The following is a 41,020-nucleotide window of genomic DNA, read 5'->3' on the forward strand; positions in this document are numbered from 1 at the left end:
TTTACCAAATTGTCACTGTTGACTTTGGGCATGAATACGGGTCTTTGTTCTATCGTATTTGGTACTTCTTCCATAGTGATGTGCCTTAATATCAATGGTCTTGTATAAATAATTTGTGTTAACGGTGCTGATATCACCTGCTGTTGACGGTGTACTCTGTCATTGCTAGCAGCATTTCTTATTATTGTTGTTTTATTCGCTAGCAGCCAAATACAGTGACTTGATCGAAAGCTATCGAGAGTTATCGCACCTTATCAGCGCTCGCTGGGCAGTTTATCTTATTCTTAGTCATTTATCCTGCCCTATTTTAAGGTTATTGATAACCTGACTGATTTTTTGGCATCAATGACTCATATGGCGTAAAGGTAAGTAGTGCGCTTAACCTCTATTTGTCTTACTTTATCCTAATCGCCGTCAAATCAAGGCTATTTTTTATCAATGAACAGCAAATGTACGTACGCCACTCTTTCCATAAACATGCGCCTACACACGTAGAATACGTCGAATAACCGCGATAATCTCCGCATAGTGTGACCTAAGTATGTTGGCTCAAATACTAGAGCGCACACAAAAAGGTGACTCGGATATGACTGAGTGGCTAACTTGGTTTCTACAGACGCTAGAGCAAGCAATGCTATCTGCCCAGATGACAACCAATAAGATTATCAGCAAAGCAAAATTTTGGCAGCCGCACCGTCAACAAGCCATAAATGCAAGACAGGTGCCTATGCTCAATACCTTACTAACGAGTTTTTATGGAAAACTGACCAAAAAAAATGGGCAATGATGACTAAGTGCTCGGCTGATACTGCGTTAAGGGATATTAATGACTTGGTAGAAAAAGGCATGTTAAAAAAATCTGATGCCTCAGGGCGTAGCACAAGTTATGAAGTCATGCTGTGAATTTAGAATATTAATAAACAATTTTCTAAGGACGCTTCACAATTTGAGAAACGTTAAATTAGGGAGGATCTAGAGTATCAAGGCTCGCGGTCTATTATTAGTGGTTCCATTATACCAGTCTGTTTTGAGTAGTCTATTAATAGATTTGAAGGCTGAAGTAGCTGGTTCCTTTAGTGTATACCCTTTTAAAAGGACAATGGTATGTTAGTTAAGTTGTTTTGGACTGATAGATGGAATAATGGAGATTTATATCCAGAAGGTATAATTTTAGAAAACAGTTCAAATATAAAGGGACTAATTTTTAACCTCTTGAATGATGATGGAGGACTTGGATTGAGCTATCTAGGAAACTGGATGGACGAAGGGCTTAAAGAAATTAAAAAGGTAAAACAAGGAAGCTTGAACTTTTATGACATGTGGGGGCAATCTTGGGGAGCAGAGGTTAGAAAGGGTGAAGTATTAATTTATTGGGGTTATGACGATACAGAGCTAGAAGAAACAATGAATTTTTCTAGCTTTCATAAAATACTAACTAATTGGATGATTCTTATAAGTAAAACACCATGCTTAGAAGCAGAAATGTTGTTTGAATGTTGAAGTGATCTGTGCCGTGTGTTTTATAGTTATTAATTTCATATCGAACACTAGCAGTTCGATGCCTGTATAGCGCATCGATTAATATGACCCAGAGGTAATAAAGTAATGATCAAACAAAAAAGTTTTAAACCTTATTCATCAGAAATATTACCAGTAGGATTCGTTTATCCTGCTGCTTACATCCAATTGACAAAAAATACAGAAACAGTCAAGTCTGATGAATATTTTCAATGGTGGTTCTTAGACTCTACAACTGAAGGAGCCAAACTATCATATAGTCTTAGAAACAATAAAATTAAGGATTTTAACTTAGTTCCATTCGCTCAAAACAGCGAATGGATGGCTTACTTTGATGGCGATGATTGTTCAGGTGATCCAAGAGTAATAGTAGTTGATCTTACTGATTTGCCTTCATTCATGATATTCGAGAATTTTAATGAATGGCTTACTAAAGCTGAGCAGGATTACTGGTGATAGCTAATCTTAAGCTTGATAAGCTAACGTTTTGTACACCATGAAGTACACTGTGACTATCTCAGCAAGTTAAAACGTTGATACCATCATCCTACAGCCTAGTGTTCAAGTCCTCACTAGGGTACCGCCCTTGTTTCCATAAGATAAGTTATAGGCAATACCCTCCTTTGTTATCTAAATTCCTCTCATTTTAACCTTCCGCACCCTTACCTCGTCATCACAACACGGTTCAAGAGTAATGTTTTAAAAATATTCAAAGAAATACGCTTGACCTTACCATGATGTCAACCTATATGCTGTCGCTATAGATTTGAAAATAAGATTAAAAATATAGTTAAAAACGACAGAGGTTGTTATGAAAACAAAAAATACTAAAGCCCCTACTTATCAAGAAGTGCTGAGCATAGAAGGCATGAGTTGCGCCTCGTGTGTCGGGCGTATCGAAAAACAATTAAAAAACATTGAGCACGTTGAAAACGCCGAGGTAAATCTTGCCACTGAACAGGCGACTGTTTATTCATCGCAGCCTGTAGATGTAGCCCAGTTAAACAAAGCGGTAGAGCGCGCAGGCTATAAGGTGACTGAAACCAAGCCTATCGAGCTATCCATAGAAGGCATGAGCTGTGCCTCTTGCGTTGGACGAGTAGAAAAATCCTTGGCAAAAGTCGCTGGCGTGCAACAAGCTACTGTAAACCTTGCGACTGAACGCGCTTGGATTAAAGGCGATGCTCAAATACAAACGAGCGACTTAATTGAGGCCGTTAAAAAAGCGGGCTACGAGGCCAAACTGGTAGAACAAGACCAAAGTGATCGACAAGATAAAAAAGCCTCAGAGCAAAATCAGCTTAAACGAGATTTAGGACTTTCTGCGCTGTTGTCACTGCCCGTATTCATTCTAGCAATGGGCTCGCATATGATTCCCGCCTTTCATATGTGGGTAGTGAATAACCTCGGCACTCAGCAAAGTTGGCTAATACAGTTTGTTTTGACCACACTGGTATTACTCTTTCCAGGCCGACGCTTTTATCAAAAAGGCGTGCCAGCCTTATTGCGTTTTGCGCCAGATATGAACTCGCTAGTGGCGATTGGTACTATCGCAGCGTATGGCTTTTCTCTCATAGCGACCTTTATCCCGCAAGCGTTACCTGAAGGCACGGTGCACGTCTATTACGAAGCCGCTGCTATGATTGTGAGCTTGATATTATTAGGTCGTTATTTTGAAGCAAAAGCTAAAGGTCGTACTTCTGGAGCCATTCAGCACTTAGTGGGCATGCAGGCAAAGACGGCCCGTATACAGCAAGATGGTAAAGTCATTGAAGTCCCTGTAGAAGACGTCACTGCACAAATGATAGTTGAGATTCGTCCAGGCGAGCGTGTGCCTATCGATGGCGAGGTTGTTGACGGTCACAGTTATATTGACGAATCTATGATTACGGGTGAACCTGTTCCTGTGAAAAAACAAGCAGGCGATCAAGTGGTCGGTGGTACTATCAATCAAAACGGCACCGTGAATATTCGGGCAACGGCCATTGGTGAAGATTCGGTATTGGCGCAAATCATTCGTATGGTAGAACAAGCCCAAGGCTCTAAATTACCGATTCAAGCATTGGTGGATAAAGTCACCATGTGGTTTGTACCAGCAGTGATGTTTTTATCAGCATTGACCTTTATAGTTTGGTTGATTTTTGGCCCTGACCCTGCCTTAACTTTTGGTTTAATCAATGCGGTTGCCGTGCTCATTGTGGCCTGCCCTTGTGCAATGGGATTGGCCACTCCCACCTCTATTATGGTCGGTACGGGTCGTGGCGCCGAATTGGGTGTGCTATTCCGTAAAGGTGAAGCGCTACAAATGCTTCAGGATGTGAGCGTAGTAGCCGTTGATAAAACTGGCACGTTGACTGAAGGCAAACCTACGTTAACGGATTTCCAAGTCCAACAAGGGTTTGAGAAAGAACAAGTCCTATGTGTGGTGGCATCGGTTGAAGCAAAATCTGAGCATCCCATTGCCTTAGCCATTGTACAAGCCGCAGAACAACAGAATATTCAACTGCTACCTATCACTGACTTTGAGGCGATGACAGGTTTGGGCATTCAAGCAAACGTGGCAGGACAAGTGATTCACATTGGGGCGGATCGTTATATGCAACAATTGGGGCTTGATGTTGCGCCTTTTGCACAAGATGCGCTACGTTTGGGGCAAGAAGGTAAAACCCCACTCTATGTATCTATTGACCAGCAGTTAGCCGCTATCATCGCCGTTGCAGATCCTATTAAAGAGACGACTCATGCCGCCATCGCTGCACTACATCAGTTAGGCTTAAAAGTGGCCATGATTACAGGTGATAATCGCCATACAGCTCAAGCCATTGCTGCAACATTAAGTATTGATCAGGTAGTGGCAGAAGTGTTGCCCGAAGGCAAAGTGGATGCAATACGCCAGTTGCAAGAACAATATGGTCGAGTGGCATTTGTTGGTGACGGTATCAATGATGCCCCTGCATTGGCTCAATCCGATGTTGGATTGGCCATTGGCACAGGCACAGACGTTGCGATTGAGGCAGCTGAAGTGGTGCTAATGTCAGGTAGTCTGCAAGGTGTGCCTACTGCGATTGCCTTGAGCAAAGCCACCATCAGCAATATCAGACAAAATCTGGCTTGGGCGTTTATTTATAATGTTGCTTTGATCCCGATTGCTGCAGGTGTCTTGTATCCAGCATTTGGTATCCTGCTCTCACCCATTTTTGCGGCAGGCGCAATGGCACTATCTTCTGTTTTTGTCTTAGGTAATGCGTTACGCTTGAAGTATTTCAAAGTACCCGTCATTACAGAGTAAATATAGAATCGTAAAGGATATCCATATAGGGTTTAAACATTAATGCTTAAACCCTTTCTAGGTTAGGAGGAGAAATATGAATATTGGTCAAGCATCCAAAAAATCCGGCATCTCTACCAAAATGATTCGCTACTATGAGCAGATTGGCTTGCTAGAAACAGTAAATCGCTCGAGCTCAGGTTATCGCTTGTATTCTAAAGACGATATAGACGACTTATGCTTTTTGAGACACTCTCGTGACTTGGGGTTTTCATCCAAGCAAATGAAAGAGTTACTGTATCTGCGCAAAAACACCAATCGTCAGAGCGCGGATGTTAAGCAACTGACACAAGAGCACATCACAACGCTGAATCAAAAAATTGCCCAATTGCAGGAGATGGTCGACTCGCTACAGAACTCTTTTGATCATTGTGCAGGCGATGATAATTCAGATTGCGCTATTCTGGATGATCTTGGGCAGGCTAAATAGGGTACTTCCCAACTTAGAAGGCGTTATGCTGTTTTGCATAACTAGAATGGTGGTCGGTGGTAACGCAGTCATAAGTTGTGAGTATTATCTGACTCAAATGTATAGTGAAGCATAATCGAGAAAACTGTTAGCAGTTCCGCTTCAAATGCTTGTTATATCCCGTTTTTAATAGACTCTACTTGTGTGTTTAATATATTCCGCATCATTATAAGCGAGAACTTTACGCCATCTTTTTCGGAAAGAATCTCGCTTAAATATATTTTTTTATCATCATATTGTTCTGGAAAATTGATACTTATATATGTCATTTTTTTCTTCTCAGCTTCCCAGAAGCTATACTTTATTTCGGTATGACCAGCGTACTTTTGGAGAAATCGATCAATGGTTAACCCTTCTTTTTGCCAATTTACTAAGCCTTTTGTTAACCAAACCTCATTCCAACTCTCAAACAAGGGAAAGTGAGCAAAAGTATTTCTAATAAATTTAAACAATGGGCCACCAATTTCAGATTCCATTGGAGGTCTTTGTTTCTTAATTGCCTCAAGAACATACTTAAAGGGCTCATAAGCTAGTAACTCTGCATAAACTGAAAATAGGTTAATCACTTTGCTAAAACGATACCAGTCTTCTTGTTCCCAAAATGAGTCTTCAATTATTTCATCGGCAAGATCATAAAACCTATTGTAAGCAAGACTTAAAAAAATTTCTTCTTGTAATGTAGGTCGCAAATCCATGCAAGTAAACCTCTATAAACATAACGCCGAGTTAAACTGCAAAAAACATGTGTTAGCATTTTGAGCGCAGCCGAACCAACTTTTTTATTCCCGTTTAAACTGCTTGTTATATGAATGTATCAATCATCGATCTTCAGGTTTTGTGTGTTTAACTTTTGCTGAGAACTCTTTGAGTTCTTCAATGCTATATTTGGTATGTACTCTTTCAATTGAAGGAGGCTGATGGTTGATACTTAAACCTATACGTCTAGCCATTTTAGGTCGAATAGGTCGAGGAACAAAACCACCGCCACAATTTGGGCATACATTTTCTAGTATTTCATTTACACATGTGACGCAAAAAGTGCATTCGTATGTGCAAATCATTGCTTCGGTAGAATCTGGTACTAAATCTTTATCACAACATTCACAATTAGGTCTAATTTCTAGCATATATCAACTCCATTTTAATTCACCTAGGGCTTTTTTCTTGGGCTGCAGAGCGTAAGTCGTGTGGCAGCCCATAGCAGCTACTTGTTATATTTTGATGCCTACCAATTAATGATTAATAGCAAAACTGGTCGTAAATCTTCAGATAATCTACTACGCTTATTATCAGGAGATCTCAACTTTCTTGCTAGCCCATTATTCGATTCTTTACTATCACGTACGTATAGTATTTCGAGAATTTTAGCCCGCGCCTATGCGGATTAGACTAGCAGAAAATCTAACTAGTATGAATTGATTATAAAATTTCTGCTTAGGCTATTATTTTATACTTCCTACTTTTATCCTCTCAACCAAGAAATCGACGGCGGCTTTTACCTTAGGCACTAGATAGCGCTGCTTTTGATACAGCAGATATACGGCCATATCAGCGTGCTGCGTGATTGCTAATGGATGCTCAAATTTAATCTCTTGCAATGCGCCTGACTTAAGATATGAGGATAATGCCCATCGAGTGGACATCAAAACCCCTTCACCATCACAAGCCTTTTTTGCTAGCCATGGTCCATTGTTTGAAATTGCGACTGCTGGCCCTGAGACATCATGCCACTGATCGTCCACATAGCAGAGCCAAGGCGTTGGCCCGTTTGGCGCTTTAAAATACAGGCCTTTATGTTCCTTTAACTCCATTACATGATTAGGTGCACCATGCATCTCTAAATAACTGGGCGACGCAACCGGTATAAACCCATTGTCCATGAGCCTAATGGCAAGCACGCGCTCATTTGGCGCATAACCACCGCGAATCGCAATATCGACATCGTCACGTCCTAATGCTGATAACTCATCACTGAGACTGACATCTAGCACAATCTCTGGATACAACTCACCAAACTCATCCAACAGTGGTAGCAGTATTTTTTCACCAAAACCCACCATAGAGCTAATGCGTAACCGTCCCATTGGCGTCGTTTGGTAACTGCGTACTGTTTCTTTGCTTTGCTCAAGCTGATCCAATACTTGCTGCATATCGTCATAATAAACCTGCCCTACTTCGGTCAATTTAACGATTCGGGTCGAACGCTTTAACAGTGTCGCGCCCAAGCTCTTTTCTAAATCAGATACTCGTCTTGATAGTGAGGATGGCGGCACTTTGAATGCACTTGCCGCCTTAGTAAAACTGCCCGTTTCTACGACTTTGCTGAAATACTTGATGGCACGTAATTGATCCAACTGACCTCTCCATTTAGATGAACATTTGAGTATTCTCGCTTTATTATTGTCTTAAAAGCAATAGTGATTCACGTTATTCCTTATATATAACCACATTAAAACCAGTAATAATGTGTTTAACTTAGGGCGTGCTTGATATTCGACCATGGCACTGACAGAAACTATTTTTTAGACAGTTCGACGTTAAAAATAGTAAGTTTAGTCATTCTAAGCGTCTATGTTTTAACAATGAAGTGGCAAAAAATAGTCCTGTCTCCTTCTGTTTATATTGGAGCTGATGCTAAAACTGCCCCATACTGTGTTGTAAATCTAGTTAAGGCACGAGCATTACCGTCGTTTTACGCCTTGTCTGGAACCGTTTTAGCAATCAGCAGTGCCTATTTGTGAATATCAAACACGCCATAAACGTTGCAATGAAAACACGATTAAAAATAACTTTTACGTCAACAATGGAAGAATGACTTATGATTACTTTGCACGGCTTTGCTGCAAGCAACTATTACAACATCGTAAAACACGCTCTTTTATATAAGGGCATTCCGTTCCAAGAGGACCTTTTGTACGCTGGTAGCGATGATCTACTAACCGTCAGTCCAGTGGGTAAAGTACCTGCCATCACCATGCCTGACGGTTTTAATCTGTCAGAATCTAACGTGATTTGTGACTTTTTGGAAGAAACGTATCCTGAAAAGCCGCTATATCCTACCGATGCAGCAGAACGCGCGACTGTACGTCAGATTATGAAAATAGCAGAGCTATATTTTGAGCTACCAAGTCGTCGTCTGATTCCATATGTATTTTCTGGTACTCAAGCACCTAACGCAGTCAAAGAGGAAGTCCGTCAAGTATTGGGCCGCGGTATTATTGCTATGAATCGCTTATGTCAATTTTCGCCTTGGATTGCAGGCGAGCAATTCACCATGGCTGACATCTATGTGCATCACGTCAACACTATTGTCAACGCTTTTGGAGCGACTCAGCTTGAGTGGGATGTACTGGCAGAAGTGGACGGCATGAAAGAATGGAACAAAGCCATGAGTGAAACCGACATTGCAAAAAGCGTTCAGGCAGACAGTCAAGCAAACATGCCTGAATTTATGCAACACGTTAAAGCTCAAATCCAAGCCGCAAACGCTAAATAACATATGACAGTGTGGCCACTAAAAATGAGCCACATTAAGAAAATTACTAAAACTCGATAATCTAAAGAACGACCAATGCCGTAAAGGGATTGGTCTAAAAATCCAACTATTTGCAGGAGCAAATCTTATGACCGATAAAAATAAACAACTGGTTTCAACCATCAGTGATGACAACAAATTAACCCTGTCTTTAAAAGACATCGAGATGCCACAGCCCGGTGCTGACGAAGTTGTCGTTCGCATGGAAGCCATGCCATTGAACCCCTCTGATTTTGGTGTGATGTTCAGCGCCGCTGATATGTCAACCGCTGTACAATCAGGCACTGATGACAGCCCGATCATTACCGCTGATGTGCCTGCGAAATTCATGCCATCACTCAAAACGCGGGTAAATAAAGATACGCCAGTCGGTAACGAAGGCGCTGGTACAGTCGTCGCAGCAGGCTCATCAGAAGCCGCACAAGCACTCATGGGCAAAATGGTTGCGGTGATTGGTGGCGGTACATATCGTCAGTATCACTGTGTGAATGTGAAAAGCTGCATAGAGATGCAAGATGGCACGACTGCTACCGAGGCCGCATCGTCTTTTGTAAACCCGCTCACCTCACTGGCAATGGTCGAAACCATGCGCGCTGAAGGTCACAAAGCCATCGTACATGCAGCAGCTGCTTCTAGCCTTGGTCAAATGCTAAACCGTATCTGTATGGCAGACGGTGTTGATTTGGTGAATATCGTCCGTAAAGACTCGCAAGAAAAGCTATTGCGCGATATGGGCGCAAAATATGTGGTGAACTCAAGCAGCGAGACGTTCCTTGCCGATTTGACCGCCGCGATTACTGAAACAGGCGCTACGATTTCGTTTGACCCTATCGGTGGCGGTAAGCTCACCAGCGATATTCTAAACTGTATGGAGGCAGCTATTACTCGTGACGTAGAAGAATACAGCGTCTATGGCTCAAATACCTTTAAACAAGCTTATATTTATGGTGCCTTAGACCGTGGTCCGATCACCTTAAACCGTAACTTTGGTTTTGCGTGGGGTGTGAATGGATTCTTATTGTTCAATGCACTTGGCAAACTTGGTAGTGAAACGGTTCAGTCCATGCGCAAACGCGTGGCAGAAGAAATCACCACCACCTTTGCGAGCAGCTATACGCATGAAGTGACCCTAGAAGAAGCGCTACAGTTAAAATCAATCGCCGCTTATGGCAAACAGGCGACTGGTGAGAAGTACTTGATCAAGCCTCAAGCTTAATAATGTCTAAAAAGCTGTTATAACTTAAGATATAGCAACTTTCTCATAGACTGATTTTTGATATAAAAAGCAGATACTGATAACGGTATCTGCTTTTTTTGTACTTAATTGTTATTGAACGATGTAAGTAAAAGGCGGTAACTTAGCCTTTTTAAATGCTGACTCTATGAACATTGTCTTTTCGAGTATTGCCTTTCTGTAGACTCCTTATCTGAAAATCAAAGCGTCCTTGTAGTTATATGACTTCTTTGTGATAATTAAAATCCAGACACGCTAACTTTTAAATAAAAATATTAGACATTTTAAACTATCTATTTTTTGAGAGATTACTATGAAAAATATAATGAAAATAATGACGGCCTCCACGCTTGTTATGAGTGCATTTGCGACTGGCTGCCAAACAACGACTAGTGTTACCAAACCAACCGTACAGCCAGTCACAGCAGAGACGTTAGAGGCGAATAACTGGCGTCTTATAGATGCCAAGCTTAATAATGGAGATTTGATTGAGGCGTTATTTTTTGATCCATCAAGACCATTAACGCTGAATTTTATGACTGTTGAAGGCAGCAATATGGTAAGCCTTATGAATACCTGCAACAATATGAGCGCAGGATACAGTGTGACGAATGGCGAGGTAGAACTGAGCGCAATCAGAAGCACTAGAATGGCCTGCCCTGAACACTTAGCAAAGTTTGATAGTGCTGCCGCCACAACAGTACAAGGCAAATATAGCTTTGGTAAAAATAGCGATAACAATCCTGTATTAGTCATCAAGAATGACAATCAGACAGCTCACTTTAAAGCAGTTCCTAAAACAAAAACACCTTAAGGACTGTTACATAGCTCTATCTTAAATTTATGAAAAATGCCTCACTATGAATCAGCGAGGCATTATTTGTATCAACAAACTGCTAGCCTCAGCATCAAAACAATAACAAAAACCGCTCTAGACCGTTTCATAGAGCATTAAAAATAAATATATAGATCAACCATAATAAGGATATGTCATGTCGTTTATTAAATTTTGCACTTTGGCACTCATTGCCACATCCTCTCTAACTGCGTGTAGCAGTCACAACCAAGCCAACTCGAATGATAAAACGAGTGTCAGCCAGATTGAAGACAGTAACTCATTCATAAGCACCCTAAAACCAAGCAGCGCTGAAGCGATAATCGGTCAAGTAACGGGTATTACTTCACAAGACAGAAATCAGCAAAAAGTCACTATCGTCGCCCAAGATGGAAAGTCCTATACCGCATCTATTAGCAAAGCTAATTTTGGTCAGCAGAATGCTTATCAAATGCAAAAATTGACGATGGGTGACTATATAGAAGTTAAAGGTGACGTAGAATCAACAGGCGATCAATCAAAGCCAGATGGCGAGCGTCAGCTAACTGTACGTGCCATGCCGTATATATTACGCAAAATCATTGTCGCTGACCATCAAGTAGACTGCGTAGGCGTTGCGCCACAATCCTGCTTTTTAACAAAGCCAGCTGACCAAGTCGATAGTCAAGTAGATTGGCAGTATAGATATAGTGGTATAGAGGGTTTTGATTATGAGCCTGATTATGAATATACCTTGCTTATAAAAAATACAGCCGTTGCTAGACCACCTGCTGATGCATCGTCAGTGCAGAGCAAACTGATACAAGTCATTGAAAAGAAAAGAACCCAGCCTTAGTATCTAAGATATACCTCCTCTAAACAGACAAGCAACCACACGATTAATTGTTAACATTATTCAACCTGTGGTTGCATCTGACGTTTATTACGCCTAGTATTTCGCTCCTTTGAATAATTCTATTTTTAACAATAACACCTCCATAGGTTTGTCTACTCATAATAAAGAAGGATTCGTTATGCCAATAAATACAACCACAATTATTGATGGTGGCATGGGACGAGAATTGGCGAAGCGCGGTGCACCGTTTCGTCAACCTGAATGGTCAGCACTGGCAATGATAGAGGCGCCAGAGATCGTTCGTGATGTACACCGTGCCTATATTAAGAGCGGCGCGGCAGTCATTACGACCAACAGTTACGCGCTAGTACCTTTTCATATCGGCGAGGAACGTTTTGCGGCGCAAGCACAAGATTTGGCAGCAGCGTCAGGTGAAATGGCACGTGCAGCAGTGACGCTAGAAGGCGCAGCAACCAAAGTAGCTGGCTCCATACCGCCACTGTTTGGCTCCTACCGTGCAGACTTGTTTGATGCTGACCACGTAGAGGATATCGCTACCCCACTGATCAAAGGTCTAAATCCGTATGTCGATTTTTGGCTCGCTGAGACTCAGAGTCTAATCGCCGAGTCTATCGCTGTTCGTGAGCTACTTAATACGCTAGATACAGACAATAAACCGCTATGGGTAGCTTTTACTTTAGAAGACAGTATGGATATCGATGTACCACGTCTGCGTTCAGGAGAAACCGTCGAGGAAGCTGTGGCAACGATGGCTGATCTCAATGTCGAGGCGATACTCTTTAACTGCTGCCAACCTGATGTCATCGAACAAGCATTAGATGTCACGCAAACCGTCTTGCAAGCAAAACAAGCGCAGCATATCAAACTTGGCGCTTATGCAAATGCCTTCCCGCCGCAACCAAAAAATGCTGCGGCAAATGATACGCTTAATGAAGTGCGTGATGATTTGTCCCCGCCTGCCTATCTGCACTGGGCACAAAAGTGGCAAGCACAAGGCGCTTCATTAATCGGTGGCTGCTGCGGTATTGGCCCTGAGCATATTCAGGAATTAAGCCAACATTTTACTGCTACTGTATAGACATAGGCTGATCTGAATATAGAAAATTGTAAGATAGTTAGAATATTGAATTCATCATGCTGACGACCATCGAATGTTATTTGATGGTCGGCATGTTGCTGGTCGTGATGCTAATGCTGTAAGCGTATCGAAAAATTCAGTAGCAGTTGCAGGTTTGAATGAAATCATCGACTAGCTTGTCATAAGTATGCGTATTTTATTCTTAACAGCCTACCCTTCCTACCGCTACCCTGAAGTCTGTCTACCCGTTTGTATTAGTAGGACCCCACTTAGAATCAGTACCAACGCTATAATTTCTAAGCTGGTAATGTCCTCGCCAATTATCGCGCCAATGATGACAGCAACGATTGGAGCAATATAAGTAGCACCAGCAGCCCGCACTGAACCTAACGTCTCAATAATAAAATAATAAATCAAAAAAGCAGCGCCAGTACCCAAAGCACCCAGACCAAGTATCGTTCCCCACATTGCCCTAGTATCTGTCGTCAGCTGGGTTATACCATCAAAATCAATGAGTACGGAAAGCGTTATGACGGCTAACCCCACTTGCCAAGTGGCTAACGCCAGTGGTGGCAATTTTAAAGGAGACAGATAGCGCCGCGCATATACAAAAGATGCACCCACACTCAGAGACCCTGCCAACATCCACAAAACGCCAACGAGAGAGACACCAGTAGCGCCTTGCCATGGTCGCGCACTTAATGCGATACCAGCAAATCCTAGCGCAAGTCCAATCGCCATTTGCTTGGTCGGACGCTCCTCAGGTAAGAATAGCGCCGCGCCCAAAAAGGTAAATATAGGGATTGAACCACTTAATAAACCTGCAATGCTACTGGGCAATAGCGCCGTACCTGCGACAAATCCATAATAGTAAAAAGACGTTGCGAGCACTGACATCACTATAAAGTGTGGCAAATGCTGTAACTGCGCCCGAGTAATTACTTTGCTGTGCCAAGCAACTGCAACCAATGGCAAGAACCCAAATAGCAAGCGTAAAAATACGGTTTGTGAGGGGCTGATTAGAGCCGTTGCCCATTTCATAAAAATAAAATTCGATCCCCAGATGATACCGAGGAGCACCAGTGCAGCATATGCTCGAAACATAACATTGACCTTAACAAATAGATGAGCTGCTTTTTTCAAACAGCTAGCGTCGACAGTGTTTTATTGCTTGTATTAACAGTCTGGTATTAACTATCTTGTATCAATAGGCTTGTATTGATTGACTCGTTACACAGAGCGAATGACGCCACCATCAACCCTTATATTCTGACCAGTGATATATCCAGAAGCTTCAGATAATAAAAAAGCAATCGTTGAGGCGACTTCTTCAGAGGTACCATAACGTCCTATCGGCACACTCTCACGTCGCTCATCGACTTCAGGTAAGCTATCAATCCAACCAGGCAAGACATTATTAATACGCACACCTTTTGCTGCATAGTCATCTGAGAAAATCTTGGTAAAAGCGCCAAGGCTGGCACGAAAAGCCGTTGACGTAGGAAAAAGCGCAGTCGGCTGCGTTACCCAAGAGGTAGATATATTGACGATAGCACCGCTACCCTGTGCGACCATGATTGGCGTGACCAAACGAATTGCACGTACCGCACTAAGAAAGTAAACCTCTAGCCCTTTATGCCAATCCTCATCAGTGATGTCTAAAATAGGTGCGCGCGGGCCGTGACCAGCAGAGTTTACAAGCGCATCAATACGTCCCCACTGTTGCATCGCCGAATCGACCAAGCGCTGTACATCTTCATTAATAAGGTTGGAGCCAGTAACACCAATGCCGCCCAGCTCCTTTGCTAAAGCCTCACCTTTCCCAGAGGAAGACAAAATAGCGACATGATAACCATCTGCTGCAAGTTTACGAGCAGCGGCAGCACCCATGCCTGACCCACCTGCTGTGATAAGCGCTACTTTTTTTGTCGTTATAATATTATTCATCTGTCTTTCTCCATTAGTTATCGTTTCATTTATCATAACCAATAAAATCAGATTCCTAACATCATAATAAAAGATGCTAGACTGTAGAAAATCTACAGTCTAGGAAAACAAAGTGCCAAACAGCCATCGTACATTGCCACCGCTCAATGCCTTACGTGCATTTGAGGCTGCTGGGCGTCATCTTAATTTTCGGGCGGCGGCGGATGAGCTGTTTGTGACACAAGGCGCGGTCGCTCAGCAGGTAAGAATGCTAGAGGAGCATATCGGCTTTCCTTTGTTTCAAAGACTACCAAGAGGCGTGGCGCTCACCAGCCAAGGTTCTGTTTACTTTGCAGAAGTTACTCGAGCTTTTAAGATTTTGGATAAAGCAACAGCTCAGCTACTCAGAGAACCTAAGACTGTCACTATCAGCGTGACGCCGACTTTTGCCACTAAGCTATTACTGCCGCGCTTATCTGCTTTGACTGCTGCGGTCCCTGATGTCGAGTTGCGTACTGTAGCGACCGAGTCCGTTGCAGATTTTGACCGTGATCAGGTAGATATCGCGGTACGCCTGACACGCCCACCATTCCCTGCGGCATTTGATACTCAGCTACTGTTTAAACAAACGCTTGTAGCCGTGGCCAGCCCTCACTTAATGGCCAATAGAGAACTGCCCATATCACTTGAAGTGCTACAAGAGATGCCATTGCTCCATGACTCACATCATCATTGGCCACGATTTTTTGGTACCACAGATAAGCTAGCTGGCGCTGTATTTAATCAAACCGCTTTGGCTTTAGATGCAGCGCTAGCGGGTCAAGGTGTTGCGATTGCTTGTCAGGCTTTTGTACAAGCGGATTTGAATGCAGGAAGATTGGTTCAGGTAAGTGAGTCAACGCTAACAGTCGATCTAGATTATTATCTCGTTCGCAAAAAGAGTTCGTCATCAACACCGACTGTCGACGCTGTCTGGAACTGGTGTATCACTCATTTAGCACTGGCTTGATTTAGTCAGGGATAGCTAAGCATTAAGCTAAACGTCAATATAAATAATCTAATCTCAAACTTATTAACGTAATTAGCTTCTGAGGCTAACTACGATTTTAGTCGTGCTTTTCTATCCCACTACAGCCGTTCTTCAGCATAACGATGCAGACCTTCCTACTTTCTTATCCTCATCTTTTTTCCTCGTTTTATCTTTTTACTAACTACCCTAACTCAGAAGTAAAGTACAGCTACCTATCCCCTTCTCAATCAAAAAACGCCCTATTTTTACGCGATTAAAATACTAAGTTTTTATGTCACATTACGTACAACTTACACAGTTAATTTATCACAAACAATTATCGGCTAAATCATTACTTAATTTTGTATTAGTATGCATTGGTATTCATTAAATGACTGAGGATACAAGTACTTACATTACCTATAAGCATACTCTTCTTTATATAAATTTTAACTTGTTGTATATGCCTAAGGACCAGACATGACTGCTAACACACAAGAAGCTTTGACTAGCGCAGCACTCAGTTTTCAATTGATGACGCGAGCTGAGCCTCCAGAGTTGGTGATTGCCACGATAAAGTCGTTATTAGCAGTAAAAGAAGTACACGATGAGATTTTGATTATCGATAATAATAATAAAGAGACGTCGTTATATGAGCCGTTGGCAGCATTTTGCCAAAGCTTAAACGCTGAGCTGAATGTCCATTTTTATCACATTGATCGTGTCGAAGGATTCAAAGCGGGTGCTTTAAACTTGGCACTTGGGTTGATGAGTCCAGACTGTAGTCACATTGTGGTGGTCGATAGTGATTACCAAGCATTACCACATGCTAGAGCCTCTATTACGCGGGCTATCGCTCAATATCCTGAACATACCCTACTGCAGTTTCCGCAGTTTTATCGTAATGAAGGACAGCTAGATACGCATAGCGAGTTGAATCACTATTTTAATCATCATCTGTATCGCTCTTTTAATCGCAATCGCACCTTATCAACGGGTACTTACGCAGTCATTCGACGCTCAGATCTTTTGAGTATAGGAGGCTGGTCAGGCGCCTCTATCACTGAAGATGCTCAGATGGGCGTGCTTATGCATCGACAAGGTTTTCGCAGTCAGTTTGTGCCAGAAGTTATTGCCACAGGCTTACTACCTAACACGCTAGATGACCTGATATGTCAACGCCGACGCTGGATCTACGGCAATATGCAAGTGCTCACGGATTACTTGTCAGTCCCGCACAACTCTCCAGTTCAGTATGTCTCACAATCCAAAAGTATGAGTGAACGTTTAGCATATATACGCGCTCATCTGTCTCAGCTGAGTGCTTGGGTAAATTTCACAGGGTTTTTTATCCTTTTGCATATCTGCTCATTACTGGTGATGGTTGATATGCTCTTAGTAAATAACGCTGACGTATCGATGCTTGCCCCTCTATATGTGGTTTATGCAGGCTATGCGTTTTTTATCCTTAGACGGTTGTGGGCTTATTGCCGTGATCAATCGCCTCTCAATCAACAAGTAGATGACAACCATCAGCCACGTTTTGGCAGAAAGATACGAGCATGGTTGATGCACTTAAACTTTTGGGAAATTGGCGCCTTGTCATGGCTGCCGGTGCTGTGGGGACGAGAGAAACCTTTTGTCTGTACACCTAAACAGAACTATATCCAAAATCGTCAGTCATTATTTCTTAAGAATATAGCGGCGTTACCAAAACTGCTATTGGTGCTAAATATCATTACAGTCCTAGTTGTAGCACCGTTTTCACCGCTCTACTCACCAGTACTATTTATATGTGCAGCGGCAGTTTGTATTCTCAAACTAAGCGCAGCCAAGGTCGCAATAGATAATTTCTCTGATGCTCGAGCAGACATACCAAGTATGAGTAAGGTTCTGAGACAGACTTTAAAAGTAGCCCATGAAAAGAAGACGACTATCACGACATCTTATGCGACGTCTTTATTTAAAGATAAAAAAACCATCGATTCGTAAAAATCAGTACTTATAAAACTAGTGCTTATAAAGATAGCGATTCGTAAAAACTTGCGATTTATATAAGCCAATTTTGAAACAAGGTCATTCTATTGTCTTTTATCGTTTCTATACTAGGTTCCCTATATACCACTCTACTAACCAAAACGCTTATAGCCATGATGCTTATAACTATAAAGGTCTTAAAAACATGATTAGGTCTTCGAATTCACCGCTACGTATTGCCATTATTGCGCATTCACTGTATCCCATTGCCCAGCCTTACGCGGGTGGTCTAGAAATGATTACCCAATTGATTTGTGACGAGCTAGTGGCGCAAGGTCATGAGGTATTGCTTTACGCTCATAAAGATAGCGAGACGAAAGCAACGTTGGTGCCGTTATTGACTCGTCATGAGTTTAATAAGATGGTCTATGATAATGAGCATGAAACGGTCGCCATGGGCCGTGAAGAGATGTATCAATATCTCACTTATCAGATAGCCTTACGAGATATTATCGAACGTGATGAGCGCGGTGAGATTGATATCGTACATAATCACAGTCTGCATCACATTCCGATGATGACAGGCCAAGCATTTGGCGAAAGGTTTTTTACCACTTTTCATACGCCTATTTTTCCACAGTTACGTTTGGCGCTTTTAACACTGCGCTCTGGTACAACCACTCAATTTACAGCGATTAGTAAGCACCAACAGCAGTTATTCGCTGAGTTTGTCCCTTCACAAGTGGTGTATAACGGCATCGATGTCGAATCCTTTATTGCCAATACAGAATCGCTTGGCAATACTGATGGTAGCGATAACGAGGTATATTTTTGGTATGGACGCATCTGCCCTGAGAAAGGCACTCATTTAGCCATGCGGTACTGTATGGAAGCTGGGAAGAAACTTATCATAGCAGGACCTAAAAGCAACGAAGACTACTTTAATCAAAAAGTAGCCCCTTTGTTATTTAAAGACAGTAAGAATGGCGATGACAAACTATTCAGTTACGTAGGTCATGTCACCAAGGACGAGATTAACAATTACTTGTGCCAAGCAACTGCCATGCTGTTTACCAGTACTTGGGATGAGCCATACGGATTGACCTTAGCTGAGAGTTTGGCATGTGGCACACCAGTCATTGGTTTCAATGCTGGAGCCAGTGCCGAAATCATTACTCCAGAGACAGGAGTCATCGTACCTAAGAAAGACAAAGCCGCCTTTATCAATGGTTTTGCTACGATTAAAAACATATCACGCCAAGCCTGTCGTGACCGCGCCTTACAGTTTTGTTCAGTGTCAGCCATGGTAGACGGCTATCTGGAACTGTACCGAGCAGCGTTAAAAAATAGAACGGTGTTGATAAAAGACAATTCAGAAAGCTATATCAATAGTATTAACGGTATCAACAGCTATGAGCTGTCTGATTTAACAAAAGACTCCCTGCAATTTTTTAATCAAGCCATTCAAGCACCAGTTGAAACTGAGAATAATCTTGTTAGCTTTTCTGAGGGATCATAATGATGCGTATTGGATATTATGCTCATCATCACGGCTCAGGACATTGCCGACAGGCAGACAAACTGGCTGCATTGCTACCTAATAACGTAAGATCGCAATTAACGGTATTTACAAGCTTAGATATAGATAGCTATCGTTTTACCGCTATTAATGAACAACAAATCGTGCGTTTGAATGCAGAAGATGAACGACCCGATGACATATTAGCAGGTCGTGCGGGAGAATATTGGCAACCAGCCAGCCTACACTACTCGCCCGTAGGCAATACCGATATCCAAAAACGCAGTCACCAAATACTAGATACTATCTTTCAACATAAGATCGATCTGATGATTATCGATGTCAGCGTCGAGGTGGCCATGCTCTGCCGTGCGGCAAGTATTCCTTACCTTTACGTTAGGCTTCCGGGTATTCGCGACGATGCGCCACATTTGGGTGCTTTCGCTGGCGCGCTTGCCTTACTAGCGCCTTATCCTAAAGCGTTAGAGTCTGCCCAGACATCCGAATGGGTCTGTGATAAAACGCTCTATCTTGACTTTATCTACTCTCAAAAAACCGAGTCATACACTTATGAGAGCTTTATAGATATTTTGGAAAAATTAAGCGTAGGTGGCGAAACTTCTGATCTTAAATCTACAAACCTACCATCTATCGAAGCTCAATTAATAGACAAGTCCGAAGCTACAATACCTATTGTTACCATTATCAAAGGCTACGGTGGACACAAGGCGATTGACGAAAAACTACCGGAGTTGCGCTCACTGCTACCCAATGCATTAATTGTCTCTCTCGGGCCTATAGACGATGACAAACGATGTTATGTCGATATCTCAGCTGAGGTAGATGACGTCATACCATTTATTTGTCATAGCGATTATTTGATGATGGCCTGTGGCCTAAACGCTGTTGCGCAAGCGTATCATTACGATACGCCGCTCATAGTAGTGCCTGATGACAGGCCGCATAATGAACAGGCCGTCATGGCTGAAGCGTTAGTCGCTCAAAACAAAGCGCTAAATTGGCAGCAGTTTAAAACCTTAATAAGTGTCAATGATGGTCAACCTGAATCTTTTGATCAAGTGATTAATGCTCGAAGCAAACAACACCCCACTACATCGGTTGATAGTATTGAAAAAAATAACATTAAGGAAGGTAGCAGTGAGGAAACCAACGCAGCTACGTCAACAGGCGCTCAAGTGTTTATGCATAGCACGACTGATTATCCTACTACTAAGCTTTGGTTTGAAAACTGGTTGCTTCCTCGACTCGACTTAACACCCGAATCAACAATTAAATACTGACTTATTAAAAACAAAAGGCAACCTGATAGCGAGGTAAAGACAAGCGATGACCACTCAGCCAACGAGTAACGCGAGTACGACTTCTGATACTGTACCGATGACCGTCATTACGACTTGCTATGGTCGTAATCGTCATCTCTACAACCTACTCGGCAGTCTAGAAAATAGTAGTGTAAAGCCAGCCGAAGTCATTATCGTCAACGACGACGCCGATCCCAATCGGTTAGCTGAATTTTCATTAAATATCGTGAAGTTACCGACTACGGTTAAATCAGCTGTGAATGACGGTGATGATATTAAAACTACAGAGTTTGATATCGGACATAATCGCAATCTTGGAGCGTTGCAGGCAACTCACGATATGCTGATTTTTTTGGATGTTGATTGTATCGTAGCGCCTACGTTTATTGAGCAAATGTATAAGAAGCTTCTGCAATATCCTAGTGTGCTTTTGATGGGTCAACCGCGCTATCTAACGCGACCATTATCAGTAGAAGAAAATGCACTATTAAAAACCAATCATTTGCCTTTCTCTATTTTAGACGAGATGTCTGTCTATAACCCTTATCGTTATAATTTTGATGAAGCTGATTCAAACCAAGCTCTAACAGAGCAAACCGCTATCAAACAGACTGATGATTACGGTGCATTTTGGAGCCTATGCTTCGCTATCAATCGACAGACTTTTGATAAAATTGGCGGTTTCGACACCCAATATACAGGTTATGGCGCAGAGGATACCGATTTTGCCTTTACAGCACGTCGATTAGGTATCGATTTTTACCTTACTGCTGATATCGCTTACCATCAGCAGCATAGTGTCTACCGGCCACCCCTCAACCATCTGGACAGTATCATTGTCAATGCCAATCGCTTCTATCAAAAATGGCACTGTTGGCCCATGACAGGATGGTTGTCACAGTTTTCCGATATGGAGCTGATTGATTGGACCGAAGAACAATCATCACTGATAGCCGTACAACGAGAGCCTAACGATAACGAGATAAAGCGCGCTCATTGCCCAGACGCTCCTTATGTTTAACTATTTCTAGCTAAACATATCTTAGTTAACCAATATTCTAGTACCGATGAATAGTCACTCCTTTAGGTAGTCGACTCATTTCCTGACGTTCAAAATCCCAATTATGACCATGCCAAAAGTGAGCAGTTTTATCATTGTCATTGAAGCCGATCATTACTATCTCTAACGGTAGTTTTGTCTTTTGAACATGGTGTAAGTATGCTCGAGCTGCCAGCATCAGCCGATATAACAGAAAACCTGATGAGGGTGCTGACGAATGAATATCGGTAAAGCATGGATAGTCAGCAACGACTTTATGATGCTCTGATAGCACACTGTGATAGGTAGGGCTTGATAATAGTTTTTGCATGTTCGAAGGAATATCTAAGATGCGATGAGCAGTGATAGGATCGTCATTAGGGCTTGGATCATCAGCTAATGTTGGAAACTGATAAGACTGGTTGCTCGTCAATATCCCTAATGGCGCGGTCTCTGACATTTGCTCCATCACTGATATATGGTTGCTTCTAGGCGGTAGGCCAAAATGCAGCTTGCTGTCGCCAATCTGTCGAAAAAACAGCAACTTAGGCAGTAAACTAGCTAACTGATGGCTGGCAAAAAAATCAGCATGAACAAAGTGATTAAATAACACCAGTATATCATCGGGCTGTATTAGCATCTCAAGCTGCGTCGTGGTGACAGCAGGATTATTTGCAATTAGCACGACTCGTTTAGCTTCCTCTAGTGCAGTCTGTATAACAACTGGTAGTGTTAAGAAAGCAGACTTCGCTGTGCTTACGTCATTAGATATATATCCGCTATTCTCTGATAGCGAGATACTCTGTTTAAGTGTTGGTTTTTCTGTATTAGACATGGCAACCTTAGTTAATGTAAACTTTTGATTGCTACTTTAGCATTATTAGCGATTTTTATAGAAAAAGCTTTACCTCTATTATACTCGGATAAAGCCTTATCTTAATAAAAGTCTGCCACTTCTTACTTATTCAACTCAAAAATCATATTTTGCCATTATTTCAATTTTCTGACCTACCAGAATGCGATAGTCGCAACATTTCATAGTAGATAAGTACTATTCGTTGGCACTTCTTCTAAATCATATAGAAAACCTTTCTATATCACTGATACTCTAATTGAGTCATTCCTAGATGACGATTCTTTTATTTAGTAGATGATATATCATCAGCTATCTATCTCAGCTCATTGCCGTAACAACATCTTCCATTTATCTCACAATTAATCAGTAAGGAAACATAGGTTGATCTTCAGTAAGTATCATCTCTAGAGTGTTGCTAGTCTTCCGACCCTTAGCAAAAAGCTCCTAAGATTGTATTAATGGTTCAGTATCGGCTAGAAAAAGTCACCTTTCTTTAACTTTCATAAAAGTACGTAACGCTATAACTTGCTATTATCTATTTATTCAATAAAGCGAATTTCAATTCAGATATCTTTAACCATTCAATAAACACGCTTACTTATAATCAGCCTAAAAGGACCTTACTATGAAAAACTTCAACATGAAAAAAATCGCTATCAGCTCACTATTGGCCGTATCTACTTGCTTTGCTATGATCGGTCCAGCGAATGCGGCCCAACAAGTTGTCGTGGTCAAAGACAAACATCAAACAAAACAAGCGGTCGTGGTCAAAGCAAAGCCCAAAGCGAAACAAGTGGTCGTGGTTAAAGCAAAACCTAAGGCCAAGCAAGTTGTCGTAGCGAAACCTAAAGCCAAAAAAGTAATCGTTGTGAAAGACAAACATCCAGCACAAAAAATGGTCGTTGTGAAATCAAGATAGACCAAGCAAGACCGATACCCTATACAGCTTATATAGAACCCGATATATTAAGCAGAGAACACCACTACCTCATCGTCTTCCTGCCATGGCTGAAACTTAGTCATGGCTTGTACAAATAACGGGTGTTCCAACCAGTGTTGTAACCACAGCTGTAATTTCGGGTAAGGCAATTCATAAAAGACATCACGATCTACATGGGCAAATTGACGAATGAACGGCATGATACCGATATCAGCAACCGTCACGCTATTGCCTAGTAGATAGGTAGTCTTAGTCAATAAAGCTTCTAAATCCTGCAGAAAAATTTCACCTTTTTGTCGATATTCTATTTGAGTCATCTCAGGGTGACGATCGGCATACTTGTAGCGATCGAGCCACTGTTTAAACTCATTGTCGTTTTGTGCCATCAGTGCATTAGCCTCAGATGAAATCTTTTCATCTAGTAGTCCTTGAGGATCGTTTTGCTCAAGCGCCCACATCATAATTTCTGCACTCTCTTCAATGACGGTCCCATCCGCTAGCTGTAACACAGGGACTGTGCCTTTCGGACTAATCGCTAGCATCTGATCTGGCTTATTCTTTAACGTGATTTCTCGTAGCTCTACTGGTAACTCGGCGAATATTAGTCCGAGACGAGCGCGCATAGCATAAGGACAGCGACGAAAAGAGTACAAGCGAGGCAACGAGGTGTTCATAGATTCCTCCATAGTTGAATAGGAATTAAGCAATAGGTAAAAAGAAAAATTAGCAGACGCAAACCTACTGACATTAATAGTTATTAAGACGCTGTTAAAGAGGTGACAGATTCATAATTAGCTATAGTTTCTACTAACGACTTTGGCAGATAAGCATCTTTCAGGTGCGCGTGCGGATAATGCTGCTCAATCCACGATTGATAGTTATAGACAGTTAGCGTACCACAATATAATAAATATAGAACCTGTACACCGATGCTACGCGACAGACCCATCACGCAATGGAAATTGATAAGCGTGATGAGGCTACCCTCTACCTGACTACCCTCTACCCAACTCTCATTATTAGCGGTTATCGGTTGTGTCTCTGCCGATTGTATCAATGCTTCAATTTGTTTAAATAGATTAATATAGTCTTGGAGCGATACGTCATTTAATGGCTGCAAATCCAACAAAGGCAAATACAAATAATGAACAATAGCATTCATGCTACCGTTAGCAGCTATTTCAAGATTATGGGCGTGGCTAGATATCTCAGCCGCCAAATCAACAACGATAATCTGATAATGAACTGAGGTCCGATTGCTTTCTAACGGACTTCTCAATTCTAATGAGCTGGAGACAAACAACCAGTACGTTAAATGACTACTTAGATCCGTCTGCATCAATCGAGGTGAAGCAACAACTTTGACCTTGTCATTAATAGCATATGGCGTGAGTGAATACTTTTGACTTTTGGAGAAAACTTTAAAATACCACTGTCCCAAAAATGACATGCCATTGTAAATAATAATGATTGGTGCAAACTTCATCCAAGTATATACCGTGAGTCGACCGCTACTGGATTTTTGAAACCAGCGTATATCCCGTATTGGCTTGTCCTGTTGATAGGCCAAAGCCAACATTGTAAAACTGATCAACCAATATGAAGCAATAATAAGAGCTAAAGGTTCTATAGACTCAAACGCTATCATACTCATATTAGCAAAGTAAAACCCTGCTATAGCTATCAATAAGAATCCTATTACTCCTAGTGTTAGATGCTTGATTACCAGTGCATTACGGATTCGATTTGAGAGTATCAGCACCGTAAAGGCTAACACTGCCCCGCCGAACATATCTAGCAAATGATGTTGATACGTCAACACTGTCGATAGGGCAATCAATGTACATATGCCAGTCAGCAACAATCGATAAAGCATTAAAACCCATCTCTTTTTAGACGCTACAACATCCCATAAAGATACGCCAAGCAACATGGCATAACTGACATGCAACGATGGCAACTGATTAAATGGCTTGTCCACCAACTGTAAAAACTGGTAACCAAACTGCGTCCAATCATCAGGTGTTGGCCGATTGTATGAGAAACGAGCGGGATAGAGATAGAAAATCAAACAGGCGAAAACGGTCGCCAAAATTAGACGATAGAACAGTAAAGATAACTGTATAGACGTACGTACTAAAAAAAAGCTAATAACAAATAAAACTAACGACCAGCTATAAGGAACAATCATAGCGGGAATGAAAGGAATTATGCTGTCAAATGGTGTGGCAAGATTATGAATTTGCGATGGGTAGAGTGTATATAAAGATACGCTATAAACAGTCGTCAAATTATAAAGCAAATAAAATATCGATAACGCAAGACCTAGGTGTTTGAATCTAGTTAAATTTGATGGGGTTTGCAACACCTAGTACCTCGTTTGGCTATTGAATAAACATTTCAAAAAACTTTGGCAATATAATCATAGTTAAAGTTGTCATAATAGCAACTTATTGTTGGCTAAAAACTGCCCAAACCCATTGGAAATACAGTGATTTTGAACTTATACTTGACTATTTTCCGGACTTAGAAGGATTTGAGAAATGCAGTTTTTGAGGATGATAAGTCAGCAGTTGAGTCGATTTACGGCATTGGTTATTATTTTAGCGGCCGCAGTGACATTTATAGAGCCTGCGACTTTTTCTTGGGTGACAGGTGATACCCAAGTCATCGTTCTGGGTGTCATTATGCTCGCAATGGGTATGACACTAGGTAAAGAAGACTATAAGGTGTTGGCCCAGCGCCCGCTTGATATTTTTATCGGTTCAATTATTCAATATACCATTATGCCGATATTAGCGATTAGCGTGGCTAGATTGTTTGATTTATCGCCTGGGCTGACACTGGGTCTAGTATTGGTTGGTACTTGTCCTGGTGGTGTGTCTTCAAACATTATGAGCTACCTTGCCAAAGGTGATGTAGCATTTTCGGTAGGTATGACCACCGTATCGACCATCATTGCACCGTTAGTGACGCCACTTTGGCTCAATTATTTGGTTGGTCAGTCTGTAGAAATGGATGGCTGGGGTATGTTCCGCTTTATGCTACTAGTGACATTATTGCCAGTCGCTATCGGCTCTATGTTAAACATACTATTTCAAAACAAACACTGGTTTAATGATGTACGTGCGGTGATGCCAGGTGTGGCTGTACTGGCCTTCGCCGCTATCGTCGGTGGCGTTGCCGCTGTATTTGGTGATCAGTTCTTGCAGTCAGGGCTAGTCGTTATCTTAGCCATTGCGGTACACAATATCGTCGGCTATATATTGGGCTACTACTCAGGGGCCTTATTTGGTATGAGCAAACCCAAAAAACGCACCATATCTATCGAGGTTGGCGTACAAAATGCAGGTCTGGCCACGGGCTTAAGCACGAAATTTTTCCCTGGTAATGCAGAGTCCGCCATCGCTGCCGCCGTTGCTTGTATTTGGCACTCTGTTTCTGGCTCTATATTGGCCAATATCTTCGCTTGGTGGGATAAGCGTCAGGAAGCGAAAAATCCTACTGTCATCGAGACTGAAGAGACTGTAGAGCTTGGTAAACCAATTAGAAATCATTAGTACCGAGAAAGGTAATACTCAGTAAGATAATACTGAGCTAGGTGATATTGAACTAGTTAGTAAAGCTAAAGCGCTATGAGTTAAAACACTATGCTAGATTATTGTTTCTAGCATAGTGTTTTCTAATAAAGCACCTTCAAATATAGCGCTCTTCAGCATAGTATTTTTAGCATAGCACTATCGACAATTTGCATGAACTACTAGCCTCTCTTCTAGGTTCTCACTTAACGTAGTCTACCGTAACTCATTTCCAAAACGTTTACGCACCTGACGCAAATATAAAGCTGGCGCAATACGCCACAGTAAACTACCAAAGCGCGAGATAGGGTCCGGCAATATCCAACGTTTGCGCCGCTGCAAACCTTGATCGATCTGTTCGGCCATCCATTCAGCACTACGTATATTACCGATCGTTGAGCGTGGATGCTTTGCGACACTGCCATCACGGCCGAGCGCGTGGTTCTCGATAGGTGTATCAAGAAAGCTGGGATAGACCATAAGAATATGTATACCCTCAGACTCTAGCTCCAAGCGCAGTACTTCAAAGAACTGTGTCAGCGCCCCTTTTGCCGCACAATATGCTGCCCGTCCAGGAACGGGCATCCAGCCAGCCATTGAGCCGATACAGATAATTTGACCTTTAGATTCTCTTAGCATCGGTAGCGCAGCCATGGTCAGCTCCACTGCTCCTTGCCAATCTACCGCCATAACTTTGCGGAACACTGCAGGATCAGTCTGATGTGCTGGTGATCGATGGGTAATCCCAGCATTGTTAACCAATAGATCAAGACGGCCAAAGCGTTCGCTAATTTTCTCAATAAGCGCAGCAATATCATCAGCTTGAGTGATATCAGTGACGACTGTCATGACTCTAGCAGAGTCCGCTAACTCACGAGCGCGGGCGATCAGCGCTTGCTCATCTATATCAGCGAGTACTAAGTGATGTCCAGCAGCATACCAGTGCTGTGCCATTGCCCAACCAAGTCCTGATGCAGCACCAGTGATTAAAGTAACATTTATTGATGACATTGGTGGCATTGATGATTTTCTCCCTATCAAGGTTTACGCAATCCATTGCATTCGATGAAATACTCGAAGGTTTCAGCAGACGTTTTTGCCAAAGAGTAACCAAACTCTTCTTTGAGTCGCCTGTTACTCAGTACTGGGCGATAACGCAAAAAATTAACCTGTTCTGGTCCTGTTGGCTTACCGGCCCACTTTGCCACCTGTAAGCCAGCTTTAACCAAACCCACTGGCAGGGTCAATAGCGGTTTATTAAGTCGGTTTGCGATATCCCTCATCGTCAGTGCGCCATCGCCTGCCATGTTGTAGATGCCAGTTTTATCCTCGCGAATACCTATTTCCATAGCACCAATCACATCTTGATCCCAAATAAACACAAAGGGCGACTCACTGCCTTTGAGCGCAAGCACACGTGGTGCCATAAACAGACTGGTAATTTGATTGCGCGTATCAGCGCCTAGTACGGTGCCAGGTCGAAAGATCAGCTGCTGTAATTGTGGATGCTGCTCGCGAAAATCTGCAAGCATTTCCTCGACTTGTCTTTTGTGATCCGAGTAGGCAAACTCAGGATTACCGCGTAGTGCATCTTGCTCATCAATCCATTCAGGATTGTCAGCATGATAGCCGTAGGCAGCACCCGAACTGGTGAGTGTTATATGTGCAATATTTGCTTTGATGCAGCAATCGAGTACGTTGCGCGTGCCATTGACATCGATATCATAGTCACGAGCACGATCTTTTGACGCTTGTAAGATAGATGCGAGATGCACGACATGGGTGATATCCTCTTCTTTTAGTAGCGCTGCCAAACTCTCATCACGCACATCTAATACGTGAATTGGAAAGTCTAGGTCATCGCGCTTGCGAATATCTGTGCCTACTACATGATAATGAGCAGCCAGACGATTGCCCAACTGATGGCCGATGTAACCTGCAGCACCAGTGATTAATATACGTTTATTCATTATGCTTTCATTCGTTACGCTTTTATTCATAGGGTATCCGTGCCCAAATTTGTGAAAGTGTCAGTCCTGACACCAAATGCCATACACCCCAGAACGCCGTGATCAGCATCATGCCACCTGCCTCTGAGAAAAAAGTAAATAAAATAACCAATCCTAGCCCTGAGTTTTGTATTCCTACTTCTAAAGTCACCGCGCGACGATCAGTGACTGGCAACTTGAGCATCAGCCCCATGCCATAACCTAAAGAAAGTGCCAATAAGTTATGACCAACGACCAGCCAAAAAAAGCTATGAAAACGCTCTAAAAATAGCGCGAAATTGCTAGAAAAAGCGATTGCCACAAAAGCCATTAGTACAAGCAATGAGAAAATACGTAGCGGTTTTTGGATACGTACAACCAGATCGGGCAAGCGTCGTCCTGTTACCATCCCTAGTACTAAAGGTAACGCTAGCACTAATAGAACCAGTATCAGAATACTGCTAGGCTCAATCGTTATCCTTGTCAGATACTCACGCGTGTGTGGGTTAAGCCAACCATAAAAGGCAAAATTGACTGGTGTTAATATAGCTGCAGCGAGGCTTGATACCGCTGTCATACTGACTGACACCGCGACATTACCGCGTGCCAGCCAAGTCATAATGTTAGAAAAACTACCACCTGGGCAAGACGCGACCAAAATCATTCCTAGTGCCAACTCAGGATCAATATTCAACGCCCACGTAAACAGACACGTGGCTAGGGGCAATAGAAAGAATTGAGCGAACAGACCCGCTATCGGCGCAATGGGAGACAAAACGATACGCTTAAAATCTTCGAGGCGTAAGCTCAATGACACGCCGAACATCATTAGCGCCAAGATCAGATTAAGCAGAATTAAGCTCCGTGGCTCAAACGCCACTGCCGCTATCATACCTCTGATGCCAATACAGGCTGTTCTGTTTCAAGCTCGGCAATATGCTTGGACAACGTTTCTAAGTATTCATCTTTGTTCACGTAATATGCCATACGCGCAAGCTTAATATAGTCATAGCCCCCATCGAGTGTCTTGCCTGCACGCTGACGCTTCACTTTATTGAACTGTCTAACGGCTGCTGTATTTTGCTGACGCTGCTGAATATATAGTGCAACGAGCCGCGCTTGTTGATTTCGGCCCTCCCAACCTAATCCTGCTGCCTCAACCATGCCCATCATAAATAAATTATCATGCTTAGGATGAAAGACATTCATATAAAGCTGCGGAGCGTCATGATTGGCAGGCCAATTAAGCTGCGCGCGCTCAATAAATGGATAATCTAGTAAATACCCAGTCGCCATAAGAATCAAATCATAATCATGACTTTCACCATCACTAAAAGTCACCGTATGACCATCGATGCGGCGAATATCACGACGCGCTTTAATATCGCCATGACCCAAATGATGTAATACCAATGAATTGACCACAGGGTGTGATTCGTACATGCGATAGTTTGGGTTTGGCAGTCCATAATCAGAAGGTTTTCCGATGACCATACGAATCATCGCCGCATCCATGCGCTGCTTGATTGGGCGCGGTAATTTTAGTTTTCCGCCTAGTGTGTCAATGGGTTGACCCTTGATAAATTTGGGCAGAAAGTAATAGCCGCGGCGCAGACTGATATCTACTGATTTGGCATGATGTACCGCATCAACGGCGATATCAGCACCCGAATTGCCACAGCCAACGATCAACACACGTTTGTCTTTAAAAACTGACGGGCTACGATATTCAGAGGAATGCATCAACATGCCTGCAAACGTACCCGGCAAACTTGGGATATTGGGAGTGTGCAAAGTACCATTTGCCATGAGCACACCATCAAACAGTCGCGATTGCTTTTGACCATTACACTCACTGACTAAGCGCCAGCCGTCGCCTTCAGGCACCATGCTGACCACGCGCGTGGAGAATTCATAATGTGATTTTAGATTGAACGTATCTGAAAAGTCGCGGAAGTACTGACGGAGCTGGGTATGATGAGGATAAGCCGCGACTGAGTCACTCATAGGAAACTCTTTAAACTCCGTCATACGCTTGGACGAAATCAAATGGGCACTTTCATACATGGTGCTATGCGGATTGTCGATATCCCATAAGCCCCCTACATCTGTGTGTAGCTCAAAGCCGATAAAAGAAATATTGAGTTTTTGCAAATTTCGGGCTGCAGCGAGACCCATTGGACCTGCCCCAATTACTGCGTACATAAGCGCCACCTTAAAAATCCATTTCAATTATATAAATCAGTCAATTCCGTTTGACTGCACCTCTGGTGGGCGAAACCAGCGTACTCCATACCCGTGATAAAACAATAGCATACATTGATACATGAACTGGCTCAAATGAATAAATTGTCCATATAGACTACCTATAATAGGTAAAGCAATTCTCTGCTTTATACTTCTTTTTTACTGATCCTAAAGAACCCACCCTACGCCCAAATGTAGCAGCACTGTCATATTTATAGATGATGCTATTAGCACCTTATCGAGCAACAGCCGTACTTTACCAAACCTAGTATATTTAAAATTGACTCAGTAATTCATTGTAATAGAAATGATTATCATTATAATAACTATTTAAATTACATGCTGGAAATATTCATGCAACTGTCTCGCTTATCTGCTGCTTTGTTTCGTCTTAACTCTCTGAATGTGTCTGGCGCTTCTCTACGACTAGCGTCCATACCCTCACGTTTGCCATCAACGAAATCGCTACCTCTAAAAACACTATGTTCAGTCATCATACTAACCACAAGTCACTCGGCATGGGCGCTAGTAGATGATGCAGATACTCAAACCACCCCTAATGTGGTACTGGACACTATCGTCGTGACCAGTAGTGCTGATGCGTCAGCAGATGGGCTACCTAGCGCATATGAAGGTGGACAGGTAGCAACAGGCAGCCGCGTTGGACTCTTGGGCAACCAAGACATCATGGACACGCCGTTCTCTACCACCTCATATACCAATGAATATATCACCAATCAACAAGCACATAGTGTGGGTGACCTACTCAAAAAAGATTCTACTGTACGTGTGGCTAGAGGTTTCGGTAATTTTCAAGAAGCGTATTTTATGCGTGGGTTTGTGACCACCTCAGACGATACGATGTTCAATGGTCTATACGGCATACTACCTAGACAATATATCGCAACTGAATTGTTTGAGCGCGTCGAAGTACAGCGCGGTGCCTCAGCGATGCTAAATGGCGCGGCACCGAGTGGTGGTAACGCAGGCGGTACTATCAACCTGTTACCCAAACGAGCGGACAATGAGCCGCTACGTCAGCTAACGGTTGGCTATGGTCAAGGCGACCAAGGTAAGGTCGCAGTAGATGTCAGTGATCGCTTTGGTAGCGATGATGCTATTGGTGTTCGTTTTAATGCTGCTTATCAAGATGGTGACAGCGCTATCGACGATGAGTCATCGACCTTGGGTTTGGCTGCCCTTGGTTTAGACTATAGAGGGGATCAGTATCGTCTATCAGCAGATTTAGGCTGGCAAGATAATAAACTATCAGAGACTCGTCCTAGTGTGACGCTTGCCGGTGTCTCTCATGTACCAAAAGCACCAGACGGCTCAAAAAACTGGGCGCAGCCTTGGAGTTATTCAAACGAAGAGGATGTCTTTGGTACGATTCGAGGAGAATATGACTTTAATGACAATATTACCGCTTATGGTGCTTATGGTGTGCGAAATGGCGATGAAGAAAACTCACTAGCCACTTTAACTATCGACAACGTTGATGGTGCGGGTACAGTTTATCGCTTTGACAATACTCGAGAAGATAAAGTACAAAGCGCCGAGCTCGGTCTGCGTGGTCAATGGCAAACAGGTAAGATTGATCACAATTGGGTACTAGCCGCTGATCTTTATGATCAAGAAGAAAAAGGCGCCTACGCTTTTGACTTTGTTAACCAACTTGCGACCAATTTGTACCACCCTACCGACTACGCTGAGGTCCCTTTTACAAGCACAGCAATCTTCGGTGGTAATTTAAATGACCCAAAATTAACCAACAAAAAGCAGTTTCAAAGCTTTGCGCTAGCAGACACCATATCACTGTTCGACGATAAGCTAAAAACCACTTTAGGCGTGCGTCATCAGAACTTAAAAACCACCAGCTATGATGCTAATACACAAGCAGAAACTGGTAGTTATGATGAAAGCGCATGGACACCAAGTGTCGGTATCGTTTATCAGCCAACGATGGACTGGTCTGTGTATGGTAATTATATCGAAAGTCTAGCACCAGGAAAAAGAGCGCCTCTAACTAACGATAATGACGCTGTCACTAATGGTGGTCAAAATCTAGATCCGTACGTGAGTGAGCAAACGGAACTGGGTGTGAAATACGACAATGGTATGATTGGCAGTAGTCTCGCTGTCTTCCGAACTGATGAACCGCGTGCTTATATCAACAACTCAAATACGTTTACTGCTGCTGGAGAAAATCGTCATCAAGGTGTGGAGTTGACTGTCTTTGGTAGCCCAAGTGAAAACATACGCCTCAATGCTGGTGTTACTTACTTAAGTGCTAAGCAAAAAGACACTGGTGATAGTGCATTAAATGGCAATCGAGTGATTGGTGTGCCTACCTTACAGAGCAATGTCAACCTAGAGTATGATTTAGCCGCCGTTGAAGGACTGACATTAACGGGCGATATTATCCACACAGGCTCTCGTTATTCGGATAATGCCAATACCTTAAAGGTTGATGGTTATACTACCCTAGATTTAGGTGCACGCTATCGCACGATGCTGGCAGGACAAGACGTTACTCTAAAAGGTATGGTAACCAATGTCACAGGTGAAGATTATTGGCAGTCAGTGGGCGGTTATGCAGATTCAGGCTATTTAAATGCAGGTGAACCAACGGCCTTAAAAGTATCGGCAACGTTCGATTTTTAAGCTTTATTATTAGGCTTTCTTAGATTCTATAAAAGGGATTAGGCGCGGCCTACTCCCTTTTCTGCTATCAAAAATTTATTTTATTACTGAGTTACTATGTCTTCTCGTACCACAACGTCTTCTCATACCACAGTGTCCTCTCGTACGACCGCTTCTTTATATCATATGATTTGGGCGAATTATCGTCTCCCTTTTCTCAAAGTCATTCTGCTAAATCTGGTCAATGCCGCTGTCAGCGTCGGTATAATTGCCTATATCAATCACACCTTTATCAGTCAGCCAGTATTTGACGCTTTATCTTGGCTTAGCTTGGGGCAGTTTTCACTGCTAGTGTTGTTACTGCTAGTGACAACATTTTTATCGCAATATGCCTTAACGCGATTGGGACATCGATTTGTCTATGAGCTTAGAACCAAATTGGTCAAACAAATCATCGATACTACCGTTCCTCAGATAGACTATTTGGGTAGCGCACGCTTACTTGCCAGCTTATCCTCAGATATTCAATCGATTACCGTCGCTTTTGTCCGTATGCCAGAGCTGGTACAAGGCATTATTCTATCTGTTGGCGTTGGGCTATATCTGGGCTGGTTATCGTTGCCATTATTGTTCATTGTCATGTTTTGGATTGTGATGACGATTTGGATCAGTACCATATTGGTCAAGCATGTATATACGCATTTGACCGAATTGAGAGAGATTAATGACGCGTTATATCAGGATTATCAATCGATAATAGAAGGTCGCAAAGAGCTGGCACTTAACCAACACCGAGCAGAAAAACTGTATACAGATGATTTTTTGGCTCATGCCAAATCGTACGAGAAGACCGTAACCAAGTCTGATACTTTTCATTTATCAGCGGTGAACTGGTCCAATATTATGATGTTCGCATCGATTGGTATCGTGTTTGCAGTGGCCAATTATCTTGATATACCGATGGGGGTTGCTACTACTTTTTCTTTGACGATTTTGTTTATGCAGTCGCCGCTCCTACATGCGGTTGGTGCTTACCCAACATTGCAGACCGCTCAAGTTGCGCTAGAAAAGATACAGTCTTTAGAATTGGCCGAGCATCAGCCGAGCTTTGCGACAGACACGGTTGCACAGGACTGGCAGTCCATAACTCTGAATAATATCAATTATCGCTATGTAGGCAGTAGTAATAGTAGTCATGCACCAGACACAGCGATTAATGATAATGGTCAAAATAGCGATAACAGTGATAGCAATCAAAACCCTACCAATAACATCTTAAAGTCCGTCAATTTAACCTTGCAACGAGGTGACGTGGTTTTCTTAATCGGTGCGAATGGTAGCGGTAAATCCACCCTTGCCAAAATCATTACTGGTATCTTTACTCCTACTACAGGAACGGTACAAGTCGATGGACAAAGCGTTAATTCAGAAAACAATGCCGATTTTAGACAGCTATTTTCTGCGATTTTTAGCGACCAACATCTATTTAAGCAACTGATTGGAGTTCAAGGCAATGAGCCTGATGCGGCCCTAGTGTCTGACTGGCTGCATAAGCTCAATCTACAAGAAAAAGTAAGTGTGTCTGACCATAAACTCTCTACAGATAAGCTGTCGCAAGGTCAGAGAAAACGCTTGGCAATGCTAATCGCTGTCGCTGAACAGAAGGATATATTACTACTCGATGAGTGGGCAGCCGACCAAGACCCTGCCTTTCGCCGCGTGTTTTATCAGACGCTCATCCCTGAGCTAAAAGCCATGGGTAAGACACTGTTTATTATTAGTCATGATGACGGTTATTTTGAACATGCTGATCGATTATTACTGATGAAAGAAGGCCGTCTCATTGAGCTAAATGCCGAAGAGCGACAGCGTGCCAGCAAAGATGCCATTGCTATGCTCAAGTAAATACCAGTAACATTTAATCTAAGCATTTTTTAAGCAAAAAAAGGAGCGCCTTACTATAAGGCGCTCTTTTACTATATCGAGAACAACGATATCTTACCGTTCGCTTATTTTAACCATTTCTGTAAAAACTCAACTCGAGAAATCACCAAAAAGTCTAATAGCGCGATAGCCACAATCGCGATAATAGCAGTCGGAAATATGATAGCCACAACTAATAAAGGAATAGCAAGCGGCCACCAGACGGAAACATCTGAGCCGCGAGCTGGTGGGTTTAATCCAGCGCTATCACTCGCCTGACGAGGACGACGCTGCCACCACATGACATAGCCACTGACACACATAGCGATTACCGCTAGGCAAAATAGCACATTAGCTAGTACGCTCCACCATCCGAGCGTGCCCATATGCAACGCGATACCAGCCGCCATGAATTTACCAAACGCATTATAGTCGTCAAAATGAATATCAGCTAAGACATTACCCGAATAACGGTCGATATGTACCGTACGATCTGCTGTCGGACTTTTCATATCATAGCTCATTGAATCTTGGCTAATGGTCCAGACGCCCGTACTACTTTGTGGCAAGTTCAATTGATAACGCCCTTCAAAGCCGATTTCACGAGCGTAGCGATCTACTGTATCAATCATAATAGGTATATTGGCGGCGATACCATCTTTACCCATGGTCGTGCCTGATACAGGCATTGGCGTCAGCTCAAGCACCCAAGGAACTTCTTTGGTGTCGCTTGAGTTTAGAGCACTGCCATGTGTGGGTGCTTCAGTATGCGCTTCAGACGCTGCCGCACCATGCACATGCGGCGCTGGTGTAGACTCTTGCATGGCAGCATGTTGACTGTGGTCAATCGATACGGGGACAGGTGCAACGCCCCACTTACCCGCAGGGAACTGGCTCCATGCCTGCACTACTCTCTCACCCCACACACCTGCCCATGCCATACCTGATATACAGAAAAACAGTAGCAGTACAGATATCCAACTACCCAATGTCGCATGAATCGTACGGATAAAAGAGCGTTTTTTCTTATTGGCTGCCCTTTCATTAGGTATCAGCATCGCTTTGACTGATTTACGTTTTTGCCACCACAGATACCAACCAGACAAAATAATCAAAATGGTCAGTGATGCCGCCGTTTCTAACAGATAATCACCGACTTTACCAATCAGCAAATCACTGTGAATATCATTGAACGTACTATAAAGACCACTACTGGTAGGCACACTTTGAACGATATCAGCCGTATAAGGGTTGACTGCCACCATATTGCTTTGGTCGTCTGATTTTATCTGAAATAAAGCCACCGTATCGGTATCACGAGGGGCGATATATTTAACCAATGTGCTATCAGGCAAGGTGCTCAGCGCGTTCTTTGCTTGAGTAGAGAGAGGTGATTGAGCCGTAGACTCTGGCACGATAACCGTTAAGCGGTCGTTGTCACGTCCTGCTGTGTTGGACATAAACAGCATACCGAGCGCCGTTATCGCCAAAACAACTAAAAAGGGAGCAACAAAGATACCTGCATAAAAATGCCAACGCCACACTGTGAAATAGCGTTGGTTGTTGGTGGGTTGGTTGGAGGGTGTGTCCATAAATGTGACCTTAAACAATCTTTGGTTGCTCAATAAACAACGTAAACCTATCGATAATAATGGTATATCTACTTGCAAGACCAATCTTAAAGAGTCTCAAAGCAATCTAGAATAAAGCCGTACAGTGACTGCAATACAGCGATGTAAAAACTCTACTGTAAATAATTGTATTCAGAATGCTGCTGCATAATACGAGAAAAGTCTGACAAAAACCATCGTTTAAGACACATCGTTCAAAACAGTAAGTCTGCGTGACTCTATTCGCAATATTCTGTCTTTAGCCTCTTATAATAGTGCAAATACTTCTCAAAACTGTCTCGTTGTAATTTTTTAATGATAATAATTATCATTAGTGTTATTATTAGCGTCGTCATAAATTTGCTTTAACTGTCACAAATAATATTTAATCATTTTAGTCTAAGAGGAAATCTGATGCGGTCTCATCTAACCACTAACGTCATTCGCAAAAAATATCTCACCACAGCAGTACAAATTGGCCTGATCATGGGTATGAGTCACGCCGCTTACGCTGTAGAGACGACAAACAATACTGAAAACGATGAGGCTGCTACACCATCAGCCACCTTAGATTCTATTACTGTCTACTCAGATGGCTATCGTAGTACTGGCACCAAAACTGCATTGGACCCAAACGACGCGCCAATGAGTTATACCAGAATCGATCAAGACCTGTTGCAAAAGCGTCAGGCAGATAGTATCAATGCTGCTCTACGATATGAGCCTGGTGTCAGCGCTGAGAGCCGCGGTACGGTATCTATCTTTGATGAGTACAATATTCGTGGGTTTAAGACCTATTCCAATTTTTATGATGGTCTAAGATTGCCTTATGATGGTGTATATAACCTGATGCCCCAAGTAGATATCTATGCAACTGAAGCGGTCGAGGTGGTGAAAGGTTCGGCATCTTCGTTGTATGGCTATGCAGCACCCGGCGGTATGGTGAACCAAATAGCCAAAGCACCTAAAAGCACTCAAGAAAACGAAGTCCAGCTACGACTTGGCAATCAAAACCTAAAAGAAGTGGCTATCGATAGCACTGGCCCAATCACCGACACCTTGGATTATCGATTTGTGGCGCTAAAACGCCAAAAAGATGGCCAAATGCAAACTACGGAAGAAGAGCGTCTATTGATAAATCCATCGCTTAAATGGCAAGCGACTGATGATGTCTCGGTACTTGCTAATCTGTTTTATCAAGACGATCCAGAGATGGTACCTTCTACTCCATTGCCTGCTGTCGGCACCGTCTACAATGCCAGCTATGGCAAATTGGGTAGCGATGCTTATGCAGGCGATAAATGGAATAAGTTTAGTAAAGAAGTATTCATGCCAAGTGTCACCGTAAACTGGGACATCAATGATAAGTTAACGTTTAAACATATCACGCGCTATACCGATGCCGAAGCGCAGCAGCGCAATATTTATAATTCAAAAGGTTATGTTCCCGGTAGTGATACGATACTAAACCGTATAGCTTACACAACAGATGAAAGCATGAATAACTGGACCACAGACAACCAACTGGCTTATAAGTTTGATACCGCCAATACCTCACACAATCTACTGTTTGGTGTTGAGTATCAAGAGACAGACAGCACCGCAACTTATTATGACGCTGGCGCAGATGGCACACCAAACCTTGATTTATCGAATCCAGATTTTTCACAAATCAGCACCGATATTCTACCATTAGATACCTTTAGTCGATACGATGATATCGAACAAAGCCAGCTTGGACTCTATGTGCAAGATGAAATGACGTGGCAAGACTGGACAGTGGTGGCAGGCTTACGACATGATAAATTCAAAAGTATCCTTGATCGAACCGATACATCGAAAGGTGAAATCCCTAGCGAAAAAATGATCGACAATGACGCGTCAGAAACCAGTGGTCGTTTCGCTGCTATTTATAACTTTGATAATGGTCTATCACCGTTTTTGAGCTACTCACAGTCGTTTCAACCAGTTGTTGGTAGCAACTTCATTACTGATGAACCATTTGAACCGACCACTGCCGATCAATTAGAAGCTGGTATTAAATATCTGTCTCCAGATCGTGCCACTCAAGGAACGCTTGCCGTATTTGATATCACCCAAAAAAACGTCGTGGTAGCGGATGAAATCAACTACAGAAGCCAAACGCAAACTGGTGAAATTGAATCAAAAGGCTTTGAGATATCAGGCAGTCGCATGCTCAATGACTGGGTAGATCTCGCGGCAAGCTACAGCTACAGCTACACCGATGCTGAGATCACAGAAGATGAGTTCAACCCTGATGTAGTCGGCAACACTCCTGCCCAAACTGCTAAACACAAAGCCACGCTATGGGCAGACTACTATGCCACAGACAAACTCACTCTTAATGCTGGCATTCGCTACGAAGACGGCATGCAGATTGACAAGCAAAACTCTGATGACTTACCAAGTGTGACGCTGGTAGATGTCGGCGGTAGCTATCAGATCAACCCTATGCTGGCTGTGGGTGCGAGTATCAACAATCTATTTGATAAGACCTATGTTGGTGCTTGTTACGACATCAATAACTGCTGGATGGGACCTGAACGTCAAATGTCAGTCAGCCTAAAAGCCAATTTTTAATCAAATTTACAAGCAGCGGGTTGGTTCTATTAGTAAGCCAACCCCTAACCCCTAACCCGCTGTTAGAAGGAAAGCACAATATGGCAAAACCTACTCCAAGAGTACTAGAAGTTATTGGCACTAGATACATTACGCCAAATATGTGCCGCGTCACGCTTGGCGGTGCTGGCATGGTTGATTTTCCTATCGATCAAGAAAGTGCTTATATCAAACTGATATTCCCTCAAGATGCAGGTAGCCGCCCACTGATGCGTACTTATACGGTGAGCGTGCAACGTGATGGCGAAATAGATGTTGATTTTGCTTTACATGAGACGGAAGGACCTGCATCGGCATGGGCACGACATGCGCAAGTCGGCGATCAAATTCTGATAGGTGGTCCAGGGCCAAAAAAGCTCATCAACAATGAAGCAGATTGGTTTTTATTAGTCGGTGATATGACCGCGCTACCAGCGATTACGGTCAACTTAGCCCAGTTGCCTACTGATGCTCGTGGTTACGCAGTACTTGAGGTAACGACTGAGGCAGATCGTCAGACACTCAAAAAACCAGAGAACGTCGAGATACATTGGGTGATTAATGCGCATCCAAATGCAGATGATAGCCCTTTACTGGACTGTGTTAAATCTTTGAACTGGCTTGATGGTCGACCTGCTGTTTGGGCAGCGTGTGAATTTCATAGTATGCGAGCACTGCGCCAGTACTTCAAAGTTGAGCGCGCGATACCAAAGACGCATTTATATGTTTCTAGCTACTGGAAAGTCGATAGCACAGAGGATCAGCATAAAATCGTCAAAAGTCAGGATGCGCAAACGGAAGATCAGTAGTTACGTATTTCGAAACAAAAAAGGTGGAGCTAATATTAGCCCCACCTTTTTTTATCAATCATCACTTATCATGCTTCAACCACCTTCCCCTCTTTAACCCGACTAATCGTCAGCCCCGTAAACCCGAATAGCAGCGTCAATAGCAATGACAAATAACAGAAG

At 42.8% G+C, this 41,020-nt stretch carries 35 protein-coding genes (1 of these 35 only partly in view); 21 read left to right on the forward strand and 14 right to left on the reverse strand.

Going from position 1 to position 41,020, the window contains the following annotated elements; all coding sequences use genetic code 11:
• A protein-coding gene (locus Q0788_RS11710) for a hypothetical protein (RefSeq protein ID WP_298810872.1) crosses the window boundary here: on the reverse strand, window positions 1-74 show its 5' portion. The gene continues 640 nt to the left of window position 1, outside the view; the window shows 74 of its 714 coding nt (coding positions 1-74); its start codon is at window positions 72-74; its stop codon lies off the left edge, out of view.
• A 467-nt stretch (window positions 75-541) separates the two neighbouring features.
• On the opposite strand from Q0788_RS11710, the gene Q0788_RS11715 reads away from it, so the two are divergent.
• The 5 genes from Q0788_RS11715 (at window position 542) to cueR (ending at window position 5,276) form a co-directional block, all read left to right on the forward strand.
• Window positions 542-787: a hypothetical protein gene (locus Q0788_RS11715; RefSeq protein ID WP_298810876.1), complete on the forward strand. Its 246-nt coding sequence runs from the start codon at window positions 542-544 to the stop codon at window positions 785-787.
• A 317-nt stretch (window positions 788-1,104) separates the two neighbouring features.
• Window positions 1,105-1,500, forward strand: coding sequence for a hypothetical protein (locus Q0788_RS11720; protein ID WP_298810879.1), 396 nt, complete (start codon window positions 1,105-1,107; stop codon window positions 1,498-1,500).
• A gap of 105 nt (window positions 1,501-1,605) precedes the next feature.
• Window positions 1,606-1,974 (forward strand): hypothetical protein, encoded by a 369-nt coding sequence (locus Q0788_RS11725; RefSeq protein WP_298810882.1) that lies wholly within the window; start codon window positions 1,606-1,608, stop codon window positions 1,972-1,974.
• A gap of 355 nt (window positions 1,975-2,329) precedes the next feature.
• A complete protein-coding gene (locus tag Q0788_RS11730; RefSeq protein ID WP_298810884.1) occupies window positions 2,330-4,807 on the forward strand; it encodes a heavy metal translocating P-type ATPase in 2,478 nt (825 codons plus the stop codon).
• A gap of 76 nt (window positions 4,808-4,883) precedes the next feature.
• Entirely contained in the window at window positions 4,884-5,276 is a 393-nt protein-coding gene (cueR, locus tag Q0788_RS11735; protein WP_298810887.1) for a Cu(I)-responsive transcriptional regulator, read from the forward strand.
• 152 nt (window positions 5,277-5,428) lie between these two features.
• On the opposite strand, the gene Q0788_RS11740 is transcribed toward cueR, so the two are convergent.
• The 3 genes from Q0788_RS11740 to Q0788_RS11750 form a co-directional block, all read right to left on the reverse strand.
• Window positions 5,429-6,010 (reverse strand): hypothetical protein, encoded by a 582-nt coding sequence (locus Q0788_RS11740; protein WP_298810891.1) that lies wholly within the window; start codon window positions 6,008-6,010, stop codon window positions 5,429-5,431.
• Window positions 6,011-6,133: 123 nt separating this feature from the next.
• Window positions 6,134-6,442, reverse strand: a complete 309-nt coding sequence (locus tag Q0788_RS11745) for a DUF1272 domain-containing protein (protein ID WP_101204529.1) — start codon at window positions 6,440-6,442, stop codon at window positions 6,134-6,136.
• A 315-nt stretch (window positions 6,443-6,757) separates the two neighbouring features.
• Complete coding sequence (locus Q0788_RS11750) at window positions 6,758-7,669, reverse strand: LysR family transcriptional regulator (RefSeq protein ID WP_298810893.1); 912 nt, start codon at window positions 7,667-7,669, stop codon at window positions 6,758-6,760.
• A 464-nt stretch (window positions 7,670-8,133) separates the two neighbouring features.
• Between Q0788_RS11750 and Q0788_RS11755 the strand changes: the two genes are divergently transcribed.
• The 5 genes from Q0788_RS11755 (at window position 8,134) to Q0788_RS11775 (ending at window position 12,853) form a co-directional block, all read left to right on the forward strand.
• Window positions 8,134-8,811, forward strand: a complete 678-nt coding sequence (locus Q0788_RS11755) for a glutathione S-transferase family protein (RefSeq protein WP_298810895.1) — start codon at window positions 8,134-8,136, stop codon at window positions 8,809-8,811.
• A gap of 127 nt (window positions 8,812-8,938) precedes the next feature.
• Window positions 8,939-10,066 (forward strand): zinc-binding dehydrogenase, encoded by a 1,128-nt coding sequence (locus Q0788_RS11760; RefSeq protein ID WP_296210452.1) that lies wholly within the window; start codon window positions 8,939-8,941, stop codon window positions 10,064-10,066.
• Between the two features lie 331 nt (window positions 10,067-10,397).
• A complete protein-coding gene (locus Q0788_RS11765; protein ID WP_298810898.1) occupies window positions 10,398-10,898 on the forward strand; it encodes an META domain-containing protein in 501 nt (166 codons plus the stop codon).
• A 178-nt stretch (window positions 10,899-11,076) separates the two neighbouring features.
• A complete protein-coding gene (locus Q0788_RS11770) occupies window positions 11,077-11,754 on the forward strand; it encodes a DUF4377 domain-containing protein (protein WP_298810901.1) in 678 nt (225 codons plus the stop codon).
• Window positions 11,755-11,932: 178 nt separating this feature from the next.
• Window positions 11,933-12,853 (forward strand): homocysteine S-methyltransferase family protein, encoded by a 921-nt coding sequence (locus Q0788_RS11775; RefSeq protein WP_298810903.1) that lies wholly within the window; start codon window positions 11,933-11,935, stop codon window positions 12,851-12,853.
• A gap of 225 nt (window positions 12,854-13,078) precedes the next feature.
• On the opposite strand, the gene Q0788_RS11780 is transcribed toward Q0788_RS11775, so the two are convergent.
• Both Q0788_RS11780 and Q0788_RS11785 read right to left on the reverse strand, forming a co-directional pair.
• Window positions 13,079-13,957, reverse strand: a complete 879-nt coding sequence (locus tag Q0788_RS11780) for a DMT family transporter (RefSeq protein WP_298810904.1) — start codon at window positions 13,955-13,957, stop codon at window positions 13,079-13,081.
• 126 nt (window positions 13,958-14,083) lie between these two features.
• Window positions 14,084-14,800 carry an SDR family oxidoreductase gene (locus tag Q0788_RS11785; RefSeq protein ID WP_298810907.1) on the reverse strand — a complete coding sequence of 239 codons (717 nt, stop codon included), beginning with the start codon at window positions 14,798-14,800 and terminating at the stop codon, window positions 14,084-14,086.
• Window positions 14,801-14,912: 112 nt separating this feature from the next.
• Here Q0788_RS11785 and Q0788_RS11790 point away from each other — a divergent pair, with 112 nt between their 5' ends.
• From Q0788_RS11790 to Q0788_RS11810, 5 genes are all read left to right on the forward strand, one after another.
• Window positions 14,913-15,788, forward strand: coding sequence for a LysR substrate-binding domain-containing protein (locus Q0788_RS11790; protein WP_298810911.1), 876 nt, complete (start codon window positions 14,913-14,915; stop codon window positions 15,786-15,788).
• Window positions 15,789-16,268: 480 nt separating this feature from the next.
• Window positions 16,269-17,780, forward strand: coding sequence for a glycosyltransferase family 2 protein (locus Q0788_RS11795; protein ID WP_298810914.1), 1,512 nt, complete (start codon window positions 16,269-16,271; stop codon window positions 17,778-17,780).
• Window positions 17,781-17,970: 190 nt separating this feature from the next.
• Window positions 17,971-19,284, forward strand: coding sequence for a glycosyltransferase (locus tag Q0788_RS11800; protein ID WP_298810916.1), 1,314 nt, complete (start codon window positions 17,971-17,973; stop codon window positions 19,282-19,284).
• Window positions 19,284-20,585: a hypothetical protein gene (locus Q0788_RS11805; RefSeq protein ID WP_298810918.1), complete on the forward strand. Its 1,302-nt coding sequence runs from the start codon at window positions 19,284-19,286 to the stop codon at window positions 20,583-20,585. The genes Q0788_RS11800 and Q0788_RS11805 overlap by 1 nt, the downstream gene beginning before the upstream one ends.
• Window positions 20,586-20,631: 46 nt before the next feature.
• Window positions 20,632-21,627 carry a glycosyltransferase gene (locus Q0788_RS11810; protein WP_298810920.1) on the forward strand — a complete coding sequence of 332 codons (996 nt, stop codon included), beginning with the start codon at window positions 20,632-20,634 and terminating at the stop codon, window positions 21,625-21,627.
• Between the two features lie 37 nt (window positions 21,628-21,664).
• Here the strand turns inward: Q0788_RS11810 and Q0788_RS11815 are convergent, their stop codons facing one another.
• Window positions 21,665-22,480: a hypothetical protein gene (locus tag Q0788_RS11815; protein ID WP_298810922.1), complete on the reverse strand. Its 816-nt coding sequence runs from the start codon at window positions 22,478-22,480 to the stop codon at window positions 21,665-21,667.
• Between the two features lie 646 nt (window positions 22,481-23,126).
• Between Q0788_RS11815 and Q0788_RS11820 the strand changes: the two genes are divergently transcribed.
• Window positions 23,127-23,420, forward strand: a complete 294-nt coding sequence (locus Q0788_RS11820) for a hypothetical protein (protein WP_298810924.1) — start codon at window positions 23,127-23,129, stop codon at window positions 23,418-23,420.
• A gap of 47 nt (window positions 23,421-23,467) precedes the next feature.
• Here the strand turns inward: Q0788_RS11820 and Q0788_RS11825 are convergent, their stop codons facing one another.
• Complete coding sequence (locus Q0788_RS11825; RefSeq protein ID WP_298810926.1) at window positions 23,468-24,115, reverse strand: glutathione S-transferase; 648 nt, start codon at window positions 24,113-24,115, stop codon at window positions 23,468-23,470.
• 83 nt (window positions 24,116-24,198) lie between these two features.
• Entirely contained in the window at window positions 24,199-25,632 is a 1,434-nt protein-coding gene (locus Q0788_RS11830) for a phosphatase PAP2 family protein (RefSeq protein ID WP_298810929.1), read from the reverse strand.
• Between the two features lie 352 nt (window positions 25,633-25,984).
• Here Q0788_RS11830 and Q0788_RS11835 point away from each other — a divergent pair, with 352 nt between their 5' ends.
• Window positions 25,985-27,001, forward strand: coding sequence for a bile acid:sodium symporter family protein (locus tag Q0788_RS11835; protein WP_298810932.1), 1,017 nt, complete (start codon window positions 25,985-25,987; stop codon window positions 26,999-27,001).
• A gap of 234 nt (window positions 27,002-27,235) precedes the next feature.
• Here the strand turns inward: Q0788_RS11835 and Q0788_RS11840 are convergent, their stop codons facing one another.
• From Q0788_RS11840 to Q0788_RS11855, 4 genes are read right to left on the reverse strand one after another with little or no spacing between them, the layout of a single operon-like run.
• A complete protein-coding gene (locus tag Q0788_RS11840; RefSeq protein WP_298810934.1) occupies window positions 27,236-28,039 on the reverse strand; it encodes an SDR family oxidoreductase in 804 nt (267 codons plus the stop codon).
• 17 nt (window positions 28,040-28,056) lie between these two features.
• A complete protein-coding gene (locus Q0788_RS11845) occupies window positions 28,057-28,989 on the reverse strand; it encodes an SDR family oxidoreductase (RefSeq protein WP_298810936.1) in 933 nt (310 codons plus the stop codon).
• Window positions 28,990-29,011: 22 nt separating this feature from the next.
• Window positions 29,012-29,899 (reverse strand): bile acid:sodium symporter family protein, encoded by an 888-nt coding sequence (locus tag Q0788_RS11850; RefSeq protein WP_298810939.1) that lies wholly within the window; start codon window positions 29,897-29,899, stop codon window positions 29,012-29,014.
• Window positions 29,896-31,212 carry an NAD(P)-binding domain-containing protein gene (locus Q0788_RS11855; RefSeq protein WP_298810942.1) on the reverse strand — a complete coding sequence of 439 codons (1,317 nt, stop codon included), beginning with the start codon at window positions 31,210-31,212 and terminating at the stop codon, window positions 29,896-29,898. Before Q0788_RS11855 ends, Q0788_RS11850 begins: the two co-directional genes overlap by 4 nt.
• Before the next feature lie 396 nt (window positions 31,213-31,608).
• On the opposite strand from Q0788_RS11855, the gene Q0788_RS11860 reads away from it, so the two are divergent.
• Entirely contained in the window at window positions 31,609-33,918 is a 2,310-nt protein-coding gene (locus tag Q0788_RS11860; RefSeq protein ID WP_298810945.1) for a TonB-dependent receptor, read from the forward strand.
• A gap of 96 nt (window positions 33,919-34,014) precedes the next feature.
• Entirely contained in the window at window positions 34,015-35,802 is a 1,788-nt protein-coding gene (locus tag Q0788_RS11865; protein ID WP_298810948.1) for a multidrug ABC transporter permease/ATP-binding protein, read from the forward strand.
• 104 nt (window positions 35,803-35,906) lie between these two features.
• Here the strand turns inward: Q0788_RS11865 and Q0788_RS11870 are convergent, their stop codons facing one another.
• Entirely contained in the window at window positions 35,907-37,412 is a 1,506-nt protein-coding gene (locus Q0788_RS11870; protein WP_298810950.1) for a PepSY domain-containing protein, read from the reverse strand.
• Between the two features lie 432 nt (window positions 37,413-37,844).
• Here Q0788_RS11870 and Q0788_RS11875 point away from each other — a divergent pair, with 432 nt between their 5' ends.
• Window positions 37,845-40,031, forward strand: coding sequence for a TonB-dependent siderophore receptor (locus tag Q0788_RS11875; RefSeq protein WP_298810952.1), 2,187 nt, complete (start codon window positions 37,845-37,847; stop codon window positions 40,029-40,031).
• A gap of 80 nt (window positions 40,032-40,111) precedes the next feature.
• The gene (locus Q0788_RS11880; protein WP_298810955.1) at window positions 40,112-40,858 is read left to right on the forward strand and encodes a siderophore-interacting protein; all 747 of its coding nucleotides are present in this window, start codon (window positions 40,112-40,114) and stop codon (window positions 40,856-40,858) included.
• Window positions 40,859-41,020 lie beyond the last annotated feature (162 nt).

Origin of the sequence: uncultured Psychrobacter sp. (genome assembly GCF_947500265.1) — a bacterium.
Lineage (GTDB): Bacteria > Pseudomonadota > Gammaproteobacteria > Pseudomonadales > Moraxellaceae > Psychrobacter.

Excerpts from the sequence above, each read along its gene's own strand:
- Q0788_RS11715 (WP_298810876.1), top strand. The coding sequence starts at position 542 with ATGTTGGCTCAAATACTAGAGCGCACACAAAAAGGTGACTCGGATATG.
- Q0788_RS11720 (WP_298810879.1), top strand. The coding sequence starts at position 1,105 with ATGTTAGTTAAGTTGTTTTGGACTGATAGATGGAATAATGGAGATTTA.
- Q0788_RS11725 (WP_298810882.1), top strand. The coding sequence starts at position 1,606 with ATGATCAAACAAAAAAGTTTTAAACCTTATTCATCAGAAATATTACCA.
- Q0788_RS11730 (WP_298810884.1), top strand. The coding sequence starts at position 2,330 with ATGAAAACAAAAAATACTAAAGCCCCTACTTATCAAGAAGTGCTGAGC.
- cueR (WP_298810887.1), top strand. The coding sequence starts at position 4,884 with ATGAATATTGGTCAAGCATCCAAAAAATCCGGCATCTCTACCAAAATG.
- Q0788_RS11740 (WP_298810891.1), bottom strand. The coding sequence starts at position 6,010 with ATGGATTTGCGACCTACATTACAAGAAGAAATTTTTTTAAGTCTTGCT.
- Q0788_RS11745 (WP_101204529.1), bottom strand. The coding sequence starts at position 6,442 with ATGCTAGAAATTAGACCTAATTGTGAATGTTGTGATAAAGATTTAGTA.
- Q0788_RS11755 (WP_298810895.1), top strand. The coding sequence starts at position 8,134 with ATGATTACTTTGCACGGCTTTGCTGCAAGCAACTATTACAACATCGTA.
- Q0788_RS11760 (WP_296210452.1), top strand. The coding sequence starts at position 8,939 with ATGACCGATAAAAATAAACAACTGGTTTCAACCATCAGTGATGACAAC.
- Q0788_RS11765 (WP_298810898.1), top strand. The coding sequence starts at position 10,398 with ATGAAAAATATAATGAAAATAATGACGGCCTCCACGCTTGTTATGAGT.
- Q0788_RS11770 (WP_298810901.1), top strand. The coding sequence starts at position 11,077 with ATGTCGTTTATTAAATTTTGCACTTTGGCACTCATTGCCACATCCTCT.
- Q0788_RS11775 (WP_298810903.1), top strand. The coding sequence starts at position 11,933 with ATGCCAATAAATACAACCACAATTATTGATGGTGGCATGGGACGAGAA.
- Q0788_RS11780 (WP_298810904.1), bottom strand. The coding sequence starts at position 13,957 with ATGTTTCGAGCATATGCTGCACTGGTGCTCCTCGGTATCATCTGGGGA.
- Q0788_RS11785 (WP_298810907.1), bottom strand. The coding sequence starts at position 14,800 with ATGAATAATATTATAACGACAAAAAAAGTAGCGCTTATCACAGCAGGT.
- Q0788_RS11795 (WP_298810914.1), top strand. The coding sequence starts at position 16,269 with ATGACTGCTAACACACAAGAAGCTTTGACTAGCGCAGCACTCAGTTTT.
- Q0788_RS11800 (WP_298810916.1), top strand. The coding sequence starts at position 17,971 with ATGATTAGGTCTTCGAATTCACCGCTACGTATTGCCATTATTGCGCAT.
- Q0788_RS11805 (WP_298810918.1), top strand. The coding sequence starts at position 19,284 with ATGATGCGTATTGGATATTATGCTCATCATCACGGCTCAGGACATTGC.
- Q0788_RS11810 (WP_298810920.1), top strand. The coding sequence starts at position 20,632 with ATGACCACTCAGCCAACGAGTAACGCGAGTACGACTTCTGATACTGTA.
- Q0788_RS11815 (WP_298810922.1), bottom strand. The coding sequence starts at position 22,480 with ATGTCTAATACAGAAAAACCAACACTTAAACAGAGTATCTCGCTATCA.
- Q0788_RS11820 (WP_298810924.1), top strand. The coding sequence starts at position 23,127 with ATGAAAAACTTCAACATGAAAAAAATCGCTATCAGCTCACTATTGGCC.
- Q0788_RS11825 (WP_298810926.1), bottom strand. The coding sequence starts at position 24,115 with ATGAACACCTCGTTGCCTCGCTTGTACTCTTTTCGTCGCTGTCCTTAT.
- Q0788_RS11830 (WP_298810929.1), bottom strand. The coding sequence starts at position 25,632 with ATGATTGTTCCTTATAGCTGGTCGTTAGTTTTATTTGTTATTAGCTTT.
- Q0788_RS11835 (WP_298810932.1), top strand. The coding sequence starts at position 25,985 with ATGCAGTTTTTGAGGATGATAAGTCAGCAGTTGAGTCGATTTACGGCA.
- Q0788_RS11840 (WP_298810934.1), bottom strand. The coding sequence starts at position 28,039 with ATGCCACCAATGTCATCAATAAATGTTACTTTAATCACTGGTGCTGCA.
- Q0788_RS11845 (WP_298810936.1), bottom strand. The coding sequence starts at position 28,989 with ATGAATAAACGTATATTAATCACTGGTGCTGCAGGTTACATCGGCCAT.
- Q0788_RS11850 (WP_298810939.1), bottom strand. The coding sequence starts at position 29,899 with ATGATAGCGGCAGTGGCGTTTGAGCCACGGAGCTTAATTCTGCTTAAT.
- Q0788_RS11855 (WP_298810942.1), bottom strand. The coding sequence starts at position 31,212 with ATGTACGCAGTAATTGGGGCAGGTCCAATGGGTCTCGCTGCAGCCCGA.
- Q0788_RS11860 (WP_298810945.1), top strand. The coding sequence starts at position 31,609 with ATGCAACTGTCTCGCTTATCTGCTGCTTTGTTTCGTCTTAACTCTCTG.
- Q0788_RS11865 (WP_298810948.1), top strand. The coding sequence starts at position 34,015 with ATGTCTTCTCGTACCACAACGTCTTCTCATACCACAGTGTCCTCTCGT.
- Q0788_RS11870 (WP_298810950.1), bottom strand. The coding sequence starts at position 37,412 with ATGGACACACCCTCCAACCAACCCACCAACAACCAACGCTATTTCACA.
- Q0788_RS11875 (WP_298810952.1), top strand. The coding sequence starts at position 37,845 with ATGCGGTCTCATCTAACCACTAACGTCATTCGCAAAAAATATCTCACC.
- Q0788_RS11880 (WP_298810955.1), top strand. The coding sequence starts at position 40,112 with ATGGCAAAACCTACTCCAAGAGTACTAGAAGTTATTGGCACTAGATAC.